A 57671-nucleotide genomic window follows, 5' to 3' on the forward strand; every position below is an offset into this window, starting at 1 on the left:
TATTATTGGGAATCCCAGATTAAATCATAGATACCGTAAGGGATTTTATTCTTTATTTAAAACTTTGCAACAGAACCATCAAAAGTATACCGAATGGTATAACGAAATACTTCCAAACTCAATCACGAAGTGCGAACATGTTGAAACAATGACTAAGAAAGTAAATAGTAGACAAAGGATTTTTGTACCTCCAGCTTAATGCTTCAGCCGAAACACAATCTGTCGGACAAGACAATATAGGGTACATTGTTAATTCTTTAGTAGACTTCTATTCGCTGTCTTTATCAGAGGATTACGAAGGAGGCGTTCTTTGTATAGATGAAGTAGATGCTTCGCTTCATCCAAGTGCTCAAGTCAATTTATTTAATTTGCTTAATCGACTTAGCAATGAATTGAATTTACAAATATTTCTTACCTCTCATTCATTGACCATCCTTAAAGAGATAATTTCTTTAAAGGAAAAAAATGCTGATCAATATCAATTGGTCTATTTCAAGGGAGTAAGTACACCTTCGATTATGAAATTCAATTCTTATCGACTTTTGAAAGCTGATTTATTCCAAGAACTCACGTTTAAAAAACCTGAAACAAAAGTTTATTGTGAAGATAAAATGACTAAAGATGTCTTTGAATTGTTAGTCAATGCCGCCGAATTGCTAGATTTAAATTTCAAATTACCTCCATATAAAATTATTCCCATTTTTTTGGGAGCTGACCAATTAACAAAATTGCCAAAAAGCGATACCCATTTTAGCAATGTCGCAATTATTTTAGACGGGGATGCAAACTCGAAAAAGAAGATAAAAATTGAAGAGTATATGAAAGATTCCACAATTGTTAAGTCACTAACCCCAAGAGAATTATCTAAAAATTTCGTAAGCTTACCTGAATATCTCTCTCCTGAAGGCTATTTATACTCTATTATTTATGAATTAGTTGAAAATGATAGAGATCACTATAAATTTTGGCGAACATTAGATGAAGATCCGGAAACGGCTTTATACTCTAGCGATAAAATTAAAGAAAGGCTAATTATTAAAGATTCAGAACTGTGTTTAGATGCACTAAAAGCAGAAAGTAGTGATTTATTGACCTTTTCCTCTGAATCGAATATGTTGAGCTATTATTACTCTACAAAACAAGAAGACTTACTTCGTTGGATTAAAAGAACGCAAGCTGTGTTTGAACATGTCTCTAACAGACTTATGGCAAGTCGTATTTAATTTCTGGCCAATATTTCGAGGTTTTGCTAATATAGACTTGAGGTGATAATATGCCACACACAAAATCTCCACTCAGATATCCTGGAGGAAAAACTCAACTATGGAAATTTGTTAAATCCACAATTGAATTAAACAAAATCAGTAACCCTGTTTACTGTGAACCATTTGCAGGCGGATCTGGAGTTACTATTGAGTTACTTTTGGGAAACCACGTTAATGAAGTAATTATCAACGATTTCGATCCTGCAATCTATTCATTTTGGAATATGAGCATAAATCACTCTGAAGAATTCATTAGCCTGATTGAGAAAACTCCTATAACTTTAGAGGAATGGTATAATCAGAAAAAGATTTACCTTAAGCATGGAAAAGATCCGAATTCAATACTAGGTGCTTTTTCAACCTTCTTTCTAAATAGAACCAATATAAGTGGTATCATTTCTGGAGGCCCCATTGGAGGGCAAGAGCAATCCGGAAAATATAAAATAGATTGTCGTTTTACGAAAGAAACTTCTATAAAAAAAATAAGAAAAATCGCAGACCAGAAAGATAGAATTCATTTATTTAATGAGGACGCAGTAAATCTCGTAGATATACTAAAAAAAAGATATCAAAAAGAGAACTTATTTACCTTTTTTGACCCACCTTATTATGAACAAGGTCAGTCACTATATTTATCTTTTTATAGTAAAGATCAACATGAAATTATGAGAAATAAAATTGCAGAAATGGATGATTATTATTGGATATTAACATATGATAAAACGCCACAAATAGCTGATCTTTATTCTTCTTTAGAACAGTCTTATGAGTATCTACTTCAATATTCAGCAAATAAAAAAAGAATGGCATCAGAATTTTTATTTGCCAGCCCAATAACTAAATTAGAATCAGCAGATAAAGTTACACTTCAAATTTACTAAGAACAGCCTTCAGGCTTTTCTTTTTAGCACAAAAACGAACATACGTTTGAATTTAATGGGCAAAATCAGATATAAACGGATATACCATCATTTTTATCAATCTATTTTAACTTTTAAACTGATTATTAAAATACAAATCAGAAAGGATGAATTTTTTGCTGATCAAAAAATGATCAAAAAAGGCAAATGGAAACTGCGAACACGCTATAAAGACCCTCTCACGAATGAATGGAGTGAAAAAACTTTACCGGTTCTACTCGTGCTGAAGTCAAAGAAAAAGAAACTGATTTTCTATCAAGATTAATGAACGGCGAAAACATGAAGAAAGTCAGACTCGTTGCTTTTTTTAATCAATACATCGATACATTTAAGCGTGGGAAAATAAGTCCTGGTCGAATTGCAAAATACGAACTAGCGGCGAAGTATGTTGAAGAATATTTTGGAAAGAAAAAGACATTGAATAATCTATCGAAATACAATTATCAAAGCTATCTCAATTGGTTAGCTTCTGCAGACGGTCCAAATAAACAAGGTTTATCTAAAACTACGGTAGCTGATCAACATACGATTTTTAAGACAGCGATCCTCGAGGCTATTGATATGGGACAAATGAACCCTACCAGAAATGTGAAAATAACCGGTCATCAAGCGACTCATTCAACCGAAACGACACTTTCCCAAGAAGATGCTGAAAAGCTCAAGAATACTATTTTAGAGGCTACAGATACAGTCGCGAAATATTTCTGCTTGGTCCAGTTTTACACCGGCGTGCGCTATCAAGAAGTTACTACATTAAAATGGGATTCTGATATTGACGAAGAAAATGAGCAAATCATTATTGATGAAGCGTTCAAATACGACGGCGGAATTTATCGTTTTGGATCAACAAAGACTAATGCTGGATATCGGAAAATCGATGTTCATAAACATCTCTTTAAATATTTGAAAAAATGGAAAGCTAGCCAAGCTCAAGATGTTCTATCGGGGAAACTATTGAATCCACACAACTTACTATTCGTAACGAACAACACCTACCCTATTTCCAATTCAGCGGTCAACAAGTATTTGAAATACTGGTGTGAAAAAGCAGAAGTTTCAAGAATCCGAAGTCATAGTTTTCGACATGTCCGATCAGACTTCTTCACTCTTCCTGAAACTGATTCGATTTATATCAAAGACCAATTGGGATATGCAAGCATTCAACAGTCGTATGAATATGCAAGTGCGACTGAAGAGAGACGTCAAAAAAACAATCAAAAATTCGAGTCATTTTTCGAAGAAATTCTTTGAGAAAAAACTTTTCGTGGTTTTTCGTGGTAAAAACTAAAAAACAGCCTACAAACACCGTTATATCAATGTTTGTAGACTGAAACTGTATGCGGCGAATGGGATTTGAACCCACACGGGATTTCTCCCACATGACCCTCAATCATGCTTGTCTACCAATTCCAACACCACCGCGCAAAACTTCTTTTATGATAGCGAGCAAAAATTAAAAAGTCAATAGTCTACACAATAGTTGTATCATAAACATAGATGATATTTCCTTTTAATCCTGCTATTCCTCGGAAAAATTTCTTGTCTTCTTGTGTTCCCCATGCCTCACGAAACAAAAAGAACTCTTCGCGAGTCACTTCGATTTTATCAATCTCACCTGCACGTAATTGGTGGATTTTTTCTTCAAATGGATTCATCTTTGCTTCCCCCTTTCATCAATCTAAAATCAAAGGGGGCTATAGCCTCCTTTGATTTTAGTCGTGAAAATATTTACTATTTTCAATACTTGAAGTCTCTTCTTGTAAGATTCCTCGTAAAGAACGATCTAACCGTTGGCGTGATTTTTTTCGTTCATCTGGTTGTTTTTCTTCTGACGCAAACAGGATATATGATTGGCGGGGTTTTTCCATCCGTTGCATCAATTCTCTTGGTGAAATTGCATCTGCTGGTTCATCTGGAATCAATGAAGAAGGCACATATTTAGGCGCAAAAGGCGTAGCACTGCGGGTAGTTCGTGCATTGAACGTCGTTTTTGGCTTCGTCATATCTTTCGGTTTGCGTTCTTCAAACAGCTTTACTTTCTTTGATTCTTTTCGATCGCCGTCATACATTGGCAGATTGGCTTTGTGACGGGCTAATTCTTTATGGGGCTCTTCGTTTAACTGTACATGTCGCGTCCGTTTAGTTTTTGGCAGGGGACGTTCGAAAATATCTTTCGCTTCTAACTGATAATTTGTAATCAAGTCATCTTGTCCATCAAACAAGACACGTTGATTTGACTGTAATAACTTTACACCTGCTTCATCATCAAAGGCAGGAAAACGGCTTTTTTTTCTGCTGTAAGTTTGCATAAAATCATCCTTATTGTTCTGATATAGCATAGTTTAGCATAAATACATAAAAAATGCTGTCAAATATCCAGCAACAGATGATTACTTCGTCTCATAAGCAAAGAAACTGTCTTTTGGTGCGAGGTGCTTGTTCTCCATGATTCGATTTAAAACAGCATAATCCCCTCGATAAGCACGTGGACTGATCAACTCACTAACTTTTAGGCTTTGCTCTTGCTCAGAAAGATTGATTGCATAAATCACATAGGCTTCTTCTAAATAGCGAATGATTCCAAAAATTTGTTGTTTTTGTGAATAAAACGGAAAAAATTCTCCTTGTTTCAGCACGTCAAATGTCTTTCTGCGTGTGATCCATTTTCGACAATTTTCAAAGATTGCAGGATCAATCGCCTGCCAAGGGAAAAATTTCCGATTTTCAGGATCTTTTCCGCCTGTCAGACCGGCTTCATCGCCATAATAGACACAAGGAATTCCTGGCATCATAAACATCAATCCCCAAGCTTGATCCAATGCTTCGATGGATCCATCTAACATGGTCAAAATACGTTCGGTATCGTGGGTCCCAATATTATTTAACTGATTATAATAAAAATCGGTGGGATAATTCTCTTGATAACGAATCATCTCTTCGCAAATGTCTTTTAAAGAGCGTGACTGTTTCAAAATAGCTAAAATTTGCTGACGTAAAGGATAATTCATGACACCTTGCAGATGATCGCCAAAAACATATTTTCGGCGGGTATCATACGCTATCTTATTTGAAGCATCTTCCCAAACTTCACCAATCAAAATTTTTTCTTGGTAAGAAGCTAACTGTTTGCGGATACCGGATATAAATTCATCGGGCAATTCATCGGCTACATCTAGACGCCAACCATCTACACCCATTGTGGTCCATTTTGATAAAACACTATCTAAATCGCCATAAATAAATTCTTGATAGCTGGGATTTTCTTTCCGTACTTCTGGGAGATCCGTCACCCCCCACCAAGCTTTATAATCATCTGGATAGTGGTTGAAAGTAAACCACTCATAATAAGGACTCTGCGGATTACGAGCAGCTCCGGTGGATTTCCCATAAAGACCGGACAGATTAAAGTAGCGGCTGTTTTTACCTACATGGGAAAATACACCGTCTAATACCACCGCAATTCCAGCTTCATGCAAGGCGGCGATCAATTCACGAAAATCCTCTTCCGTTCCTAAAACTCCATCAACCTTAAAATAATCATTGGTGTCATATCGATGATTGGAACTTGCTTCAAAAATCGGATTTAAATACACTGCTGTGATTCCTAGCCCCTGAAAATAAGGAATCTTTGCTTGTATTCCCTTGAAGTTTCCACCAAAAAAATCCCAGCGCGCAATTTCATTTTGCTGATTTTTGATATAAAAAGGCGTGTCTTCTTCGGTCGCATAGATAAAGGAATCCTTTTTCGGTTGATTAATCTTCCGATCCGGATTGCCGTTTGCAAAGCGATCAGGAAAAATTTGATAAAAAACCGCGTCACGGTACCAGCTCGGTGCAATTTCTGGTTTTTGATAACAGGTCAATTGATAAGGAATGACTTCCCGTTCTGACCCATAAATTTTCCCTTCTCCTCCTTGACCGTGGAAGCCGTAATATTGAGTGATCTTATAGCCTTCTGATTCATGGATAATCTTAAAATAGTAAAAATACAATCCCCATCCTTGATCCATGGTCGCTCGAAAGTGAAAACGATCTTCTGCAACAGCATTCATCGCAAATATTTTTTGACCAGTGGTGCTGCCTTCTTTGTGAACAACCAAGAACACTTCAATGTTTTGTTGCTCTAAAACAGATAACCAAATATTGACCTCCGTCTTTTCTTGTACAGCACCAAAAGGCTGCTTATAACGTTCTAACCAAGGATTAAAGTAAATAGGAGTCATGTTCTACACCTCGATCATTTTTATGAGCAAAAACAGGTTCTATTTGCCAGATGTCCTCTGCATATCGCTGGACCGTATCATCTGAAGAAAATCGTCCTGCATGAGCAATATTGCGTAAACTTATTTGGCTCCAGTGACGTTTATTTTGATAGGCTTTGTTCACAGATTCTTGTGCCAAACAATAGTCCTCAAAATCACGCAAAACAAAAAATTCATCGTTGTATTTGATCAGTGAATCAAAGATCTCATACCCTTCTGCGACGATATTTGGAATCGTTCCATCGATCAATGTTTTGACCACACGTTGTACGATCGGACTATCTTGGTAAATACTCAGCGACGAATAATTTTTGTTTTCATAATATTGATAGACTTCTGTTTCTGTTAGACCAAAAATAGCGATGTTTTCTTCACCAACAGCATCACGAATCTCGATATTGGCACCATCTAATGTTGCAATCGTCACCGCTCCATTTAACATCAATTTCATATTTGAAGTCCCAGATGCTTCTTTTGAAGCCAATGAGATTTGTTCGCTGACATCAGCTGCCGGAATGATTCTTTCAGCTAAACTGACATTATAGTTTTCTAAAAAGACCACTTTTAATTTATCTTTGATCGTCGGATCATGATTGATTAGATTTGCTGCTTCATTGATTACTTTAATAATTGATTTTGCATAATGATAACTTGGAGCTGCTTTAGCACCGAAGATGAATACTCGTGGTTCCATCGGTAAATCTGGATTTTCTTTTAGATCTAAATAGAGTTTCATGATGTGTAAAAGGTTCAACAATTGCCGTTTATACGCGTGCAAACGTTTGATTTGAACATCAAAGATTGCTTGAGGATTCACCTTGATCCCACAATGCTCGTGGATATAAGTTGATAAATGCTTTTTATTTTCTAGTTTTGCCTCTGCCAAAGCGGCTAACACCCGATCGTCTTCTACATAATTTAACAATAAGCGCAGATCATTTGGCTGTTCCCGCCATAAATGACCAATCGTTTTATCCAAGACGTTGCTTAATGCCGGATTGGCTAACTGTGACCAGCGCCGCATCGCTATCCCATTTGTTTTATTATTAAAACGAGTCGGATAAAGCAAATAAAAATCATGCAAAACGACAGATTTTAAAAGATCTGAATGTAGTTTTGCGACCCCATTAGTCGAATGAGAACCGATAATCGCAAGATGGGCCATATGGACTTGTCCATCTTGAATGATCCGAGTTCGTTGAATCAAATCAAAATCATGAACTCCAGTCATCTCTTCAACAAAACGACGATCAATTTCTTCAATAATTTGATAGATTCTAGGACAAACACTTTCCATCATACTGATTGACCACTTTTCTAATGCTTCCGCCATGATTGTATGATTGGTGTAACTCATTACCTCTTTAGTTAAATTCCACGCTCGTTCCCAACTTAATTGCTCGTCATCGACTAATAAGCGCATGAATTCAGCCACACACATGGCAGGATGCGTATCATTGATATGGATAGCAATGAATCGATTGATGGTATCAATCGATCGATTTAATTGTTTGTAATACCGTAAAATGCTTTGTACACCTGCAGAGACAAAAAAATATTCCTGAGAAAGTCGCAACTTTCTGCCATCTTCACTCGTGTCATCTGGATAGAGCACTGATGTCAGATCTTCTACTGTACGTCGATCTTCGATACTTCGATAATTTTCCTCTTCTTCTGGCGGAATTTCTACTGACCATAATCGCATCGTATTGACAATAGCATTTTGATAGCCCACCATCCCTGTATCATAAGGGACAGCACGTAAGACTACCCCACCTTGATAATTTGTTGGTATCAAATTACCAGAATCATTGTCACTCATAAAAACTTTACCGCCGAGTCGGACATCTACAGCTTTGCTTTCTTTGCGTATTTCCCATAGATTCCCTTTTTGCAGCCATTTATCTGGCAATTCTACCTGGTAATTATCAACAAAATGCTGTTTGAATAAACCATACTCATAGCGAATTCCATTGCCATTTCCAGGCAGCCCCATTGAGGCAATCGAATCCATAAAACAAGAAGCCAGGCGGCCGAGTCCGCCATTGCCTAAAGCCATGTCTGGTTCAACTTCTGCTAAATCGTCTAGATTGATCCCTAATTCAGCAAGACCTTCTGTTACCATATCTAACCATCCCATATTTAAAAGGTTGCTCTTTAACAATTTTCCTGGCAAGAATTCGATGGAAAAATAATAGACTTGTTTTTGTTCGACTTCTCGATAGTCTGTCCATGTCTGCTGCCAATCTTGTGAGTATGTCGAGGTCATCAATGAACCCAGTGTTTGATAAAGTTCGTTTGGTGAGGCGTCCGCGACTCCCATAGCAAATTTTTCAGCTAAACGTTGGCTGAAAGATTGTTTAAATTCTGTTTTGTTCATTTTCTCATCTCCAACTATACTTTAAGTTACAACTCTTTGCTTATTGAGGTGTGATAAGTTAAAAAGCCAAAATCCACAGCCGATGACTCTAGATTTTGGCTTTTCGAATGCTACATTAATTTGTATAAATCCAAATACTGCTGACTAGAGACATTCCAGCTGAAATCACGCGACATTGCTTCTATCATCAATTTACGCCAATCAGCTTGATGATTGTGATAAAGTTCGACTGCTTGTTTTAATGCATTCATTAGATAGAAAGGCTCAAAAAGATCAAAACCAAAACCAGTTCCTTCATTCGTAAGCGGATTGTATGACTGAACAGTGTCTTTCAAACCACCGATTTCATGCACAATTGGCAAGGTTCCATAGCGCATAGAAATCATTTGTGACAACCCACAAGGTTCAAACGCAGAGGGCATCAAAAACATATCCGCACCCGCATAGATTCTTTGCGCTAAATTCACATCAAAAGTATTTTGAATGCTTGTTTTATGCGGATATTTCTGACCGAAGTATTGGAAACCTTCTTCAAAATCAGGATCTCCAGTCCCAAGTACAATCAACTGGACATCAAATTGCATCAAATTCTCCATTTCTTGTAACAGCAAATGAAATCCTTTTTGATAAGTCAAGCGGCTAACGATACCAATCACTGGAACCTCTGGGCGAACAGGCAAAGCCAAACTTTTTTGTAATTGAACTTTATTTTCTATTTTCTTATCAAGGTGCGTTTTATCATAATTGGTAAAAATCGCTGGATCACTGGCTGGATCAAATGCATCATAATCGATTCCATTTAAAATCCCGTAAAGCTTTCCACTTTCCATTCGCAAAATTGGATCTAAACCTGCACCAAAAGCAGGCGTTTTGATTTCTTCGGCATAAGCTGGACTGACCGTCGTCACACGATCAGCGTAAAGAATGCCTGCTTTCATGAAATTCACACAATCATTAAAACGTATGGTCCCATCATCATAACGCTCACAGCCCATACCAAATAGATCAGGCAAGATTTCGCGGTCGTATTGTCCCTGAAATTCGATATTATGAATGGTCAAAACTGTATGGATGTGACTAAACTTCTGTATCCAATGATATTTTTCTTTTAATAAAAAAGGAATAAAGGAAGTATGATAGTCATTTAAGTGCATGATTTCTGGAATGAAATCGATTTTTTCCATCAGTTCGATAACAGCTTGTTGATAAAAAGCAAAACGTTCACCATCATCGTAATAACCATACAACTCTGGGCGATTGAAATAATAAAGATTATCTAAAAAATAATAATCGATTTCATTTATCCGTAGATACTTCACTCCACAGTATTGTCTGCGCCAGCCGACTTGAACTTCATAAGAGAATAAATCTTGTAATTGGTTCTTATACTGCTGCGCCATTTTGGTAAAAAATGGCAATACCACTTTAATCTCCGCTCCCTTTGCTTGCAAAGCCTTGGGTAAAGCACCAGCCACATCTCCTAATCCACCAGTTTTAAAAAAAGGCGCACATTCTGCTGCTACAAATAATGTTTTCACGTTTATTCGCCTCCGTAAACATCATTGAGTACATGCATATTTTTCTTGATCACAATTGGTCGATTAGCTGAACCAATAATTTTGATACCCGGTTCTACGACGACATTTTTATCCAAAATTGCATACTTAATGACTGCTTGTTCACCAATACGGCAGTTGGCCATAATGATCGAACCCTCAACGACTGCCTCTTTTTCAATGACAACACTCCGCGAAAAAAGAGAATCAGAAGCTTTTCCGTCAACCAAACATCCAGTCGCAAACTGGCTGTTTTTCACTTCAGATATTGGCGAATAATACGTAGCTACTTCATTTTTTAATTTTGTGTAGATTTTTTGTTTAGCATACAATAAGACGGAAAATTTTTGGGGATCCAACATTGCCATATTCGCATCATAATAAGATTTGATATCAAAAATATTTCTTAAAAAACCGGTATATTCATAAGCAGAAGTTTTTACTTTGCCCATAGCTAAATTTAAAAAGTCTAATAATGCTACTGGACTGCCCAGATTTTGCCCTTCTTGTAGTGCATTGATCAACCATTCTGTTGAACAAATAAAGATCTTCATACCAAGGTTAAATAATACATCCTCTGATTTATCTTCTAAAAAATTATGATGACCTTGAACAATGCCCTGTTCATCAACTTCTAAAATCTCATCTTGCCGATAAATCTGTTCTTTTGGCATTTTTTTATAGACGACTGTTATCGTACTATCACTTTGTTGATGACTTTTTAAAACGGCTTCCAGATCAATATTGCACAACATCCGATTCCCCATAAAGACGGTATATTCCGATTTTGATTTATTAAGGTAATCGATGATCGATTCAAAATAAGGTCGGCCTTCTGTTTTCTTTTTCAAAAAATCTTGATAAAAATGAATAAAATGACGACTATCTACACTGTCTAAATGCCATTCACGACCACCACCGATATGATCAAAAACTGATTTTGTCGTCCCTTGATTGAAAATCATATAAACAGACTTGATATTAGCATTGATTGCATTAGATAAATCAAAATCAATCAGTCGATATTTACAATCAAAAGGCAATGTAGCTAACGGTCGTTTTTCAGTCAAAGGTAATAATTCTGGGCATTCATACACATTACCCAAAATCGCACACATTTTATTCGCTCTCACTTGTCAACACTCCAATCACTTCTGAATAGCCCACAACGGCGATTTCTTCGGAACCATCAATTACAGCATTATCTCCAATGATGGCATTTTCACCAATGATCGCTCTTGTAATTTGAACATTCTTTCCAATTGTTGCACCCGGCATGATCACACTATCAATAATTTTGGCCCCATCTTTGACTTGAACATCATTGGATAAAATGCTGTGTTCAACTCGACCTGCGACATAACAACCATCGACGACCAAGGAATTTTTTACCTCTGCGTTTGCTGTTAAAAAATGCGGGGGAGAAACGGTATTTTTTGCCAAGATTCGCCAGCTTTTATCACGAATGTCCAAGCTGTGTCTTGGATCGATAAATTCCATACTCGCTTCCCATAACGATTCGATTGTACCAACATCTTTCCAATACCCATCAAAACGATACGCAAAAACATTTTCTCCACTTTCTAAGTACGCAGGAATTACATGCTTGCCAAAATCCAGCATTTGATCATCTTTTTTATAACTGTTCAACAAGACACTACGTAAGCGGCTCCAATTAAAGATATAGATTCCCATGGACGCTAGGTTACTCTTTGGCATTTCTGGTTTTTCTTCAAATTCAATGATTCGATCATGTTCATCGGTATTCATGATCCCAAATCGCGATGCTTCTTTGATAGGGACTTCACTTACTGCTACCGTTAATGACGCATTGTTTTCTTTATGTTTTTCCAGCATCGCTTCATAATCCATCTTATAGATGTGATCGCCAGACAATACCAATACATACTCTGGATCCATTTGATCAATGTAATCCATATTTTGATACAGCGCATGAGCAGTCCCTTCAAACCACTTGCTGCCATCATTACTAGAATAAGGCTGTAAGATTGTTACTCCTGCATTCAACCCGTCAAATCCCCAACTTGAACCATTACCAATATGGTTATTTAGCGCTAATGGTTGGTATTGTGTCACAACACCGACATTGTTGATTCCCGAATTGATACAGTTACTCAGTGTAAAATCGATAATTCGATAGCGACCGCCAAAAGGGACAGCAGGTTTTGCGATTTTTTGAGTTAGTTTTCCCAGACGTGAACCTTTTCCGCCGGCTAAAATCATTGCTAATATCTCTGTTTTCATTTTAGTTGATGAAGGACTTTCCTCCATCGACCTCCCCTCTATCTCTTACGTGTATTGATGGTTTCTGGCTTTAAAATGATCGCACCCAATGCAGGAACGGTCGTTGTGATTACTTGACTGTACTCTTTAAATTTGGTCGATTGACTTTGACAAACTTCATTATGACGTGTCCAAGTACCGCCAAATTCTTGTATCTCAGTATTCCAAACTTCTTGATATGTTCCTGGATAGGGCACACCAATTGAAAAATCACGACGTTCAATTGGTGTCATATTCAAGATGACGATTAAAAAATCTTTTTTTCGTTTTCCTTTTCGTATAAAAGACAAAACAGATTCTTCTGTATTATCTGCATCGATAATCTCAATTGTGTCGTAAGAATCTTCCATCTCCCATAAAGCTGGCTGATTTTTATAAAAATCATTTAATCGAGTCGTGAACATCTGCATGGCATGATTCAACGGATCATTTAAATCGCCCCACTCAAGTCCCTCATCGAATTTCCATTCCAAAAATTGCCCCCATTCACTACCCATGAACAATAATTTTTTCCCTGGATGTACCATAAGATACGTATACAGATTTCTCAGCTGAGCAAATTGTTTATAACGATCGCCCCACATCTTATGCATCAGACTTTTTTTTCCATGAACGACTTCATCATGGGACAAAGGCAAAATAAAATTTTCTTGCATCATATACATGAAAGAAAACGTAAGCAAATTGAAATGATCTTTTCGATAAATCGGATCCATTTCATAAAAACGTAAAACATCATTCATCCATCCCATGTTCCATTTGAAGTCAAAGCCTAATGACCCGTTTTCGATCAAACCAGTCACGGGGGTTTCAGAAGAACTTTCTTCTGCGATCATCAAAACTTCTGGATGTGCCAACTTAATCACTGCATTTAATTTTTGTAGAAAATAATATCCTTCAAAGTTGCGGTTTCCGCCTTCATGATTAGGCGTCCACGGACCGTCATCATAATCTCGATAAATCATACTCGAAACAGCATCTACCCGGATACCATCGATGTGGAACATCTCAATCCAAAACATCGCGCTAGAGATCAAAAAACTCTGAACTTGTGGTTTACCTAGATCAAAATTAATGGAACCCCAGCGATTATTTTTTGCTCGATCAGGATCGATATACTCAAATTGAGGACTGCCGTCATAGTAAGGCAGTGTGTCTTCATTGATGCAATAATGACCTGGGACCCAGTCAACAAATACACCAATATTGTTTAAATGACATGCTTCAACAAAATCTTGAAATTGTGCTGGCGTACCATAATAAGAACTCAGAGCAAAATAACCAATCAATTGATAGCCCCATGAACGGTCTAATGGATGTTCCATTAACGGCATAAATTCAACATGTGTATATTTTTTTTCGACTAAATAGGGGATCAATTCCTCCGTTAGATCAGCTAAACTATAGGGCGATCCATCTTCATTATGTTTCCATGAGCTTGCGTGGATTTCGTAGATATTTATCGGTCGTTTGAATGGATTGGAACGCTTGGTGCGTCCACGCCACAAACCATCTCGCCACTTTTTTTCTGGGAACTGATACAATTTTGCTGCATTACCAGGGCGTTTTTCAAATCGTATAGCAAAAGGATCAATTTTTAAGAGCTCTCGTCCATCGGCTTGTCGTACTTTAAACTTATAAAGATCGCCCTCTTTTGCATCCTTGGTAGTTATTTGCCAAACCCCACTCACTTCATCCTTTTCCATTGGTAAAGTATCTTGCCAATCATTAAAGTCGCCGACTAATGATACCGCCAACGCATTTGGTGCCCATACGCGAAATACATACCCTTCTTCCATTCGATGAGCACCTAAAAAATGGTGTGCATAAAAATTTTCTCCTGATAAAAATGTTTTCTTCGCATCAGCCACTTTTCGTGTTGCATCTTGTTTACTGTTTTTCATGAGAACCACCTTTTTAACGCAGAGCGCCCTTCTATTACAATTTGATGTGTAAAATTTAATAATAAAAATAGATTCCGTTCTATTAAAACAACGAAAATATTTAATAAATAACATTCCAAATATTTTTATCGCTATTTTAACAGCGCTAAACTCCTCTTCATTTAATATTATATTATAACAATAATTAAAATAGAAGGTATTTTTTTTAAAATTATTGAATCAATTGTTTTTTTATATTAAAATAACTTATTTTATTTATATATTTTTCCTTCTATTTGCCTTTTAGCAAAATAATCGTTAGGCTAATAACTATAAGATACGTCAATTGTTCGAAACAATAGAAAACGAAAAGATTGGGGGTCGTGTAATGATCGATATAAAAATGTTGGCGATGATTTTTTTTATTAATTTTGCCTATGTCACACTGAATACACTTCGTTTTATGCTCACGATGAAAGGCTATCGCATTTTAGCTCCATTAATGAGTATGGTAGAGATCACGATTTATATTCTAGGTCTTTCAATGGTCTTGGACCGTTTAGACAATCCTATCAATCTACTGACTTATGCATTAGGTTATGCGATTGGGATTAGTGTTGGGATAAAAATTGAAGACAAATTAGCTCTTGGATACATTATGGTCACTGTTATCTTGCCAACAAATACTGATCAAGAAGCTAGTTTGCCACGAGTTTTACGAAAAAACGGGTACGGAGTCACACAATCTTACGGGGAAGGATTGGAAGGAGAGCGGATGGTATTAGAGATTTTATCCCCTCGCAATACGGAACGAACCTTATACGCATTGATTAAAGAGATCGAAGAGCGTGCCTTCATTATTTCCTATGAACCAAAATATATTTCTGGCGGATTTTGGACCAAAAAAGTTCATAGACGACAAAAAAACAGCGCAAAGCCTTAGCTTTACGCTGTTTTTTCCCAGAGAAAACGAATCAATGCATTTTCTAATTCAGCACTTTTAGTAATATTCGAATGACTGCCACTTTTTTCAGTAACGAGTAATTCTTGATAACTGGCAGCATGCTCTTGCAACAAATAGCGCAATGCAAACGCACTATGAATCGAAACAGAACCATCGCTGTCTGATCCATCCTTTAAATCACCCGCTACATCAAGGACTTGCAAATTCTTTGGTAATCGATTCATCGCTTTGTCAAAGTATTGATAAATCGGTGTCTCTCCTTTAGGTCCTTCTTTAGTCATCTCATAAGCAAAAATCTCTTTAGTTTCTTCAGCAATCTCTAAATCGTTAAACGGTGCCGCGATGGCGACAAATCGTTCCGTCGTCGGTGTTTTTTTGCGGCTATCTTCTAATAAATAGCGCAGCGCTGAGACTCCACCCATCGAATGGCTGACTAAATTGATCCGTGTGATTTTTTGTCGATAAAGATAGTGCATTACGTGGGCTATCCATTTACTTTGTGTCGTCTCATCGGCCACGTCTTTTGCAAAAAGGACCATAATGGTTGGATTGTCATTATTTTTGTTGATTTTTCCTTCTACAGTCAATGTTCCATCTGCTTGAACTATGATTGTCATCTCACGTTTCGCGACATTTTCTTTTTCTAATCTGTGCAAAAGCGGGCCAAACGAAAAAGAACTTCCTTCGTAACCGTGAATAAATACAGTTGGAACGTTGGAATAATGAATCCCCTTTTGTTTGACTAACATTCCTGGACTAAAATAGCGGATTTTCATATAATAGCTCCCAATAAGAAGCAAAAACAAACTCAGCAGCAACAAGATTCCTTTAATTATTCGTTGCACGTATTCATTCCTTCTTTTTTATCAGATACGTATAACTCGCTTTACTTCCTAATAGCCGATCTGCTAACTGACGTTCAAATAGAAAGCGGGTCTGATCATCCATCGACAGTGAGTGGTCAAGTACAGACTCTTCTTCAAAACATGGGATAACAAATTGCCAAGTAGGTTCAGCTTCAAGCACTTGACTAGCAACCAAACTTGTCAAAAAAATTGATTCTCTTCGAGGGGCTTTCCCTGCTGCTATCCGTTCGATCAGTAAGCCTATCTGATTATTGAAAAACTCACGATTGACATCACCAAGGAGTTCAGCTAGTTTTGGAAATAGTTCTGGTTGTTCGATCTTATTAAAATAATTAGGCAGTGTCTCTGTTAACGTCCCACTGTGATTAATGGTGACTAGATCAAAATTTTTATGTTCCAAGCGAGTACAAGTCGCTGTTGGAAAATCGATTGCCAGTGTCTCAGTCAAATTTTCACTCCAAAATCTTTCACTCAACCAAACTAATAATTGTTCATTGGAATATCCAGTCATTTCTGTCAAGAAATGCTCAACGATTTCTGTCGTTGGATACTCATCTATTACTGAAAGACGAAGAGAATACCGACGATCTTGCCGAGTGATGATTTTGTGATTGATCAAAAAATCTAGGTTTTTATCTAAATGCTTTTGTTTTGGGAAAGCTTGTCGTAGTTCGCGCAAAATTACGGGATTTTCTAATTTGTTAAAATAGCACAACAATTCAGCCATTTCTGGTCTTTTTACTAACTGTTCCGTCTTTTTATCATTCATATAGATATACATGGTTGTTTCCTTTCTTAATGGAAGGAATAATTTATAGTATCCCATTAATTCATTAAAGTATAGGTGATAAGTACCCATAGATTATCTTCAAATAGTCATTTTTTCTACAAAAAAGTGGACTTTCAAAAGTCCACTCATCTTATCAATTATTTTTCAAACGCTGCTGTTAGTTGCGGAACAACTTGTTTTTTCCGTGAGACAACGCCTGGTAAGAAGGCCCGATCATTTTTCAGTTGTACATTGAAGGCTTCGGTTACCATTTCTCTTGGTTCCCCAGCTACTAACAGTTCTGAATCCGAATTTAATATATTTGTTACGAGTAATAAGAATAAATCATACCCATTTTTAGTATTTTCGGTCAGCATCGCATTCCGCAAAGCATCTTGGCGAGCAAATACTTCATCAAGATCGACTGTATTGACTTGAGCGATCCGAACTGTTTTATTTGCCATTGGAAATGACTTAGCATCTAAATCTAATAATTCTGCTTCAGATTTATTGCCTAAATTTGTCCCTGCTTTTAATAAATCAAGTCCATAACTGTTTCCATCTACACCAGCAATTTGAGCCAATTCATTTGCTGCATCAACGTCTTCTTGAGTACAAGTAGGTGATTTGAATAATAATGTATCAGAAACGATTGCTGAAAACATCATGCCTGCAATTTTTGCTGGAACCGCAATGTTGTTTTCTTTATAAAGCTTCAATACGATGGTCGATGTACAACCAACTGGTTCTGCTCGATAATATAGCGGATTAGCTGTTTGGAAATTAGCGATTCGGTGATGATCAACGACCGCTAAAATATTTAATTCCTCAATATCTGCTACACTTTGTTGGAATTCATTATGATCGACTAACATTACATCGCTTGTTTCAGCAGCGATTTTTTCTACCACACGTGGAGCTGTCAAACCGAAATGATCCAAAGCAAATTGTGTTTCTTCATTTGGTGTTCCAAGTGCTACTGCCTCTGCATCTACGCCCAATTCTTTTTGTAAATTAGCAAAGGCGATCGCTGCTCCGATTGCATCTGTATCAGGATTTTGATGCCCAAAAATTAAAACTTTTCCCATAGTTGATTCGCTCCTTTAAATAAGTTCCTCTTTATCATATCAAAAAAAAGTAAAAGAGCAACAACATGCCTCTTTTTTCTAACATAAAACAGTAATTCTTTCTAAATAAACAGCTTCAGCTAAGATTTGCTACTTTTATCAAAAAAGAGGCTGCGACGATCAAACGTCCACAGCCTTCTTCTTAATTGACACGTTCTAAGTAGCCTTTGTAATCTTCTGTATGCAATAATTTCTTTGCATTTTCTACTCGATCATCGGTTGGTGGTTCGATACCTTCTAAAGGATAATCCATATCCATCTCGATCCACTTATATTTACCCATCGTGTGATAAGGTAAAATCTCCACTTTATCGACATTATTTAAACTCTTAATAAATTTATCTAATCGAATTAAAAATTCGTCATAGTCACTTCTAAAAGGTACCAATACATGGCGGATCCAAACAGGTTTATTGATATCTGAAAGGTATTTTGCCATCGCTAAGATATTATCATTACTTTGTCCAGTCAGTTCTTTATGTTTTTGGTTATCAATTTGTTTAATATCAAATAATACTAGATCCGTATATTTCATTAATTCTTCAAATTTAGAGAAAAATGGTTCATCAAAAGTAAATGGATTTCCACAGCTGTCTAAAGTCGTGTTGACTCCCATTGCTTTTGCTTTTTTGAATAGATCAATCAAGAAGTCGATTTGTAACAATGGTTCACCACCACTTACAGTAATTCCACCCTTTTTACCCCAATAGCTTTGATAATTTAACGCTTCTTTTAAAACATCTTCAGCCGTTCTTTTTTTCGCTTTAGGATCATTGATCTTCCAAGTATCTGGATTGTGACAAAATTGGCAACGCATCCGACAGCCTTGCATAAAGACGATAAAACGTACACCAGGTCCGTCAACGGATCCAAAGCTTTCAATTGAATGGACATTTCCGAAAATCGGTTGTTCAGCCACAGTAGACATAAACAGTCCCCCTCTTTTATATGTAAAAACCTCCACGGAGATTTTTAAAGTTTGCTTTTCATAAACTTTAAAAAAGTAAGGCGAATAGACCTCCGTCCATCCGCCCTAAACTTTTTTATCTGCTTATTGTATTTTTATTACATTTTTGCGTGGAATGTACGGCTGATTACATCTTCTTGTTGTTCACGAGTCAAGTCGATGAATTTAACTGCATAACCAGAAACACGAATTGTAAAGTTTGCATATTCTTCTTTTTCTGGATGTTCCATAGCGTCGATTAATTTTTCTTTGCCGAATACGTTCACGTTCAAGTGGTGAGCGCCTTGGTCAAAGTAACCATTTAAAACGTTAGTCAAGTTTTCGATTCGTTCATCTTCATCATGACCTAATGCATCTGGATTGATACTTTGAGTATTTGAAATACCATCTAATGCGTATTCGTAAGGTAATTTTGTCAATGAATTCAATGAAGCCAACAAGCCATTTTGTTCAGCACCATAAGATGGGTTTGCCCCTGGAGCTAATGGTTCGCCCGCTTTACGGCCATCAGGCATTGTACCTGTTGCTTTACCGTAAACAACGTTTGAAGTGATTGTTAAGATTGATGTTGTTGGTTCTGAATTACGGTAAGTATGATAATGTTCTAATTTTTCCATAAATGTCTTCAACAACCATACAGCAATGTCATCTGCACGAGCATCATCATTACCATATTTAGGGAATTCGCCTTCAGTCTTGAAGTCTGTTACGATACCATCTTCATCACGGACTGGGAATACTTTTGCGTATTTGATTGCTGCTAATGAATCTACTACGTGAGAAAATCCAGCAATACCAGTAGCAAATGTACGTTTCAAGTTTGTATCCATCAATGCTAATTCTGCTGCTTCATAATAATATTTATCATGCATGTAGTGGATGGCATTCAATGTATTGACATACATACCAGCTAACCATTCTAACATGTCATCGTATTTAGCCATAACATCGTCAAAATCTAGCGCATCATCTGAATCGATTGGACGGAAATCAGGTCCAACTTGAACTTTAGATTTTTCATCAACACCACCGTTGATCGCATATAACAACGCTTTTGCTAAGTTAGCACGAGCACCGAAGAATTGCATTTCTTTACCAGTTTGTGTTGCAGATACACAACAGCAGATTGCATAATCATCTAACCAGATTGGACGCATAACATCGTCATTTTCATATTGAATTGATGATGTATCGATTGAAATTTTTGCTGCATATTCTTTGAATCCTTGTGGTAAACGAGAAGAATATAAAACAGTCAAGTTTGGTTCTGGTGATGGTCCCATGTTTTCTAATGTGTGTAAGAAACGGAAATCATTTTTCGTTACCAATGTACGTCCGTCCATACCCATACCAGCAATTGATAATGTTGCCCAAACAGGATCGCCTGAGAACAATTCATTGTATGAAGGGATACGTGCAAATTTAACCATGCGTAGTTTCATAACTAGATGGTCGATTAATTCTTGAGCGCCATCTTCTGTCAATAGACCATTTTGAATATCACGTTGGATATAAATATCTAAGAAAGTAGAAACACGGCCGATTGACATTGCAGCACCGTTTTGTTCTTTGATTGCAGCTAGGTAGCCAAAGTACGTCCATTGAACAGCTTCTTGAGCATTTTCTGCTGGGCGAGAAATATCAAAGCCATAAGCAGCTGCCATTTCTTTGATGCGTTTCAACGCATTGTATTGATTTGTGATTTCTTCGCGTAAACGAATGTCTTCATCAGTAAATTGACCATGTCCACAATTTTCATGATCTTTGAATTTTTGTTCCATCAAATAATCGATTCCATATAAAGCTACACGACGATAATCGCCTACGATTCTTCCGCGTCCGTACGTATCAGGTAAACCAGTAATGATCTTGTTACGACGCGCTGCACGGATTTCTGGTGTGTATACATCGAAGACCGCTTGGTTATGTGTTTTATGATAATCATTGAAGATTTCAGTGAATTTAGGATTTGGTTCATATCCATAACTTGTCAATGCTTCTTCAGCCATGCGAATCCCACCATAAGGCATGAATGCACGTTTTAAAGGTTTGTCCGTTTGAATACCAACGATGGCTTCTTTGTCTTTCATCTTTTCATCGATGTAACCAGCGCCATAAGCATTTGCAGCAGAAACAATATCTGCTTCCATGTCTAATACGCCACCATTTTCACGTTCTTGTTTTTGTAATCCTTGTAATTTGCCCCATAATTCGTTTGTTGCATCAGTTGGTTCAGCTAAGAAATCTGCGCCGCCTTCATAAGGTGTGTAGTTCGCTTGGATAAAGTCACGTGTGTTGATTTCACTTTTCCACAGATCGCCTTTGAAGCCTTTCCATGCAGATTTTTCTGTGTTCTTCATTTTTTCTAGTTCATTTGTTGCAGTTCCCATTTTAAAAGGACCTCCTTAGAATAAAAACTTAATTGCTACAGCTTTATGACCAAAGTATAACACATAATCTTCTTTATGCAAGCCTTTCCTTGTGAAAGATTAATTAGAAAACGAAATATTTTTGTAATCATTTACAAAACATTGATATAAAAGGATTTTCAGCAATATTATTCTTTATTTTTTTACGTAGATACACACCTATTTAAATGCTTTTGTGATAGAACAAACGGGCAACTGTATTAATACAGTTGCCCGTTTTTATTATAATTATATAGTACAGAAAAGTTAATCTTCAACCAATTTTTGGATGTTTTGAACAGAGAAAAGTTCACCATCTTGTTTTTCATTGATGACAAATGTGCCATTTGTCATCCGATCACTAATCGCAATCTCGGCAATCTCGATTTCTGTTTCAATCCCTTTTTTCGTTGTCAAGGCAAGGGTTCCTTCTGTCTCGGTTGTCATATACGCTAGGCGATGTGGATTTTTTTTCAATTCACGGAAAATCATCAATCCACGTTTTGCTCTGCCAAGTTGCGGCAACTCTTGCGCTAACATTCGTTTAGCTGCTCCTCGTTGACTGAGTAATAAAATTGGCGAATCCCCTTCAGAAGGAACCAACGCACCAGCTACTACATAATCGTCTTCTTTCAAATTGATGGCTTTAACACCCGCTGCTTTTGCACCGACCACTGGGACTTCTTCTAAAGGATAACGCAATCCAAATGCACGATGTGAAGCAATGAGCACGTCCATATTGTGTGTTTCATTAGTTAAAAAGACTGATACGATTTGATCAGTATCATTTTTTAATTTCATCGCTGTTGTCGGACGACTGCGATAAGTCCGCCATGGTGAAAATTCGGTCATCCGTGTTTGTTTAATCATGCCTTCTTTACTCATAAAAATAAAGAGTTTGTTGGCATCGATCTCCTTGTAAGGAAATGCTGCAATGATCTCTTCTGTCACAGACAGATTGGTGATGGTTTGTGAGATATGTTCTCCGACATCTTTCCATTTTAATTCAGTAATCTCATGGACCGGGCGATAAATCATATTTCCATGATTGGTTAATATCAATAAATGATCCAACGTATTTAATTTATCGATGAAGATGATCGTATCGCCGTCTTTCATCCCATGCTCTTCTAAACGTGAAGCATTGTACGAACGTAAGCTACTGCGTTTGAGATACCCTTCTTTTGTCAAAGTCACAATGACATCTTCTTGAGCGATCAATACTTCTGTTTCAATCTTGATTTCGCTAATCTCATCTTCAATTGGTGTCAAACGGTCATTTCCGTAGTTCTTTTTGATTTGACGCCATTCATGTTTCATTACTTTATGCAGCTCTTTTTCACTGTTTAAGATCAAATGCAATTCATCGATCTGAGCAGCTAGTTCAGCAGCTTCTTTTTCCAATTGAGTAATATCTGTATTAGTCAAACGATAGAGTTGTAAAGTTACGATGGCTTCTGCTTGTTCTTCACTAAATGCAAAGCGTGCAACTAGGTTATTTTTGGCATCTTTTTTATCTTTACTGTTGCGGATTTCTGTGATTACTTCATCCAAGATAGATAGAGCTTTCATCAATCCTTCAACAATATGCTGACGTTTTTTTGCTTTTGCAAGTTCATATTGACTGCGTTTAGTGATTACAGATTTACGGTGTTCAATATAGCTGCTTAAAATATGTTTCAATCCCACTTGTTGAGGAGTCATATTATCAATAGCTACCATATTGAAGTTATAATTGATTTGAAGATCGGTATTCTTAAATAAATAATTTAAGATTCCTTCAGCATTAGCATTTTTTTTCAGTTCCACTACTACTTGTAATCCCGTCCGGTCAGATTCATCACGAACTTCAGCAATGCCGTCGATTTTTTTATTCAAACGGATCTCATCCATTTTTTTAACTAAGACAGCTTTGTTTACTTCATAGGGGATCTCATGAATGACAATCTGTTGTTTTCCACCTTTTAGCGGCTCGATTGAGGTTTTCGAACGAAGGATGACTTTGCCTTTTCCTGTTTCGTAAGCTTTTTTTATTTCGGCTTTTCCTTGTAAGATTCCGCCAGTCGGAAAATCTGGTCCGGGGATGTATTCCATGATTTTTTCTAATGATGCATTAGGATGGTCCACTAAATAAATAGCTCCATCAATCACTTCAGATAAATTATGAGTAGGAATCTCTGTTGCATAGCCTGCTGAGATACCTGTTGAACCATTGACTAATAAGTTCGGATACGCTGCTGGTAATACAGTCGGTTCTTTTTCGGTATCGTCGAAATTCCACACAAAATCGACCGTTTCTTTTTCAATATCTCTTAGCATCTCTCCGCTTAATTGCGACAGACGTGCTTCAGTATAACGCATCGCAGCTGGTGGATCCCCATCCATCGACCCGTTATTTCCGTGCATTTCAATCAAAACTTGGCGCAATTTCCAATCTTGACTCATTCGCACCATCGCTTCATAAATCGAACTGTCGCCATGAGGATGATAATTCCCCATGATGTTTCCGACCGATTTTGCAGATTTTCGAAAGCCTTTATCGTAAGTGTTCCCATCTTTATTCATTGCAAATAAAATGCGTCGTTGAACTGGTTTCAACCCATCACGAATATCTGGCAATGCCCGCTCTTGGATAATATATTTTGAATAGCGGCCAAAACGGTCACCCATAACTTCTTCCAATGTTAATTCTTGAATTGAATGTTTTCCATCCATTTTTTGACCACCTCCTACTCATCAAACAGACCGATTGATTTTACATCGTCAGTCGTTTCTTTCATTTCATTTTGATTTGTTGTTGAAGCAGTTGGTACTTCTTCTTTATTGTCTAATAAACTGCCCTCTTCTTCTAACGTGAATTGGACATGGTTTTCAATCCATTTTCGTCTTGGTTCCACTTTATCACCCATCAAAGTCGTCACACGTCGTTCTGCTTGAGCTGCATCATCGATTCTTACACGGACAAGTGTCCGATACTCAGGATCCATCGTTGTTTCCCATAATTGTTCTGCATTCATTTCGCCAAGACCTTTATAACGTTGCAACATATAGCCTTTACCAACTTTGTCGATCACAGCTTGTAATTCATCATCTGTCCATGCATACTCGACAATTTGTTTGCGTCCTGTTCCTTTTGAGACTTTGTATAACGGCGGCAATGCGATATAGACTTTGCCTGCTTCAATCAAGGGTTTCATATAACGATAGAAAAAAGTCAATAACAAGACTTGGATGTGAGCACCATCTGTATCTGCATCGGTCATGATGATCACTTTGTCATAATTACAATCTTCAATAGAAAATTCCGGTCCTACGCCGGCGCCAATAGTGTAGATCATTGTATTGATTTCTTCATTTTTTAAAATATCTTGCATTTTTGCTTTTTCCGTATTGATGACTTTTCCTCGCAATGGCAAGATTGCTTGGAATTTTCGATCTCGGCCTTGTTTGGCTGAACCGCCGGCTGAATCACCTTCGACTAAAAATAATTCATTTTTTGCCGCATTACGGGACTGAGCAGGGGTTAACTTTCCTGAAAGTAATGACTCGCCTTTTTTACGTTTCTTTCCATTGCGGCTTTCTTCACGAGCTTTACGCGCAGCTTCACGAGCTTCACGGGCTTTGATTGCTTTACGAATCAACATTTGGCTATTTTCACTATTTTCTTGTAAATAAAAGCCCATTTGTTCGCCGATCACTGCATCTACTGCTCCACGTGCTGCCGGAGTCCCTAATTTTTCTTTTGTTTGTCCTTCAAATTGCAAAAGGTCCTCTGGGATTCGAACTGATAAAACCGCAGAAAGACCTTCTCGAAAATCAGAGCCTTCTAAATTTTTATCTTTTTCTTTCAATAACCCTAGTTTGCGCGCGTACTCATTGAAGGCTTTGGTCATGGACGTCTTCATCCCTGATTCATGGGTCCCGCCATCTTTTGTACGAACATTATTGACAAATGATAACAAGTTTTCTGAATAACCATCGTTGTATTGATAAGAAAATTCTACTTCGATTCCTTCACGTTCCCCAGAAAAATAAACAACCGGTGTCAATGTATCCTTGTCTTCATTTAAATATTCGACAAATTCTTTGATTCCTTCTTCAAAATGGAATACTTCTGTAACTTTTTCTTCGCCACGCAGATCCGTTAACGTAATCTTTACACCACGTAATAAAAATGCCGATTCTCGTAACCGTTCAGATAATGTCTCGTAAGAAAAATTCAAAACTGAAAAAATTTCTTTATCAGGTAAAAAATGGACCGTGGTACCATTTGGTTTTTTGGTCTTGCCAATTTTTTTCAACGTTCCTTGGGGCTTACCGCCATCTTTAAATTCTTCGCGGTATTCTACACCTTCTCGAACAATCGTTACTGTCAGCCATTTTGATAAAGCATTTACTACACTGGCACCTACTCCGTGTAAGCCGCCAGAAGTTTTATAACCTCCTTGGCCAAATTTTCCGCCAGCATGTAAGATCGTAAAGATTACTTCAACAGTCGGAATTCCTGAAGCATGCATCCCAACGGGCATCCCACGTCCTTTGTCGCTTACTTCTACACTATTGTCATGATGAAGGGTAACTTCAATCTCATTCCCATAGCCTGACAATGCTTCATCTACTGCATTATCAACAATTTCATAAACCAAATGATGCAGGCCTCGACTGTCTGTCGAGCCGATATACATCCCCGGGCGTTTTCTAACCGCTTCTAATCCTTCTAACACTTGGATCGAAGCGTCATTGTATTCGTTGTTTATCTTAGCCAATCCTACAGCTCCTTACTTCTAATAACGTAATCATTTATCTTAGTGAAAAATGATTGTGTTGTTTGTACCTTTACTAACGTACATCATTTGTATGATACGCTAAAAAAGTCCAAAAAAAAAGCCTCTCCTGTTTCTGAAAAGGCATTTTAAGCTTTTTTTTTAAGAAAAGCAACTCAAGAATTATGCTCTTTTGTTTAATTCAATCTTTACGCAGCGATCCATGACAATATCATTACGACCATGCTCTTGTAAGATTTCTGCTGCTTTTTCGCTGCTTAACCCAAGTTGGGCCCAAAAAACTTTAGCATCTGTTTTTAAAAATTCTTCGGCTATTTCTGGTAAAAACTCACTGCGTCTAAAGATATCCACGATATCGATCGTCTCTGGTACAGCAGCTAGATTTTCTACAACTGGGATGTCATTGACTGTTTGACCAGCTAACTTGGGATTTACACCGTATAATTTATAGCCGTGAGCTTTTAGAACAGCTGCAATTTTATAGCTCGTTTTATCGGGATTTGCACTAAGACCCACTACTGCGATGACTTTTGCTTCATCCAAGTATTGAAAAATTTTTTCCTGACTAGGATTTTGAAAACTCATTTGAATACCTCCGCTCACTTTGATTATTTACGATAACCAGTATATCATGGGATTAGAATTTGTTCACTCATTTGAAATCTGCTAAAATGACCTTACTACTCGAAGAAATGAGGACACATATGAAAACCGCCATACTTTTAGTCTTAGCTTATCTTTTAGGCTCTATCCCTTCTGGAATTTGGATTGGGAAACTTTTTTTCAAAAAAGACATACGTGAATTTGGCAGCGGAAATTCTGGTACTACCAATACGTTTCGTGTATTAGGAAAAGCAGCCGGACTTATTGTTTTTGCCATGGATTTATTAAAAGGTACACTAGCAACTTGTTTGCCTATAATCTTTCATTTAGATATCAATCCATTATGGTTTGGTTTAGTAGCAGTCATTGGTCACACATTACCTATTTTTGCTGGCTTCAAAGGCGGCAAGGCTGTCGCTACTAGTGCTGGAATGTTGTTAGGCTTTGCTCCTTTATTTTTTTGTTATTCAGTGGTTTTCTTCCTGATTATTTTGTACATCACCAGTATGGTCAGTGCAGCTAGTATCACTTCAGCTATTTTTGTTACTCTATCTTCAATTTTTCTGCCTTACATTTGGCCAACAATCTTGCCTACCCAAAATTGGCTGCTGACATTGGTGTGTTTTCTTTTAACTTGTTACATCACTTATCGTCATAAAGAAAATATTTTGCGGATTAAAAATGGCACAGAAAATCGGGTTCCTTTTGGTTTGAATAAGAAGGAGAAATAGATGGACGAACAACTATTGGATTGGGCAATCGAACTTCAAGCAATTGCTCAAGCTGGGCTGACTTACACAAAAGATCCATTCGATCAAGAACGTTTTGAGCGAATCCGAACAATCGCAACAGAACTACTTGCATTACAATCACCCCTTCCTGTATTAAAAGTAAAAGAACTTTTTGCCAAAGAAACAGGCTATCCAACACCAAAATTAGATACACGGGCAGCGGTATTCAATGAAGGTAAGATCCTACTTGTCCAGGAAAAAAATGAACTTTGGTCGTTACCAGGCGGTTGGGTCGATTTTGATCAATCAATCAAAGAAAATACGGTGAAAGAAACACTAGAAGAAACCGGGTTACAGGTAAAACCTATAAAAGTGATTGCTATTCACGAACGTAACAAACACAATCATCCTCGTTATGCCTATAGTGTTTGTAAAATATTTGTGGAGTGCTGTTTACTCGGTGGAAAGTTTAAAGAAAATATTGAAACAATCCAGATTGCCTGGTTTTCTTTAAAGGATCTACCACCATTAGCAGAAGCAAAAAATACGAAAGAACAAATCAAACTTTGTTTTGAGGCTCATCACAACAATGAGTGGCGTGTTCCTTTCGACTAAAAAATCTTCTAATCAATGAATAAACAGGCTGCGCCGAATTTAGCGCAGCCTGTTTATTCTCTATAATTCTCATTAGATTAGCCAACTGTTGTTATCAACTGACGGTAATCGAAAATTCTGTCTTAAACTGTTCGTTTGCTGCCAATCGATTCATACCTTCTTTATCTTCCAGACGCCCGGTACTATCGATGGTATCTGCAAATCCCCACCATGGTTCGATGCAAACAAATGGTGCTTCAGCAGGATAAGGTGACCATAGACCGACATAAGGAACATTGTTGTAAGCCACTCTTACACGATGAGAGGATTCTTCGCTGCCTAATGTATAAGCATTTAATCCTCGTGTTTCATAAATCAATGCATCTTCTTTGAACAAATCTCGGCTTAATTGAATGTTTGTATTTGTTTGACCAATCGTTTTTTGATCTAAATTTGTGAATGGCCCTTCTAAAGGAATTTTCACCCGTGATTTTTGAGGAGAAAAAGCAATAAAATAATCCTCAAATTTCAATTCTTCTGTCAATGGAATATTAAAAGCTGGATGTCCACCCAAAGCAAAAATCATTTCTTCAGTCCCGGTATTTTCTACATTAAAACGAATCCGAACGCCTTCACCCCAAATTTCATAACTAACAGTGAGCGCGAAATCAAATGGGTAAACTGCCTTAGTTTCTTCATCGCTTTCAAGTAAAAAAGTGACTTTATCTTTTGTTTGTTCGACTACTGAAAATAGTTTGTCCCGTGCAAATCCATGTTGACCCATAGAATACGTTTTTCCTTGATACGTATATTGATCGTCTTTCAAACGTCCTACAAATGGAAAAAGCAACGGTGCATGGCGTCCCCAATATTTTGGATCTGCTTGCCAGATATATTCAATCTCATTGGCACGCAAGCTGGCGAGTTCTGCGCCTTGTTCATTGATTGTTGCTTCCAAAAAATCATTACTGATTGTCACTGACATAAGTCTTTCACTCCTCATTTCTATCTCGCTTTTCATTGTACAGTCTGAACTTTATGAACAGTTCTTTTTATTGAACCAAAAAAACGAGTATTTTTTCTATTTGTGACGGACTAATTCTTCTTTGAATAATGGATTCAAAACTTTCAAATAAGTCCCTTTCATTCCAAGAGAACGAGATTCGATGATACCAGCAGACTCTAATTTTCGTAGAGCATTCACAATCACAGAACGTGTGATACCGATTTTATCCGCAATATTTGAGGCCGTCAATCGACCTTCATCCCCTTCTAGTGCTTCAAAAATCGCTTTGACAGCTTTTAACTCACTGTATGAAAGAGTAGATATCGCCATTTGTACAGCCGTTTGACTGCGGATTTTTTCTCCTACGTGTAAAAATTGTTGGTATAAAATTTCCATACCGATAACAGTTGCCCCGTATTCGGCTAAAACAAGGTCATCATCAGTAAATATCTCTTCTGTTCGAGCTAGCACGATCGTCCCTAAACGTTCTCCAGAACCAAAAATCGGAATAACAGTCGTTAATCCATGAGGATAAAGTTCTGCTCGTTCAGTCGGAAAAGCAGTCAGTTCATTTTCTACTGGAATATTCGCCTCTGTTCGCATGACTTCTTTCATTCCTGAGACATAACTATCCGGAAACTGCCGATCAACTAAAAAAGAACGAACTCGATCAGTATTAATATCGATCTTTTCATTTAGTCCCAACAATTTTCCCTCAGCCCCGATAATATAAGTCAGTGTGCCTAAAATATCTCCTAAGATCCGCGCCATATTATTATAAGGTAACTCTGCTGCCGGTTCAAAGGCATTTTTTTGTTGCATTAATTTATTTATCTGACGTGTTTTTTCTAATAATGTTTCCACTTTTTCTCCTCCCCAGTTTTAAAGAATAAAGCGACTCAAATCTTTATTTTGAGCGATTGATGCTAATTTTTCATCCACATATGCCTCTGTAATCTTGATTTCACCCATTTGCATATCTGGTGCTTCGAATAAAAGATCTTCCAACAATTTTTCTAAAATCGTGTGCAAACGGCGGGCACCGATATTGTCTGTTTCTCGATTCACATCAAATGCGATCTGTGCAATTCGTTCGATTGCTTCTTGTGTAAAAATGATCTCAACATTCTCTGTTCCTACCAAAGCAACGTATTGTTTGATCAATGAATTGTTTGGTTCGGTCAAAATTTTCACAAAGTCTTCGGCTGAAAGATCATTCAATTCAACACGAATTGGAAAACGTCCTTGCAATTCTGGAATCAAGTCACTTGGTTTAGACAAACTAAATGCACCGCTGGCAATAAACAAAATATGATCTGTTTGGATTGCTCCATACTTTGTATTCACTTGAGAGCCTTCAACGATCGGCAGGATATCTCTTTGAACACCTTCACGAGATACTTCTCCTGAATTTTGTTGTGATTTAGAAGTAATCTTATCGATCTCGTCGATAAAGATAATCCCAGAACTTTCTGCTAAATTAATCGCTGCAGTAGAGATATCTCCTTCATTGACTAACTTTGCTTGCTCTTCTTTTACTAATAACTCTTGTGCCTTTTTAACAGTTACGGTGCGCTGAATCTTCTTTTCCGGTGTCAAAGCGCCCAATGTATCTGACAAGTCAATGCCCATTTGTTCTAAGCCGTTGTTCATTGGCATCGATTTTTTTGGCTCAGTTATTTCAATCGTCACATCTCGTTGGTCCAATAACCCTTTTTCTAATTGTTCAAGAATAGTTTGACGATTTACTTTAATCGCTTCTGTGACTTCTTCTTTTGGTTCGTTTTGTGCTTGGTTAAAGATATTCATCATTTGTTCATAAGGATTGTTGCTTTGTTTTTGTTCTTTTTTAATCCCAGGAACTAAAATTTTCACTAAACGTTTATTGGCACGTTTCAATGCTTGTGAATACACTTTTGAATATTGTTCTTTTTCCACGATTGTGATAGCATTCTCAACTAAATCACGAACCATGGACTCAACGTCACGACCAACATAACCCACTTCTGTGAATTTTGTTGCTTCAACTTTCACAAAAGGTGCTTTGACTATTCGTGCCAAGCGCCGAGCGATTTCAGTCTTACCAACACCAGTAGGGCCAATCATTAAAATATTTTTAGGGGTGACTTCTTGTTGCATGGTTTCTTCTAATTGCATTCGACGATAACGATTACGTAACGCAATCGCCACAGAACGTTTTGCATCGTTTTGTCCAATAATATATTGATCCAATTCACTTACAATTTCTTTTGGTGTTTTGTTAACTTCCGTCATTTCGATTCTCCTTATGTTTAGTATTCTACTCTTCTTTATCAGTCGATTTACATTTCTTCTACGATAATATTATGGTTAGTAAAAACACAGATGTCTGCAGCGATATTCAATGCGCTCTCAGCAATTTCTTTTGCATTCATGTCAGAGTTGTGTTTCTTCATTGCTCGAGCAGCAGCTAAAGCATAATTTCCACCTGAACCGATTGCTAAAATTCCATCATCTGGTGCAATGACCTCGCCGTTACCAGAAACAAGCAGCATCTCTTTGTCATTCATGACAATCAATAACGCCTCTAGATTTTTCATCGCTTGTTGTGTCCGCCATTCTTGGGCCAGTTCTACAGCCGCCCGTTGTAAGTTGCCGTTATATTCATTGAGTTTTCCTTCAAATTTTTCTTCTAAAGTAAATGCATCGGCTACGCTGCCAGCAAAGCCTACGACAACTTTGCCATTATAAATACGGCGGACTTTGCGGGCCGTTCCTTTCATAATCACTTGTTCGCCCATTGTGACTTGGCCGTCACCAGCCATGGCTAATTTCCCATCTTTTTCGATTGCGCAAATTGTAGTGGAATGAAATTGTGATTCAGACATATTATTCTCTCCTTCTTGATTAGTCAGTGGACACCACTAAAACTAAATAATTATAATTTAAGCTCTTGGATGAAATGAGCGATAGCTCTTTTGTAAACTTTCTTTTGTAACATGGGTATAAATTTGGGTCGTTGACAGATTAGCATGGCCCAATAATTCTTGGACTGTTCGTAAATCCGCCCCATTGTTCAGCAGATGAGTCGCAAAAGTATGACGCAACATATGTGGATGGATATCACTGTTCAAACTGCTTTTTTTGATCATTTGATTAAGCACATATTCGATCCCAGTCGGTGTAATTTGATCGCCACGATGATTAATAAACAAAAAATCATGCTCTTTACCAAAATGATTCATAATTTTTTTTCGACCATCTTGAACAAATTCTTGAATCGCATCTGCTGCATAAGAACCTAGCGGTACATAACGATCTTTGCTCCCTTTTCCGTGAATCAGCATCACACTGTTGTCAAAGTCGATTACTGACAGATGAAGGTTCGCGCATTCGCTCACACGTAAACCTGAACCATAAAGGATTTCTAATAATGCACGGTTGCGTTGATCGAGGGGTTTTGTCCCATCGACACTAGCAAACAATACCTCAATCTCTTTTTCATAGAAAAAACGTGGAAGGCGTGCTTGCTTTTTTTTGAGATGGACATAAGAAAATGGATTCTCTTCAATTTTTCCATGTTTCAAAAGATATTGATAAAAAGAGCGTAAACTTGCGATTTTGCGACTGATCGTATTGCGGCTATATTTCTGATCGTTTAAAAATGCTAAATACACCCGAACATCTAAATGATTCACCGATAATAATGAAGCTTCTCCTGAATTTTTTAAAAAATGACAAAAGTCATTTAAATCTCGCTGATAGGCCTCTTTTGTCTTCTCAGAGTAGCCGCGTTCAGTCATTAAATAACTCACAAACTCTTGCATGATTGCTTCATTTTCCAAATTTTTTCTCACCTCACAAACATATCACAAATGTAGCATAAGAGCTTTTTAATTACAATTGAATTGTCAGAATCTATTGACTTTTCACGAATATACTAACAATTATTTATAAATCTTTCATATTTATAGCTAAAATAGCCGTTGATTTCATTTATTTTAAGTAAATAAAAAAAACTCCACTGTTTTTATCAGCGGAGTTTTTTTCTAATCATTCATTGTTGCTAATGCCTTCAATGCTCGTTCGGCTAATGTTTCATAGCGTAATTTTTTATCACGAATCCGTTCTGGCAGACTAGGAAATAGCCCAAAATTTGCATTCATCGGTTGAAAATGTTTGCCTTCTGCGTGGGTAATGTAATAGGCCATCGAACCAATCGCAGTCTCGCGAGGAAATTCGATCAGCTCTTCTCCTTTAGCAAGTCTTGCAGCATTCAAACCAGCAACTAATCCGCTGCCCGCGCTTTCCACATAACCTTCAACGCCCGTCATTTGACCAGCGAAGAATAGATCGGGACGCTTTTTACTTTGATAGGTCGGCTGCAACAGCTCTGGTGAATTCATAAAACTATTGCGATGCATCACACCATAGCGTAAAAATTCAGCATTTTCTAATCCTGGGATCATTTGAAAAACACGTTTTTGTTCGCCCCATTTTAAATGCGTTTGAAAACCAACAATATTATACATAGACGCTGCGGCATTGTCTTGACGTAATTGGATTACAGCATACGGACGTTTACCTGTCTTAGGATCTTCTAAACCAACCGGTTTCATTGGACCAAACAACATTGTTTTTACGTCGCGTTTTGCCATAACTTCAATCGGCATACATCCTTCAAAGAATTTTTCTTTCTCAAATTCTTTTTGCGGCGCTACTTCTGCTTCAATCAGTGCATTATAAAAACGCATGAATTCTTCTTCTGTCATCGGGCAATTTAAATATGCTGCCTCACCTTTGTCATACCGTGATTTCAAATAAACCTTTTCATGATCGATAGTAGACTCATCAATAATCGGCGCTGCGGCATCATAAAAATAAAAACCTTCCGAACCATTATACGCTGCGATTTCTGTTGCTAGAGCCTCTGAAGTTAAAGGTCCCGTCGCAATAATCGTAATCCCTTCAGGAATTTTTGTGACTTCCTCAGAGATGACTGTCACCATAGGATGGTTTTTCACTTTTTGAGTGATCAGCGCTGAAAAATCTGTCCGATCTACTGCAAGTGCTCCGCCAGCGGGTACAGCTGTTTCATCTGCTGCGGCAATCACTACTGAGTTTAGCCGGCGCATCTCTTCTTTTAAAACGCCGACTGCATTTGTCAAACTATTGCCACGCAATGAATTACTACAAACAAGTTCTGCAAAATTTGCTGTATGATGCGCCGGTGTTGACTTTACTGGACGCATCTCATATAAATTGACCGGAACACCTGCTTCTGCTAACTGCCACGCAGCTTCGCTTCCAGCAAGCCCTGCTCCAATAACATTGACTGTTTTTACCATTGATTTCCTCACTTATGGAAGTTATTTTTGTACTGCTTCTTCGTAATCGCCATTAACACAAACAACTTGTTTGCCGCCCTTGACTTTTTTCTCAACTAAATAGCCATCACATTTTGGACACTTCCGCCCAACTGGTTTATCCCAAGAAGTAAAGTCGCAATCAGGATAACGGGAACAGCCGTAAAACAAACGATTTTTTTTCGATTTCCGTTCAACGACTTGTCCTTTATGACAAACTGGACATTCTATGCCGATTTCTTTAACGATTGGTTTTGTATTACGACATTCTGGAAAATTACTGCATGCATAGAATTTTCCATAACGACCTAGTTTGATCACCATTGGATGACCACAAACATCACAATCAAAGCCCGCGGGCTCATCTTTAATCTGGATTTTTTCAATTCCTTCTTCGGCTTTTTCTAATTCTACAGCAAACGGTTTGTAGAAACGGTCCACGACTTTTGTCCATTCTTCTTTGCCATCTTCAACTTTATCCAAATCATTTTCCATTTCAGCAGTAAAATTAACATCAACAATCTGTGGGAAAAAGTCCACGATCAAAGTATTCACGATTTCACCAAGTTCAGTTGGCTCAAAACGTCTTTGAGTTAATTTCACATAATAACGCCGTTGGATTGTATCTAGTGTCGGCGCATAAGTTGATGGACGACCCACACCATTTTCTTCCAATGTTTTAATCAGTGTCGCTTCGCTAAAACGAGCTGGTGGTTGTGTGAAGTGTTGTTTAGGCTCAATATCGACAGATTGAACGACGTCCCCTTTTTCAAGTTCTGGCAAGATATTTTCTTTATCTTCTTTGCCATCATCGCGTCCTTCAATATACACCTGCATGAATCCTTTAAATTTGATTTTTGATCCATTAGCAATAAAGATGACATCATTTTGTTCTAAAGTCACTTTCATCGTATCAAGGATTGCAGCTGTCATTTGACTAGCCACAAATCGTGACCAAATCAATGTATAAAGTTTTAATTGATCTTTGTCCAAGTATTGTTTCATTTCATCAGGAGTTCGTTGGACACTGGTTGGACGAATCGCTTCATGGGCATCTTGTGAACCTTGTGGATTTTTCACCTTACGGGCATGGTGCTGTGAATATTCTTTGCCATACGTCTTTTCAATAAATTCTGCAGCTTCTGTCTTTGCAGTATCAGAAATACGTGTGGAGTCAGTACGCATATAGGTGATCAAACCAACTGTTCCTTGTTTTCCTAAGGCGATTCCTTCATATAATTGTTGCGCAACCATCATAGTTTTACGTGTTCGGAAATTCAGTTTGCGAGCAGATTCTTGTTGCATATTACTCGTTGTAAATGGTAAAGCTGGATTGCGTTTGCGTTCTTTTTTCTCAACTTTGGTGACTTCATAGTCTTTACCATCAATTCTTGAAGTAATCTCTTTTACAGCTTCAGCATTCGGTAGTTTCTTCTTCTTGCCATCGATTCCCCAAAAATTTGCTTTGAATTTTTTTGTTTTCTTCTTGAAGTTTCCATCGATGCTCCAGTATTCTTCTGGAATAAAATCGCGAATCGCTTGTTCGCGGTCAATAATCATTTTTAAAGCAATAGACTGAACACGACCAGCACTCAAACCTTTTTTGATTTTTTTCCAGAGAATCGGTGAGATAGAATAGCCCACTAATCGATCTAGGGCACGCCGTGCTTGTTGGGCATCGACTAAAGAAACATCGATCGACCGTGGCTCTTTAAACGCCGCTTTGACAGCATCTTTTGTGATCTCGTTAAAGACTACACGATTTTTGTCTTTCAAATCTAATCCCAACAAATACGCAAGATGCCAAGCAATTGCTTCCCCTTCTCTATCCGGGTCACTTGCAAGATAAACTTTTTGCGCTTTTTTAGCTGCTTGTTTCAAACTTTTAATAACATCGCCCTTACCGCGAATAGAAATATAATGGGGTTCATAATTATTTTCGACATCGATTCCCATTTTGCTTTTAGGTAAATCACGGACATGTCCCACACTTGCGACCACTTTGTAATTTCTTCCTAGATATTTTTCAATGGTCTTTGCTTTAGCAGGAGATTCCACGATAACTAAGTATTTATAGGCCAAATATTTTTGCCTCCTCAATTTTTTCTACTATTATATATTGAAAACTACTGACAAATCGTAGCCTATAATACGCTATTCAAATTTTGTTTGTCAAGTCAGGCCTAATGAATTTTATGCCATAAATCATAAGAATCAAAAATATCTTGTGTTTTTTCAACACAGATTGCCCCATCTTGAATCAATTGATGACAACCACTAGAACGGCCATCTAAGATCGACCCGGGAATCACAAAAACATCCTTTCCATAATCTAACGCTTGTTGTGCAGTAATCAAAGAGCCACTGCGTTTTTTAGCTTCTAACACAAGTACCCCGCTACTGATTCCTGCAATGATTCGATTACGCATTGGAAAATGGAACTTTGCTGGTAAGGTGCCATTAGGATATTCACTCAACACCAAATGATGTTGACACATTTCAATTTGTAAATTTCCGCTTGCTTTAGGATAGCAAACATCTAAGCCTGTGCCAATTACACCAATCGTCTTTCCTTGATTACTGATGGCAAACTGATGGACGAAGCTATCGATTCCCTTAGCTAGTCCACTGACAATTACCAATCCGCGTTTTGTAAGATCAGGCATTAATTTTTTTAATACTTGATAACCATAATCACTTGCTGCACGTGCACCTACGATTGCTAAGTGTTCATGATCCAATAAAGACAAATTTCCTTTATAAAATAGAATCAAAGGTGGTGTGGGAACATGTCGCAATCTTTCTGGATAGATTTCGTCTTCGATCGTTAAATATTGATGCGTTCTTTTGATTTGGTTTAAGCGATCATCTGTCCATTCATCCCAATCGTTGGGTTTCATCGTTTGTGCTAATAAACGGATTTCAAAACTGTCAAACTCCCATCGTTGGTGTTTTTTAGCAAATTGATAGATCCGTTGTTTGCCAAAATGGCCAACGCCTTTTAATAAACTCAATCGTAGAAGAAATTCATTTTTCAAAAAAATCCCTCTTTTCAGCTCTTTATCAAAAAGATACAGCGAAAAGAAGGATTTTATTTTTATTTATTTTTGATTGGAGCAAAAGTCTTGCGATGAATTGGTAGAATACCACATGTCTCGATTGCTTTTAGATGTTCTTTGGTCCCATAGCCAGCATTTTTACTAAAACCATATACTGGATATTCTTCACCGTAAGTCGTCATCCATTCATCTCGATAAACTTTCGCAATAATACTTGCTGCAGCGATAGATACGGAACGTGCATCGCCTTTGATGATCTTTTCTTGAGGCAATCCATTATCTAAGACCATCGCATCGATCAATAAACAATCTGGTGTAATCATTAGTTGATCAATCGCTCGTTGCATAGCAACTTTAGTAGCTTGATAAATATTTAATTGATCGATTTCTTCAGCAGTAGCTTCCCCAATCCCAATTGCTCGTGCGTTTTTTCGAATCTCAGTGACCAGCTCTTCTCGCTTATGCGCTGAAAGTTGTTTGGAGTCATTCAGACCTAAAATCTTATGCGTATCGTTTAAAATTACAGCGGCTGCAACTACTGGACCGGCTAATGGCCCTCTGCCGACTTCATCAATCCCACAAATCGCCTGAAATCCCTGCGCTTTCTTTTCTTCTTCAAAAACAGACATTTCCTGATATTTTTCTGCCAGCTTCACTTGTTTTGCTTGCTGTTTTTGCCATTGAGCCATTGCTGACTGTACGCCTTTTCGTTGATCTTGCTCAAACTCACTTAAGCGTGGATCATTCTCTGACGTGATTGTTTTTAGAATCATTTTGATCTCACTAATGGATAATTTGTCCATTATTCGCTCAACTCCTCAAAACGATCCAAAGTGTAACGTCCCAGTTTTCCTTGTCGCAATTCAAGGATCAGCATCTCACTTGCACGCTCATAATCATCTCTAAATCCACGTTTTTCAGAAATCAGCATTAACAACTCAGGTAATTCCTTAAACAGATCATCCTCGGTTAATTTATAACGCTCTTTTAGCTGTTCTGGATAGAAACGGCTGAACATTTCTAATTCATACAAAGCTAAATCATCTAAATGCAATAAATCATCTTTGATTGCGCCGGTCAATGCCAATTTTTTCCCCACTGCTGGATCTTCAAATTTAGGCCACAATATTCCTGGAGTATCAAGCAATTCCAATTGCGAACCAAAACGTAGCCATTGCTGTCCTTTGGTGACTCCGGGGCGATTGCCAGTGCTTGCGACTTTCTTACCAGCTAAATGATTCAATAAAGTGGATTTTCCCACATTAGGAATCCCTAGGACCATTGCTCGGATTGCCCGTGGTTTTATCCCTCGCTCATTATCACGAGCAATTTTTTCTGCTAATACTTTCTTACTTGCAGGAATAATCTGCTTCACACTTTTATCACTTTTAGCTGTTAAGGCCAACACAGGATAGCCCTGCTCCCGAAAATAATTGACCCATAAATTGGTTTGATTCGGATCTGCTAAATCAGCTTTATTTAATAAAATTAATCGCGGTTTTTGCTGTACGATCTGATCCAACATTGGATTACGAGAAGACAGCGGCAATCTCGCATCAATCAATTCAAAAACAATATCGACAAATTTTAATTTTTCAGAAACTTCCCGCCTAGCTTTCGCCATATGACCAGGGAACCATTGAATTGACATCTTATTCATGCAACTCCATTCATATCAAGGTTTTAAATGCCTTATTTATTTTTATACTAACAAAACTGCTTGGAAGAAATATGGGATAGGATCATTTATCATCGAGATAAGGATTATTCCATCTGTTATCTTATATCCAAGTATCTTTCGCATTTTACCATAAATTGACAAGAGATTAAACACTAGGTATGTTCCCATTTGCTCTATCAATAGAGCTTTTTTGAAAATCTGTGCTACTTTCATTGATTAAATAATCACGTAGTTTATCTAGTTAACGACCTTCCTTGCATTATTGTTAGGTGTTTGAAAGATGATTCGCTCGTATTCCTTATTTGATTCATGTAAATTCCTTATAGGAAATAAAATAGCTCGCTAGTAGCCTACAGGAGGATTTTAAATGAAGAAACTATTTGGCGGAGTTGCTCTGTTATTGTTGATTATCAGTGGGGTGTTTGGATATAAATACTACTCTGAGACCTATATCACCCACACTGAGTATGCTAAAACGCCTGCAAAAATTCCTGCAATGACCCAAACGAAGGACGCTCGTGGAAAAATAGTAGAAAATATGTATTCTTACAAATACAAAATGACTTTTTTTGATAAGGAGGGCGTATCACATAAAAGAGAAACTGACATTCATGGAGAGCAAGTTTCACCCTTACCAACAAAAACTATTGTCAAGATCAAAACAAGTAAAAAAAGAGCTACTGCCCCAGAGGTCATATCAGAATCAGAAGTTCCTACATCTATCTTAGAAAAATTAAATGCTGAATCAGGAGGAAAGTAAATGAATGAAATCAAAACAGCCTTTGAAATGAATCCCCTCTTCACAATCGGGTGTCTTTTATTTATGATTGGTATTTCAATCTTTTGTTTTGGGAAAAAATTTTTCCTATTTCGATTATTTTTTGGAGATAGAAGTATGTTCTCACAGATTTTTTGGGGACTTATCTTTTCCGGGATTGGTCTTTTGCTCATTCTGTTTTTCAAACAATTCTAATGCTAGACTACGACCTGTAATCACTTTCTTCAAAGAAGACTGATTCTATAGAATCGGAACCAAATAAAAACACTTCTATCTTAATTCATTTTTCTGAATTTAGATAGAAGTGTTTTTATATAGAATTAAGAGTGACTAATCCAATAGAAATAAAGAAAGAAGCAAGAAAATCCAACAAAAATTGGGACTTCGTTATCAAATAACTCTCTGTCAACTTACCGCCAAAAAGGAGACTGACAACAGTTTCATCAGTAATCATCACCTTAGTTAATTCAACACTTTCCTGTAAAAATATATTTTATTTTTTTAATCCAAATATCTCTTTTGCCATTGAAAAAGCGGTCCAAGCTTTTGACCAACCTGCATAAAAAGCTAGTTGAGTAATCAATGCCGTTACTTCCTCTTTTGTTACACCATTTTCTTTGGCCATTTTTAAATGTGCCTCTAATTGAGGTGCTCCCATCGCTAATAACGCTGAACAAGTGATCATACTCCTATCATGAAGGGATAATTCATTTTCCCTTGACCAGACTTCCCCAAAAAGAACATCATCATTCAAAGCTGCAAATTGTGGCGCAAATTCTCCAAGCTGTTCTCTTCCAGCAGTTTGTTTTTTCATAATAATTCTCCTTTATTTTTTTAATTTCTCATACCATTCATCAGTTACTGGTTCCAACCATTCTGGTGTTCCTGCTGTAATGGCGATGTGTTCAAACCAACTATCTTTTGTTGCCCCGTGCCAATGTTTCACTCCATTATGAGTAACGATTGCGTCTCCTACCTTTAAAACTTGTGCTTTTTTCCCTTCTTCTTGATACCAGCCTTCCCCACCAGTTACTAAAAGTAACTGAAACCCATCGTGATGAACATGCCAATGATTTCGGCAACCAGGTTCAAAGGTGACGTTTGCTACTCCTACATTAATTTCAGGATCTGAAATCAACCCTTGAAGATAACTTTGGCCAATAAAATATTGCGCGTAAGCCTCATTTTTTTCTCCAATTGGAAAAATAATTCCATTTTTTACTTCTTCATGTTTTGCCATGAGTCCTTCCTCCATTGCATTATTTAATTATAAGTAAACAACCAATTTTCAATCGCTCTATCTGATTGATTCATCTGTGAGCCGCAATTTCTGTTAACAAAATAGGCTGTACGATCAATACAGTCATCGTACAGCCCATCTTATTTTTGGTCTAATGCTTATTTTAAATAGTGCTATGCTTTAAAGGCATGATTAAAGCGAGAAAGTAGTTCTTGAACTACTGGCGTTTGAATCCTATCTTTCCAAACAAGCAGACAATTTGTTTTTACTTCTGGATCCAGCGGGATAAATTCTGTACTAGCTGACCTTCTGTTCATTACAGCACCTTCTATCGTAAGAGCTGCGCCCACTTTATTTTCAACTAATGCTGAAACATTAAAAATAAGGTTAAAATTTCCTACAATATTTAACTGATTATATGAACAGTTCGCCCAAGCCGTTAATAATTCTTGGACTTCTTTTCGATTTGAGCATAGAAGTGGTAACCCTTGAATATCTTCTGGTGTTAAATAAGATTTACTGGAAATAAACAGTTCTTTTGAGACCAAAAATCCCCATTTTTCTTCTCGAGGAAGTTTTAAGCTTTTCACATTCTCGAGTCCAACTGGATCAAGCAGCACAGCTAGATCTAATAATCCTTTTTCTAATTGATCACTGATATCATCACTTGTTCCGGTAACCAAATTAAAGTGAACAGTCGGATAATCACTGATCATCTCTTCTAGCATCATAGCCACAGTATCTGAATTGTCTGCTTCTACACAGCCGATTGTGATCATTCCTGTTAGTTGGGTCTTTTTCTTTTCTGAAAAAGTACGATCAAGTTTATCGCTTAAGTGGAGAATCTCTTCTGCTCTTTCTTTAAGAAATAGCCCCTCAGGAAGCAACGATAGATGATTTTTTCCACGATGAAACAATGGCACTCCTACTTGCTCTTCTAATTCTCGAATTTGTCGACTCAAGGTCGGTTGAGTGATGTTTAGTAACTTGGCTGCCCGAGAAATATTTCCTTCTTGTGCCACTGTCCAAAAATAACGTAACAGTCTAATTTCCATTTTAAGCCCCGCTTTTTTACTTAACTATAGCAAATTTATAGACTATCGTCTCTTTTGTAATCAGAAATTGCTTATCTAAAAAATTAGAACTTCATATTTTAATTCTTATGTATACGATTGGTCAGATGGCTAAAAAATCTACGACTAATATCAACAAAGCAATAGCAGTTTCTCACATCATGAACGCTTAAATGAATAAAACGACAATCCCCAAAAAGGAATTGCCGTTTTATTCATATGAACAACTGATTATCTGATTTTAGCTAATCACTGATTTATCAAAAGATTTTCTAAGCTTTCGCAGTTTTTAAATCAACTTGTTGGCGAGTGTGACGTTTAGGGAATAGCACTAATTTTCCTTCTAAAATACTTAAAGTAATCACACTACCAATAACTAAGAAAATATATCCATGAACAGAATAATTAGTGATACCAGAATACAAAGCACCAATGTTACAGCCTTTAGCCAAACGTGCTCCTACACCCATGAATAACCCGCCTAACGCATAAGTCGCACTATCCTTAAGATGAAAATTAAATTTAAAATGGAACCGTCCCGCTAATAAGAAAGCGACTAGCGAACCAAGGACAATCCCCAGATTACGGACTGACGATCCATCAACTAGAAAACCACCTTGCTGGATTTTCAAATTAATCGCTGCAAATACAGGGTCATTTAATGAAAACCCTAAGGCATGCAGCAACTGAGTTCCTTGCAGGGTAAAGGCCGAAGTGACTCCCCATGATTTACCCGTGGTGATAATGATAAAAGCGGCAATGATTGATGTTAATAAGGCGGCTGTTGTAAATGACCAGCGTTGAATAAACAAGCGATGGTATAAGTTCACCTGTGTATTTGATGTCTCTAATGATTTTTCAAATTCAGCATAAGTCGTCTGATTGATTGCTAAGCCAGCTTGTTGTCGATGTTTTTGGTAAGCACGGATCACTAAGTATAAAATCCCTAAAAAAACAAGTAAGAAAATAAATGAACCAATATAACCAAAATACGTCGGCAAGTAATACTCGCCACCAATCTTACCAATAGCAGAAGCATCTAACTTTCCGCTCAACCACAACCCTAACGGTGAACCAATAATGAAAAATGGCAAGGTAATAATGGCATGTCCTTCACCTTCACCAAAGTCAGTCAAAGTTCCAGAAGCACAACCGCCAGCTAACAACATGCCGCTACCGAAAATAGCTCCACCAATTATAGTTCCGATATTCGTGAGTTCTACCGATGCTGAGCCAGGAATAATGGCTTGTTTAGCACTAGCCAAGTATGCTGGAACTGCTCCTTGACTAGCGGCCTGCCATTGAATACCTGTAGTCAAAAATGCTGTCACTCCCAATAAAATCAATAGTGAAACAGCTAACTGACTATTGCCGCCATAAAAGAGGCTCTTGATTCCTCCCGCAAAACCAAAACGTGAGCGAGTGAAAACATACCCAATTGCCAGACCAGCAATCAAGAATACTGGTAACTCAACAGCTTGTGTTGAGGTAAAAAGACCGTAAGCAATAATTAAAACTAGAACGATTAGTGCATAATACGGTTGACGACTATCTAAATCATTTTCATCAAAATAAGTTTTTAACATATAAAGACCTCCATAAATTTATCTGCTTATAAAAACACTCGAATTGACTCATTAAATAAAAACAAGTTATATTAGATACATTTCAACTTGAAATAATACTGATTCAGTTGAAAAAAAGTTTTTCTCACCTACTTTCTCGATAAAAAAAAATTCGCCCATAGATCCATCTCTGAATCTAAGGACGAAGATCTTTCTTCGTGTTACCACCTTAATTTAAATCACTTTCGCAAGTCATTCCTCTTCGGGTACAACATACCCTAGCTCGCTAACGGGAGCACCCGTTATTGTTTCACCGCAGCTTAACAATACGTATTATCCAAGACCATCTTCAATTATTCGATAAGATCGCTTTTCACCAGCCGCGACTCTCTAAACTTATCAAGTTAATCTACTCATATTTTCATTTTATTTTAATTATATTATTAGAATTATTATCCGAAAAACCTTTCCTGTCAAGAAGTTTTTTTGTTTTTTTAACAGTCGTTACTTATTACTGTTGCTCATAGAGCTTATTTAAGTTGATCTAGCAGCATTCGTCGAAAAGAAAAATACTCTGAATTATTGATCATCGTGTCAAAAGTACCTTTAAAATACGGATTGGTAACGGTTTGTTGCACCGTGCCTGGTCTGCCATTCATAATAATGATATTCTGACCTAAGTACAGTGCCTCATCAATATCATGTGTGATGACGATGACACAATTACCCGTATTGGTCCATAATTCAAGTAAAATTTGGTGCATCTCATCACGAGTCAAATTATCTAGAGCACTAAAAGATTCATCCAACATCAAAATATCTGGCTGATTAATAAATTCTCGTGCAAGTGCCACGCGTTGTTTCAACCCGCCAGATAATTCATAAACATAACTTGATTTAAATTTTTCCAAACCTGTTTCCTGTAGCAGTACTGCTAAACGCTGATTGATCTGTTGCTTAGGTAATTTACGCATACGCGGTCCAAAAGTAATATTTTGGGACACATTGAGCCATGGATAGAGCGCCATATCTTGAAAAACGATTCCACGTTGCCAACTGGCTTTTTGAATTGGTTGGTCATTCATTCGCAATTCACCAATTTGTGGTTTCAGGTAACCGGCAATTAAATTGAGTAATGTACTTTTACCAATACCAGAAGGTCCAATAATCACGTTGATTGAGTTAGCTTCAAGTGTTAAATTGATGTTGTCAATTGATTGCGCACCACTACCAGCATACTGGTATGCCACATGCTTAATTTCTAATAATGGCATCAGCGTGTCTTCCCTTCTATAATAAATTGGGTATCGATGAATTGTTGAATCTGTTGCCGATTGGGTCGACTATTCAACGTTTGTCTTTGATACATGAATTGACTCGTTTGATAAAATTGTTTTGCAAATTCTGTATTCATAAATTGTACTAACTGATCACTTGGCAACCAGCTCGATGTTCCAATCTGCTGTTTGGCTTCATTTGAAGTGATATTCATCTGTTGTGCCGTTAACTGATAGATTTTCTGCGGCTGTTGCTGATAAAGAGTATGGGCAGTGCCTAACGTACTCAGAATCTGACGTAATATTTCTGCATGTTGCTGAGCAAATTTGTTGGTAACTAAAGTCACATTAGCCGTCAGAGCACCTTGTTCTGCCAACTGATCGCTACTAACTAATGTAGTTGCTTGCGTGCAAGCTATCCAGACTAGGTTGCCACGTATAAGCACCATCTATATCATCACGCTGCCATGCGGCAACGATTTCTGGCGTCTGCATATCCACCAATGTCACTTGATCAGTCAAATGTTGTTGTTGTAAATACATCATCAGACTGTAATGAGAGGTAGAAGCAAAAGGGGTAGCTATTTTTAGGCCACGTAAATCCTGAGCTTGTCGAATGCCAAGCTTTTTTTTGACTACTAGAGCTTCATTATTTCCAATCACATCATTGATCCAAACTAATTTTGCCGGAATTGCTGCTGCCATCGCTACTACGGCGTTTGTATCACCCATCGTAGCTAAATCAACACTATTAGACAACAATGCTTTATTCGCATCGACACCAGAATCAAAAGTAATGTATTTAACTTTATAACCATTTTGAGCACAAGCTTTTTTTAATATTTTCATTTGACGTGTAGCCGCCATATCATTGGGCACCCGTAAAATACCAATACGGATTACTTTCATCGGCGTTGTTGATTTTTTAGCAGAAGTACATGCTGTTAACGTCAGGGTTACGCCAACGATGACCAAAAATCGTAAAAATTTCTTCAACATTCTTTTTTACCACGCCAATGAACGATTCGGCAGGCCATTTCTCTTAATAACCAATCAATCAAAACTCCTGTGATTCCCAGCAAAATGATGCCGGCAAACATAACATCACTTTTCAAATAGTGAGAGGAATCGATAATCATCCAGCCAACCCCGGAACTAGAAGCAATCATTTCAGCTGAAACAATCGTGGTGTATGCTACACCGACAGCAGATCGTAATCCAGTAAAAATATCAGGTAATGATGCGGGAAAGACGATATTAAAAAAGATCTGATGCCGACTGGCGCCTAGTGACGCCGCACTTTGCAAGTATTCACTATCAATTCGTTGTACCGCATCAAAACAAGAAATATAAATCGGTGGCAGAGCCGCCCAAAACAACAACATGATTTTAGAGGATTCACCGATACCCAACCATAAAATCAGCAACGTATAATAAGCTAGTGGTGGAATCGGCCGAATAAATTGAATCAATGGATCGACTATGGCATTTATCCAGCGTACATATCCACTGAGTAATCCTAATGGGATACCGATAAGTACCGCAAATAAAATTGCTACAAATAATCGACGCATGGTGATCCAATAATGAACATACAAAAGTGTACCACCTTAACCCGAACGACTAAGATCGATGAAAGTCTGACTAATTTTATCTAATGATGGAAGCAGTACTGCTGGTACAATCCTTAAATTGGTGGCGACAATCCATGAGCCTAACAACACAGTGATCGTCATGACACTGATCAATAAATAACGTATTTTAATACTTTTTTTCACCTGACTCCTCCCCTGATGATAATTTTGTCTACGAAATGTGTATCTTTAAATATCAAATTAATCAAACCAATACGTATCAATGATCGACTCGCGTGGTTGTACTTGATCATTGAAATATTCATATTCACAGATTGCCATAAATGAACCGGCAATATTGTAAACATTGGTGTAGCCTAAATTCATCAGTGCGCGTACTACATTATAACTACGTTGACCACTTAAGCAGTGAATATAAATTGGTTTATCTCGAGGAAATTCGTCTAAACGTTCACGAAATTCGCTCATAGGAATATTGATTGCACTTACGACGTGTCCTTTTTCATATTCATCAGGTTCACGGACATCGATAATCAATTCATGCTGCTCCACTAATCTTCGTACTTGACTAGCTGAAATTTGGTAAAATTCTTCGTTTAAAATATTGGTTGCTACTAATCCAGCCATATTAACTGCATTTTTGGCTGTGCTGAACTTCGGCTGATAACACAGCTCCAGATTTTCCAAATCTTCCACATGATTGTGATTAGTAATCATCGTGGCGATTACATCAATCTGTTTATCGACTCGACCTTCGCCAATTGCTTGAGCTCCTAAAATCTCTCCGGTAGGGTAGGCAAAAATTAGTTTGAAAAATAATGGCTTGGCTCCAGGCATCAATAAAACTTTATCCTTTGGAATCACCATCACGGTTCGATAATCAATGTGATTTTTTTGACAATTTTTTTCTGTTAAACCAGTGGCGGCAACATTCATTTCAAATACCGGTACACATTGTGAACCAATCACACCACGATTATGCGTTTGTCTTCCATAAATGTGATCCGCGGCTTGACGGGCTTCCATCTGTGCTGGAAAGGCTAAGCTTAACTTCTGCCGTTGATGAGTTTGGCGATTGATCACTTCCACTGCATCACCGACAGCATAAATATGCGGGATATTCGTTCGAAAATTTTGATCGACTTGAATACCACCTGTACTGCCAATTTTAATCCCAACGGCTTCTGCTAACCTAGTATCAGGAGTCACTCCCAACGCTAATACTACAGCGCCTGTTTTTAATTGACGCCCAGATTTCAGTGTCACATTTGTTTCACTGATAGCTGTTACCGTATCCCCAACAATCACATTGACTTTATGATTTAGCAGCGTTCTCTGAATGATTTGCGCCATGTCATAATCAATCGTATTGAGAACGTGATCCTCTCCTTCTACTAAATTAACATTAAAACCACCATTGACCAGATTCTCTACAGTTTCGATACCGATGAATCCACCGCCAACTACGGTGACATCAGTGATGGAGTGATTTGTCAGATAATCGTATAATGACTTGATATCAACTACATTGCGAATAGTGAAGACATTTTCATTATTGATGCCGCTGATACTTTGTGGTCGGATTGGTACGGCACCCGGTGATAAAAATAATTCATCGTATGCAACGTCTTCTATTGTCTCATCAAGCAGATTTTTCACTGTCACTGTTTGATTTTTTGCATCAATTTCAGTGACTTCATGATTCACTATCGCATCAATATTGTATTGGTGTTTCAATTCCCATGGATTCATCAAAACGATATCATCCGCATCCTCGATTACACCAGATAAATAATAAGGCAATGAACAGTTAGAAAAAGACACATCCGGCCCTTTTTCGTACATGGTTATTTGTGCATGTTCATCTAAACGCCGACAACGTGCAGCGGCCGAAGCTCCTCCAGCGACACCACCGATTACAACAATTTTTTTTGACATAAATTTTTCCCCTTTCATCATTCTTGATTTATTTAAACTAATACCGCAATGTAAAAACATTTTGACTAAGTGGAAACAATACTAAAAAAGCCCTGCTATGATCTAAACGATCACAGCAGGACGAAGATTCGTGTTACCACCTACAATTTTACTTATATTTTTACAAATATAAGCCTCAACAACTCAATTAGTTGACTTGTCCGCCAACGTCAAAAGCCTGGCATGGTAACGAATGCAGACGTCAGCATAGCTTGCACCATACTGAAAAGCTCAGAGCTCATCTTCACCTACATTTCTATTCCATCCTTACACCAACGATGGTCGCTTAAAATATACTTTGCAGGCTACTCTTCTCATCATAGCCAAATGTTATTATAATTTTACTCATTGTATTTTCATAGTTTACGACTCTTTAAATAATCTGTCAATTAAAAATTTGATAAATCATTATTTTTCCCCGTTCAATTACAAGACAATTTTTCACTCCTTAACGAATATCAAATAGATTAATAAACTCGCTAATGAATCGAATAAGTCAATGAACAACACTTGAATTTTGTTAAAAGTGGTGGTAAGTTGAAATTGTTTTAATCAATTTTTATTGTCCCTAAATAAATCAATAAAGGAGAAACTCGTAGTGTATGATTCTTTCAAGAAAGTCTTAGTTTATGGTGGCTATGTTATTGCTTTGGTTTTACTTATTTTGAGTATCTATATCTTTCCTGACTTGCCTCCTAAAGTTCCTACTCATATAAACTTATCAGGCACTCCAAATCAATTTGGTAACAAAACATCCATTTATATTTGGCCGATAGTCATCTTTGTATTGTCGATTAGTCAGAATAGATTCCATTACATCTACGGTCAACGAATATTCAGTATACTAGTCAATCTCACACTGATTTTTGCCGTTTTCTCTATACTTTCCATGTACTACAACTTACTATTTTGATAGACCTTCTTATATAAATTAATACGAAAAGAAAAAGTTCGTACTGATGTGAATGAAAAAATTATAAAATCCATACCTATCTTCTGATTTTCTCAAATTTTGACTATTTGTATAATCAGATAGGATTTTTCAGCTCATCCGTATTATTCTTATTGGACTTGTCGCAACACTATAATAAATTACGATTTATCAATAACGACAGTTAGGTGAAATGTATGAAACTTCTATTACAACTATTTGCAATGATATTATTGGTTTTACCAGCGCAACATTTGATACGAGGTATCATTGGAGGAATACAAGGAAAAGGATATAGTTTTGCTATTTTGGGACTTTCCAATATCGTGGTAATTATTGGTTCGATTGGATCAATCCTAATCAGTTTTGTTCTTTTTCATAAATTAAAAGAACATTGAGCGGTTAACAGAGAACTTGTTTCCAAAATTTTCAGTAGTATTTTTCTTATTTCTAAGATGGATACTAATTCATTTCTCCCAAAAAAGATAAAAATGTTATTTAAGTTTAAGGTATTACTTTGCCCCTACTATGGTCTATTTCTGCCATTATTTCCTTATCTTACTTAAATTTGATAAACTATCACTAAACAAGGGGGGAGTTAATAATGCAGACTTTATATATTTTGTTTAGCTTCTTGACAACATTAGGAGTTATTTTAATGATTTATGCTTTTTATCGTGATTTTAAGAATTTAACTCTACTTCAAAAAATTTCTCTTATCCTAGTTTCTTTTTCTGGATTAGCTCCTATGATATTAGGAGTCATCCAAGGATTCTTATCTCATTAACCAATAGATAGCACATAGAATTGTGCTGTCTTTTTTTATTGATCGTATTCGATGACTAACAATAAATTACAAAACAATCCGCCATTTAAATTTGTTGTACAATAAATCAAGATGAAAGGTCTTTGAACTCATATGAGATATTAATATTTGAAATAATTAAGGTATTAATTATAATCTAATTAGTGTACCCAGCAAATGAAATATATCACTAAATTTTTGTTTACCTAACCTCAAAAAATTCAGACAAAATCTAAGCGATATTAGTTATTGTAACTATATCATCCCTCTTTTCTACATAATCTCCTCCACTAGCTTATCTTTCTAGTGATCTCTACTAATTACTCATTATCTGAAATCTATTTTGTATGATAATATAAACAGAATAGCATTGATTCATAATGAATCAATGCTAGTTGCTACTCGTAGAGCTTTTTCTCCTATGATAGACTATTTTATGGCTTTCACTGACAATTTATTAAGGAGTAGTTACATGTTCAACAGACTTAAAAATATTTATACCTTAACTTCTGTCCTTTATCTTATTACATCCTTGTTATTCTTCTTTACTAGTCGAAATATTGTGGGCAAACTAGCTGGTATTTTCTTATTCATAAGTTTTTTACTAAATGTACAATTAGCCTTAAAAAAGGCACAAGAATCACATTAAACTATTTTTTTATATAGCTTTTCTCTTTGGTTGATTCAATGATATATCTCTCTTTGTATATTAATTACACCCACTTTTTAGTAAACGAATTAAACTGACAGTAAGCAGCTGAAAGAATTTATACTATAGTCTCATAATTATTTTTTAAAAGCGCTTTAATTGTTAGGTTTTGTCTTTTTGCTTTTTTAAATAGTTTTGGTTTCTATCATCAGCTTTAATATAAGTGTATTTTTAGAGGCAAACTTTTGAGAATATTTTGGTTTTTTATATCCCTAGATTTTTTATACTTGGACTAATAGGAAATAAATTTTTTTGGATACCTTCCATTCTTTTGATGCTCCTCGCATTTCTAGAAGATCGCTAAAATTTTTCCATTCTTAGGATACTTGTATCTTTATTTTTCTAATAAGACATGGGCGTCCATATCTTGTGCTATACTTCTATAATAAGGAGATGTTCACTATGATTGACAATGAAACGATTGAAAGAGAAATTAAATCAATTATTGATACATGCGATTTTTTGATTCATGAGGAACGCTTTGATGAGCTAGTAAATTATTATACAGATGATGCGATACTTGTCATTAAACCAGGAACAATCGTGCCTGGACGCAATAAAATAAAATCAGCTTTTGTTAAAATTGCTGAGTATTTCGATAATTCAATCAAACCGATTGAAGGAAAAATGCTTTACTTGATTGCCGGTGATACCGTTCTTGTACTTGCACAAACATTTTTAGAAGCTAGTGAACAGGCAAAAGAAAAATCAGAATTTTCAATGGAACGTCGAGCAACGTATGTTTTCCGGAATATTGAGGGAAAATGGTTTTGTGCTATTGACAATTCCTATGGTACTGATTTAGTCGAATAGCTAAAAACAGTCCTTTTACTTAAGGACTGTTTTTTTATTAACAGACCAGTACATAATTAGTTATGATATACTTTTTGAAAAAAGGAGTTTCCTATGGTCAAGTTGATTGAACATTTAGATAGTTCCGATTTAGAGACTATTTCTCAAATGTGGTTGATGAGTAACTTAGATACCCATGACTTTATCGAAAAAGAACACTGGCTCAACAATTATTCTTTTGTAAAAAAAGCTTTTTCTTCCGCGACCATCTATGCCTATTACTCCGACAATAAAATTGTCGGTTTTCTCGGAATCATTAATGCGTATATTGCAGGAATTTTTATTTTGCAGGACTATCGTTCACTTGGTATTGGGACCCAATTACTTAAAGCGATTCAATCCACTCATACAAAGCTAACACTAGATGTTTACCAAAAAAATACGCTAGCACTAAAATTTTATCAAAAGAACGGTTTTCACATTCAACAAGAAAAATTAGATATCCAAACAGAAGAGATAGAATATTTTCTAGAATGGCATCAGTGAGACTTTTTCTATCTGATAATCCCAAGACAATATTAAACTCCTTTTGATACAGAGCTGCTGCTCAAGTTAGCGAAAGGAGTTTTTGTTGAGGTTAGTTCACTTCTTTATAATTTATTTAAAGCAACAAATACTAAAAGACAAAAAAAGATGGGCCTCCCCATCTTTTTAAGCAATCATTTTTATGTGAGTCAATGGATAATAGACAAACTGTGCTTTACCTAAAATATCTTTATTTTGAACGGTCCCGAAAGAGCGACTGTCTTTGGAAACCCGTCGATTGTCTCCCAAAACAAAATATTCATTTTTAGGTAATTGTTTTTTACCGATTAATTCAGTCAATTGAAAATCGGTGGTATAAGGAGACACTTGGTGGTCTGATCTTCGATTATTACTTAGAAACGATTCTGTCACTTTCTTACCATTAATAAAAAGCTGGTCATCCTCGTAACGAACCTCATCTCCAGGCAATCCGATTACTCGCTTGATATAGATCGTTCCATCCGGTTGTTGAAAGACAACTACATCAAATCGCTTGACTTTACTGAATTTCTCCATCAAAACCATATCTCCTTGCGTCAAGGTTTGATCCATGGAATTTCCTGTCACAGGAACAGGAATCAATAGAAATCCTCGAATCACTACACCAACAAAAAGGGAAATCAATAGATATTTGATACCTAACCATAAATGACTTTTTGTCAGTAATTTTTTCAATGACTTCCCTCCTTGTGATCAAAAGCTGTAGAACAGATACTGTTACTTGTTTTTTAATGTCTCAACGGCTTTTGCATAAGCAACGTCATTGGCTTTGATCAATGCAAATACCTTTTCTTGTAAAGCATCGATAGTTTTACCATCTAGCGCACCTGTTGCCGGCAGATTATTTTCAGTTTGAATCTTGGCTACGGCTTCTTTAGTCGCTTCATTGAATAATTCACCTTCTGTTGGATAACCCAACGCTTTTAACATCGTATTGATGTTTTGGACTGCATCTCCAGAATCCCCGATGCGCCAATTCGACTGTTTTGAAATTGGTGGAAGTTTGGCGTATTCAGGATAATCTGCTTCAATCGTTGGTGCTACTCCAGTGCCTTCAACTGAAGAGCCATCTGGTGTGAACCAGCGCATGATCGTTAATTGGACGTAATTGTCTTTTCCGATTGGACTGATACTTTGAACACTGCCTTTACCAAAAGTATTTACTCCGATGATTGGATAATTTTTACTTTTTACAGCTGCTGCTAACAATTCAGCTCCATATGAACTTTCTTGATCAATTAAAAATACTGTTGGCTCTTTAACTTTAAATCCTTGGTCGATCTTTTTACCTGCTTTATCCGTGGAGATGGTTTTTTTATTATTTGAAAATTGAGCAATAGTGTCACCATCTTCTAAGAAATAGCTGGCTACACGTTCAGCTTCAGCCATCAAGCCTCCAGAATTTTGACGCAGATCAATCACAAAAGAAGTTGCTCCTTCTTTACGTAATTTTTCTATAATCGTCCGAAACTCTAACGACGTTGTATCACGAAAATTATCAATCTGAATCGAACCGAGTGACTTATTTTGTGAATCGAGGGCACCTTTGACTGTGTCTTCAGGGATGATGTCTCGTTCCAGAGAGACTTCAAACTTTTCACTGCCGCGTTGGATCAATAATTTGACTTGTGTACCTTTTTTTCCGCGAATCATACTTGATACTTGATCCAACGATTTGTCCTTTGTCTTTTGACCATCGACTTCCAAAATAATATCCTTCGCCTTCAACTTAGCATTCTCAGCAGGAGAATTTTTTACAGGTACCCGGTCGATTACTGGCAAACGATTTTCAAGTTGCAAACTGGCTCCGATTCCTTCGAAACTCCCAGCCAATTCAGCATTTAATTCTTTGGTCTCTTTTGCTGTTAAAAACGTAGATTCCGGATCTTGCAAGGATTCTGTCATGCCCTTTAACGCTCCTTGAATCAACTGTTCCTTATCGACTTTGTCCACATAATTGGTACTGATTAGATCATAGAGATCTTGGACATCATCTAAATCATTTCGTGTAATTTTAACAATAGATTCACTATCCATTGTTTGTTTCTGTTCAATAAAATGAGTCACTACCGCAGTAACCACGATAGTAAATATGATCGCTAGTAAAAAAAGCGATACTGGTAATGTTTTTTTCTGCAAGGCACATTTTCCCTTCACCCTTTTTTTCATGATAGCACGACAGAAAAAAAAGGAAAAGCTTTCCATCGCTTTTCCTTGATAATTATTTATTATTTTCTAAATATTTCTCCCAAACTTGGTCAAAAAGATCCATCGAGTCTAAATAATCGACACTTAACTCTAAGTAATCCGTAATTTCATGATAATCCTCTGATTGCTTGGGAAATGTGATATCTTTGGCTACTGCTCCTGCAAATGCTTCGACAGGATCATGAAAATCATGACCGCGTTGAGTCAAGATATAGTGATAAAAACTTCTTCGCATTGGTTCCACCTCGATAATTGTTAGGGATCTTATGGATCACTTATTGGTTTTTTCTTTTGGCAAATACAAACCAAACTGAATATCATCCCCAACTAGATCGATATGGTTTGCTTTGATAAACATGCCATTATTTAACTTAAATTTATTTAATTTCAACACAATGGTCTGATCTTTAGGATCAATTGCCACCCATTTTGGGAAAGTGTAACTGCGCTTGACTGTCGCCATCACTTGGCTTACCGGTAAATTCAATGTACCAATCGACAAATCACGAGCTTTTAACTGGACATTGCCATTATCCATAACATATGGATCAAAGTAAAGATAAAATTCTACTTTCGCTCCTAAAATTTTGAACTCGCCTTTTAGCATGGCTTGGTTTTCCAGATAGAATTCATATTTTACAGTCGAATCTTTTTGTAAGTCATTTAAAAAGTATGCCATCACTGTATTCAATTTTTTCTTATTCGTATTCATCGTTAAAACAGGCGATCCTTTAGGAACAGTCGTTTCACTACTTGGCGGCAGATTCGTTTCACGAACTGTAAAAATCCGTACCGTTGCAAATAATACACTGCCTAAGAGAATACCGATCAAAACTAGAAAAGCAATTTTCCAACCATTGATTTTTTTCGTTATTTCTTTCATCACTTGCTCTCCTTCATTAACCATAACTCTTTTGTATCTATTATTTTTTCTTGAATCGCATTTGCCATTAATTGATAGCCTAAATTATTCGGATGGAAATTGTCTTTATCATACAATACGTTGTTTTTGACTTCAGAACTAGAACTTTCACTCGTTTGTTGACTATCTTTTGTGGCAATTCCTTTATACAATAAATCGTTGACTGGGACAAAAAAACAATTGGTTGTTTCTGTCGTCAAACGCTGGGTCTCATCGTTCCAATTATCTACTACTGTCTGCATCGCTTTGATATCTGGAAAATTCAAGTAATATGGATTATAGATACCCACTACATAAATAGGTGCTTGGGGATTCAGTTTTCGAATTTCAGTTAAAAGATCACTGACATGTTCCCCGTATTTTCTGATTGAGCGGTTGAACTGATTTGCTTTTTTGGCGTTCAAATTCTTTTGAAAAGCTTGAAACAGATCATTTCCGCCAACCGTTATCGTAATAAGATCCGAACTTTTCAAACTATTTTGCACATCAGAATCTTTTTTCACTCGTTTCAAAATCTGATCACTACGTTCACCTGAAACACCATAATTGTCTTTTTCAACAGAAGCAAGTTCATACTTTTGTTGCAACGCATCAGCCACTAAGGGCACATACCCACCACGCTGTGTTTCATCTCCGACACCTTCAGTCAGCGAATCTCCCACTGCCACAAAATGGACAGATTCTTTATAGTTTTGTCCTTCGTCAGAAACGACCTTGATGCGAGAATCAGCTTTAGGGATTGTGAGAAAAAGAACCAGCAATGTGGCGACCGCAACTGCTAGTGGGATTAATATTGTTGAAAATCGTTTCATTCAGCTATTTACTCCTTTTATAAAAAAACGCCTCTATCGCTAGAGGCAAGTTCAACTAATCTGTATAGTACATGATCGCAAAAGCACCAGGTCCCGTATGAGTCGCTACGATTGGATTCGTATGCAGTACGGGAATATGCATATCTGGAAACATTTCCTGTAATGCTTGTTTGGCCTCGTCGATAAAATCCAGTTTTCCGGCATAGGAGATACCGATCTGTTTTACGTTGACCTTGTTCAATTCATCTTTAAACGCAGCAAACCATTTACTAAATGTTTTTTTTCCGCGCCCTTTTGCGATTGGTAATAACTCACCATTTTCAAGCTCCATTACCACACGCATATTCAATACACTAGAGATCACTCCTGCAACTCGACTGATTCGTCCACCTTTTGCGATATTGTCTAAAGAAGAAATACCGATAAATAGTTTACTGTGATCTTTTACTTTTTCGATTACTGCTAAAACATCTTCAAGCGAGGCTCCTGCTTGAGCCAATTTTGCGGCTTCAATCACTTGAAAAGCTTGCGATTGGTCGATAAAACCACAATCAATGACTGTTACATCACTGCTGCTTAAAAACGTTGCTTGTCTTGCTGCTTCTGCCGTACCACTTAATGTATGAGACATGTGAATCGATACAATTGGACTACCATCTTTTCCTAACTCGTCATAAAGTTCCGCAAAATAACCGATCGGCGGCTGACTCGTTTTTGGTAAGTTTTTGGCTTGTGCCATCATCTCCATAAATCGTTCCCCTGTCAACTCATCATCATCAGGATAAACGACATCATCAATCATCACTGATAATGGGATAACAGTAATATTTAATTCATCTCGCACAGATTTCTCAATTGTACAAGAAGAGTCCGTTACAATTTTAACATTTGGCATTCCGATCCTTCTTTCCATACCTAGTATCAAATT

At 37.0% G+C, this 57671-nt stretch carries 55 protein-coding genes, 1 tRNA gene and 1 other annotated feature; of the genes, 13 read left to right on the forward strand and 43 right to left on the reverse strand.

Features of this window, described 5'->3' with window-relative positions; genetic code table 11:
- Positions 1–182 precede the first annotated feature (182 nt).
- The 3 genes from P7D84_RS07215 (at position 183) to P7D84_RS07225 (ending at position 3436) form a co-directional block, all read left to right on the forward strand.
- Positions 183–1223 (forward strand): AAA family ATPase, encoded by a 1041-nt coding sequence (locus P7D84_RS07215; RefSeq protein WP_311805756.1) that lies wholly within the window; start codon positions 183–185, stop codon positions 1221–1223.
- A 50-nt stretch (positions 1224–1273) separates the two neighbouring features.
- Positions 1274–2146 (forward strand): DNA adenine methylase, encoded by an 873-nt coding sequence (locus tag P7D84_RS07220; protein ID WP_311805758.1) that lies wholly within the window; start codon positions 1274–1276, stop codon positions 2144–2146.
- A gap of 318 nt (positions 2147–2464) precedes the next feature.
- Positions 2465–3436 carry a tyrosine-type recombinase/integrase gene (locus tag P7D84_RS07225; protein WP_311805759.1) on the forward strand — a complete coding sequence of 324 codons (972 nt, stop codon included), beginning with the start codon at positions 2465–2467 and terminating at the stop codon, positions 3434–3436.
- 87 nt (positions 3437–3523) lie between these two features.
- Here the strand turns inward: P7D84_RS07225 and P7D84_RS07230 are convergent.
- From P7D84_RS07230 to glgB, 9 genes are all read right to left on the reverse strand, one after another.
- Positions 3524–3607, reverse strand: a tRNA-Leu gene (locus tag P7D84_RS07230).
- A gap of 47 nt (positions 3608–3654) precedes the next feature.
- Positions 3655–3840, reverse strand: coding sequence for a protein YkzS (gene ykzS / locus P7D84_RS07235; protein WP_137604290.1), 186 nt, complete (start codon positions 3838–3840; stop codon positions 3655–3657).
- A gap of 57 nt (positions 3841–3897) precedes the next feature.
- Positions 3898–4494 (reverse strand): hypothetical protein, encoded by a 597-nt coding sequence (locus P7D84_RS07240; protein WP_137604291.1) that lies wholly within the window; start codon positions 4492–4494, stop codon positions 3898–3900.
- Positions 4495–4575: 81 nt separating this feature from the next.
- Positions 4576–6408 carry a glycoside hydrolase family 13 protein gene (locus P7D84_RS07245; protein WP_311805761.1) on the reverse strand — a complete coding sequence of 611 codons (1833 nt, stop codon included), beginning with the start codon at positions 6406–6408 and terminating at the stop codon, positions 4576–4578.
- A complete protein-coding gene (locus tag P7D84_RS07250; protein WP_311805763.1) occupies positions 6389–8827 on the reverse strand; it encodes a glycogen/starch/alpha-glucan phosphorylase in 2439 nt (812 codons plus the stop codon). Before P7D84_RS07250 ends, P7D84_RS07245 begins: the two co-directional genes overlap by 20 nt.
- 110 nt (positions 8828–8937) lie before the next feature.
- Positions 8938–10365: a glycogen synthase GlgA gene (gene glgA / locus P7D84_RS07255; protein ID WP_311805765.1), complete on the reverse strand. Its 1428-nt coding sequence runs from the start codon at positions 10363–10365 to the stop codon at positions 8938–8940.
- Positions 10366–10367: 2 nt separating this feature from the next.
- Positions 10368–11516: a glucose-1-phosphate adenylyltransferase subunit GlgD gene (gene glgD, locus P7D84_RS07260; protein ID WP_311805767.1), complete on the reverse strand. Its 1149-nt coding sequence runs from the start codon at positions 11514–11516 to the stop codon at positions 10368–10370.
- Positions 11503–12648, reverse strand: coding sequence for a glucose-1-phosphate adenylyltransferase (locus P7D84_RS07265; protein WP_376716920.1), 1146 nt, complete (start codon positions 12646–12648; stop codon positions 11503–11505). Before P7D84_RS07265 ends, glgD begins: the two co-directional genes overlap by 14 nt.
- Positions 12649–12686: 38 nt before the next feature.
- Entirely contained in the window at positions 12687–14591 is a 1905-nt protein-coding gene (glgB, locus tag P7D84_RS07270) for a 1,4-alpha-glucan branching protein GlgB (RefSeq protein WP_311805770.1), read from the reverse strand.
- Positions 14592–14958: 367 nt separating this feature from the next.
- Between glgB and P7D84_RS07275 the strand changes: the two genes are divergently transcribed.
- Positions 14959–15513 (forward strand): DUF2179 domain-containing protein, encoded by a 555-nt coding sequence (locus P7D84_RS07275; RefSeq protein ID WP_137604297.1) that lies wholly within the window; start codon positions 14959–14961, stop codon positions 15511–15513.
- A 2-nt stretch (positions 15514–15515) separates the two neighbouring features.
- Here P7D84_RS07275 and P7D84_RS07280 read toward each other — a convergent pair whose 3' ends face one another.
- From P7D84_RS07280 to P7D84_RS07315, 8 genes are all read right to left on the reverse strand, one after another.
- Positions 15516–16310, reverse strand: coding sequence for an alpha/beta hydrolase (locus P7D84_RS07280; RefSeq protein ID WP_311805772.1), 795 nt, complete (start codon positions 16308–16310; stop codon positions 15516–15518).
- Between the two features lie 73 nt (positions 16311–16383).
- A complete protein-coding gene (locus P7D84_RS07285) occupies positions 16384–17181 on the reverse strand; it encodes a DUF1803 domain-containing protein (RefSeq protein WP_311805773.1) in 798 nt (265 codons plus the stop codon).
- Positions 17182–17327: 146 nt separating this feature from the next.
- Positions 17328–18257 (reverse strand): manganese-dependent inorganic pyrophosphatase, encoded by a 930-nt coding sequence (locus P7D84_RS07290; protein WP_311805775.1) that lies wholly within the window; start codon positions 18255–18257, stop codon positions 17328–17330.
- A 181-nt stretch (positions 18258–18438) separates the two neighbouring features.
- Entirely contained in the window at positions 18439–19224 is a 786-nt protein-coding gene (gene pflA / locus P7D84_RS07295) for a pyruvate formate-lyase-activating protein (RefSeq protein WP_137604301.1), read from the reverse strand.
- A 137-nt stretch (positions 19225–19361) separates the two neighbouring features.
- Positions 19362–21653: a formate C-acetyltransferase gene (gene pflB, locus P7D84_RS07300; RefSeq protein WP_170999814.1), complete on the reverse strand. Its 2292-nt coding sequence runs from the start codon at positions 21651–21653 to the stop codon at positions 19362–19364.
- 285 nt (positions 21654–21938) lie between these two features.
- Positions 21939–24386, reverse strand: coding sequence for a DNA topoisomerase IV subunit A (parC, locus tag P7D84_RS07305; protein WP_311805777.1), 2448 nt, complete (start codon positions 24384–24386; stop codon positions 21939–21941).
- A 14-nt stretch (positions 24387–24400) separates the two neighbouring features.
- Entirely contained in the window at positions 24401–26428 is a 2028-nt protein-coding gene (gene parE / locus P7D84_RS07310; RefSeq protein ID WP_311805875.1) for a DNA topoisomerase IV subunit B, read from the reverse strand.
- A gap of 189 nt (positions 26429–26617) precedes the next feature.
- Entirely contained in the window at positions 26618–27040 is a 423-nt protein-coding gene (locus P7D84_RS07315) for a CoA-binding protein (protein ID WP_311805779.1), read from the reverse strand.
- Between the two features lie 119 nt (positions 27041–27159).
- Here P7D84_RS07315 and plsY point away from each other — a divergent pair, with 119 nt between their 5' ends.
- Both plsY and P7D84_RS07325 read left to right on the forward strand, forming a co-directional pair.
- A complete protein-coding gene (gene plsY, locus P7D84_RS07320; protein ID WP_137604304.1) occupies positions 27160–27789 on the forward strand; it encodes a glycerol-3-phosphate 1-O-acyltransferase PlsY in 630 nt (209 codons plus the stop codon).
- On the forward strand, positions 27790–28404 hold the full coding sequence (locus P7D84_RS07325) for an NUDIX hydrolase N-terminal domain-containing protein (RefSeq protein WP_311805781.1): 615 nt from the start codon (positions 27790–27792) through the stop codon (positions 28402–28404).
- A gap of 94 nt (positions 28405–28498) precedes the next feature.
- Here the strand turns inward: P7D84_RS07325 and P7D84_RS07330 are convergent, their stop codons facing one another.
- The 10 genes from P7D84_RS07330 to ylqF form a co-directional block, all read right to left on the reverse strand.
- Positions 28499–29368 carry an aldose 1-epimerase family protein gene (locus P7D84_RS07330; protein WP_137604306.1) on the reverse strand — a complete coding sequence of 290 codons (870 nt, stop codon included), beginning with the start codon at positions 29366–29368 and terminating at the stop codon, positions 28499–28501.
- A gap of 96 nt (positions 29369–29464) precedes the next feature.
- The gene (codY, locus tag P7D84_RS07335; RefSeq protein ID WP_137604307.1) at positions 29465–30253 is read right to left on the reverse strand and encodes a GTP-sensing pleiotropic transcriptional regulator CodY; all 789 of its coding nucleotides are present in this window, start codon (positions 30251–30253) and stop codon (positions 29465–29467) included.
- A gap of 18 nt (positions 30254–30271) precedes the next feature.
- Positions 30272–31663 (reverse strand): ATP-dependent protease ATPase subunit HslU, encoded by a 1392-nt coding sequence (gene hslU / locus P7D84_RS07340; RefSeq protein ID WP_311805783.1) that lies wholly within the window; start codon positions 31661–31663, stop codon positions 30272–30274.
- 47 nt (positions 31664–31710) lie between these two features.
- A complete protein-coding gene (gene hslV, locus P7D84_RS07345; RefSeq protein WP_137604309.1) occupies positions 31711–32256 on the reverse strand; it encodes an ATP-dependent protease subunit HslV in 546 nt (181 codons plus the stop codon).
- 57 nt (positions 32257–32313) lie between these two features.
- Entirely contained in the window at positions 32314–33195 is an 882-nt protein-coding gene (xerC, locus tag P7D84_RS07350) for a tyrosine recombinase XerC (protein ID WP_170999818.1), read from the reverse strand.
- 222 nt (positions 33196–33417) lie between these two features.
- Positions 33418–34716 carry an FADH(2)-oxidizing methylenetetrahydrofolate--tRNA-(uracil(54)-C(5))-methyltransferase TrmFO gene (gene trmFO, locus P7D84_RS07355; RefSeq protein WP_311805784.1) on the reverse strand — a complete coding sequence of 433 codons (1299 nt, stop codon included), beginning with the start codon at positions 34714–34716 and terminating at the stop codon, positions 33418–33420.
- Positions 34717–34737: 21 nt separating this feature from the next.
- On the reverse strand, positions 34738–36816 hold the full coding sequence (topA, locus tag P7D84_RS07360; protein WP_311805786.1) for a type I DNA topoisomerase: 2079 nt from the start codon (positions 36814–36816) through the stop codon (positions 34738–34740).
- Between the two features lie 101 nt (positions 36817–36917).
- Positions 36918–37772 carry a DNA-processing protein DprA gene (dprA, locus tag P7D84_RS07365; protein WP_311805788.1) on the reverse strand — a complete coding sequence of 285 codons (855 nt, stop codon included), beginning with the start codon at positions 37770–37772 and terminating at the stop codon, positions 36918–36920.
- A gap of 59 nt (positions 37773–37831) precedes the next feature.
- The gene (gene rnhB, locus P7D84_RS07370) at positions 37832–38596 is read right to left on the reverse strand and encodes a ribonuclease HII (protein WP_311805790.1); all 765 of its coding nucleotides are present in this window, start codon (positions 38594–38596) and stop codon (positions 37832–37834) included.
- Positions 38596–39444: a ribosome biogenesis GTPase YlqF gene (gene ylqF / locus P7D84_RS07375; RefSeq protein ID WP_137604328.1), complete on the reverse strand. Its 849-nt coding sequence runs from the start codon at positions 39442–39444 to the stop codon at positions 38596–38598. Before ylqF ends, rnhB begins: the two co-directional genes overlap by 1 nt.
- A gap of 397 nt (positions 39445–39841) precedes the next feature.
- On the opposite strand from ylqF, the gene P7D84_RS07380 reads away from it, so the two are divergent.
- Together P7D84_RS07380 and P7D84_RS07385 are read left to right on the forward strand one after the other, a co-directional pair.
- Entirely contained in the window at positions 39842–40234 is a 393-nt protein-coding gene (locus tag P7D84_RS07380; protein ID WP_311805792.1) for a DUF1093 domain-containing protein, read from the forward strand.
- A complete protein-coding gene (locus tag P7D84_RS07385) occupies positions 40235–40447 on the forward strand; it encodes a hypothetical protein (RefSeq protein ID WP_311805794.1) in 213 nt (70 codons plus the stop codon).
- A gap of 298 nt (positions 40448–40745) precedes the next feature.
- Here the strand turns inward: P7D84_RS07385 and P7D84_RS07390 are convergent, their stop codons facing one another.
- The 10 genes from P7D84_RS07390 to P7D84_RS07435 all read right to left on the reverse strand — a co-directional run bounded on the left by P7D84_RS07390 (position 40746) and on the right by P7D84_RS07435 (position 48940).
- Entirely contained in the window at positions 40746–41066 is a 321-nt protein-coding gene (locus P7D84_RS07390; RefSeq protein WP_311805796.1) for a carboxymuconolactone decarboxylase family protein, read from the reverse strand.
- A gap of 12 nt (positions 41067–41078) precedes the next feature.
- Positions 41079–41492: a cupin domain-containing protein gene (locus tag P7D84_RS07395; protein WP_311805798.1), complete on the reverse strand. Its 414-nt coding sequence runs from the start codon at positions 41490–41492 to the stop codon at positions 41079–41081.
- 173 nt (positions 41493–41665) lie between these two features.
- On the reverse strand, positions 41666–42547 hold the full coding sequence (locus P7D84_RS07400) for a LysR family transcriptional regulator (RefSeq protein WP_311805800.1): 882 nt from the start codon (positions 42545–42547) through the stop codon (positions 41666–41668).
- 290 nt (positions 42548–42837) lie between these two features.
- Positions 42838–44151, reverse strand: coding sequence for a YeeE/YedE family protein (locus P7D84_RS07405; protein ID WP_311805802.1), 1314 nt, complete (start codon positions 44149–44151; stop codon positions 42838–42840).
- 174 nt (positions 44152–44325) lie between these two features.
- Positions 44326–44564, reverse strand: a binding site (T-box leader).
- Between the two features lie 96 nt (positions 44565–44660).
- Positions 44661–45404, reverse strand: a complete 744-nt coding sequence (locus P7D84_RS07410; RefSeq protein ID WP_311805803.1) for an ABC transporter ATP-binding protein — start codon at positions 45402–45404, stop codon at positions 44661–44663.
- Positions 45404–45784 carry a type 2 periplasmic-binding domain-containing protein gene (locus tag P7D84_RS07415; RefSeq protein WP_311805805.1) on the reverse strand — a complete coding sequence of 127 codons (381 nt, stop codon included), beginning with the start codon at positions 45782–45784 and terminating at the stop codon, positions 45404–45406. Before P7D84_RS07415 ends, P7D84_RS07410 begins: the two co-directional genes overlap by 1 nt.
- 10 nt (positions 45785–45794) lie before the next feature.
- Complete coding sequence (locus tag P7D84_RS07420) at positions 45795–46406, reverse strand: glycine betaine ABC transporter substrate-binding protein (protein ID WP_311805806.1); 612 nt, start codon at positions 46404–46406, stop codon at positions 45795–45797.
- Entirely contained in the window at positions 46400–47005 is a 606-nt protein-coding gene (locus P7D84_RS07425; protein WP_311805808.1) for an ABC transporter permease, read from the reverse strand. Before P7D84_RS07425 ends, P7D84_RS07420 begins: the two co-directional genes overlap by 7 nt.
- A 12-nt stretch (positions 47006–47017) precedes the next feature.
- A complete protein-coding gene (locus tag P7D84_RS07430; protein ID WP_311805810.1) occupies positions 47018–47185 on the reverse strand; it encodes a hypothetical protein in 168 nt (55 codons plus the stop codon).
- Between the two features lie 57 nt (positions 47186–47242).
- Entirely contained in the window at positions 47243–48940 is a 1698-nt protein-coding gene (locus P7D84_RS07435; RefSeq protein ID WP_311805812.1) for an FAD-dependent oxidoreductase, read from the reverse strand.
- Between the two features lie 637 nt (positions 48941–49577).
- Here P7D84_RS07435 and P7D84_RS13830 point away from each other — a divergent pair.
- From P7D84_RS13830 to P7D84_RS07455, 5 genes are all read left to right on the forward strand, one after another.
- Positions 49578–49892 (forward strand): DUF1648 domain-containing protein, encoded by a 315-nt coding sequence (locus P7D84_RS13830; RefSeq protein ID WP_376716919.1) that lies wholly within the window; start codon positions 49578–49580, stop codon positions 49890–49892.
- 215 nt (positions 49893–50107) lie between these two features.
- Positions 50108–50308 carry a hypothetical protein gene (locus P7D84_RS07440; RefSeq protein WP_311805814.1) on the forward strand — a complete coding sequence of 67 codons (201 nt, stop codon included), beginning with the start codon at positions 50108–50110 and terminating at the stop codon, positions 50306–50308.
- 206 nt (positions 50309–50514) lie between these two features.
- A complete protein-coding gene (locus tag P7D84_RS07445; RefSeq protein WP_311803867.1) occupies positions 50515–50697 on the forward strand; it encodes a hypothetical protein in 183 nt (60 codons plus the stop codon).
- A gap of 1129 nt (positions 50698–51826) precedes the next feature.
- Positions 51827–52237, forward strand: coding sequence for a YybH family protein (locus tag P7D84_RS07450; protein ID WP_311805816.1), 411 nt, complete (start codon positions 51827–51829; stop codon positions 52235–52237).
- A 93-nt stretch (positions 52238–52330) separates the two neighbouring features.
- The gene (locus P7D84_RS07455; RefSeq protein WP_311805817.1) at positions 52331–52762 is read left to right on the forward strand and encodes a GNAT family N-acetyltransferase; all 432 of its coding nucleotides are present in this window, start codon (positions 52331–52333) and stop codon (positions 52760–52762) included.
- Positions 52763–52927: 165 nt separating this feature from the next.
- Here P7D84_RS07455 and lepB read toward each other — a convergent pair whose 3' ends face one another.
- From lepB to P7D84_RS07485, 6 genes are all read right to left on the reverse strand, one after another.
- A complete protein-coding gene (lepB, locus tag P7D84_RS07460) occupies positions 52928–53476 on the reverse strand; it encodes a signal peptidase I (protein WP_137603424.1) in 549 nt (182 codons plus the stop codon).
- 42 nt (positions 53477–53518) lie between these two features.
- Positions 53519–54940 carry a S41 family peptidase gene (locus P7D84_RS07465; protein ID WP_311805819.1) on the reverse strand — a complete coding sequence of 474 codons (1422 nt, stop codon included), beginning with the start codon at positions 54938–54940 and terminating at the stop codon, positions 53519–53521.
- 82 nt (positions 54941–55022) lie between these two features.
- Complete coding sequence (locus P7D84_RS07470; RefSeq protein WP_137603426.1) at positions 55023–55244, reverse strand: YozE family protein; 222 nt, start codon at positions 55242–55244, stop codon at positions 55023–55025.
- A gap of 36 nt (positions 55245–55280) precedes the next feature.
- Entirely contained in the window at positions 55281–55892 is a 612-nt protein-coding gene (locus P7D84_RS07475; RefSeq protein WP_137603427.1) for a YpmS family protein, read from the reverse strand.
- The gene (locus P7D84_RS07480; RefSeq protein ID WP_137603428.1) at positions 55892–56743 is read right to left on the reverse strand and encodes an SGNH/GDSL hydrolase family protein; all 852 of its coding nucleotides are present in this window, start codon (positions 56741–56743) and stop codon (positions 55892–55894) included. Before P7D84_RS07480 ends, P7D84_RS07475 begins: the two co-directional genes overlap by 1 nt.
- A gap of 55 nt (positions 56744–56798) precedes the next feature.
- A complete protein-coding gene (locus P7D84_RS07485; RefSeq protein WP_137603429.1) occupies positions 56799–57638 on the reverse strand; it encodes a fatty acid kinase binding subunit FakB in 840 nt (279 codons plus the stop codon).
- Positions 57639–57671: the final 33 nt, after the last annotated feature.

Origin of the sequence: Enterococcus dongliensis (assembly GCF_031927985.1) — a bacterium.
Taxonomy (GTDB): Bacteria; Bacillota; Bacilli; order Lactobacillales; family Enterococcaceae; genus Enterococcus_A; species Enterococcus_A dongliensis.

Excerpts from the sequence above, each read along its gene's own strand:
- P7D84_RS07220 (WP_311805758.1), top strand. The coding sequence starts at position 1,274 with ATGCCACACACAAAATCTCCACTCAGATATCCTGGAGGAAAAACTCAA.
- P7D84_RS07225 (WP_311805759.1), top strand. The coding sequence starts at position 2,465 with ATGAAGAAAGTCAGACTCGTTGCTTTTTTTAATCAATACATCGATACA.
- ykzS (WP_137604290.1), bottom strand. The coding sequence starts at position 3,840 with ATGAATCCATTTGAAGAAAAAATCCACCAATTACGTGCAGGTGAGATT.
- P7D84_RS07240 (WP_137604291.1), bottom strand. The coding sequence starts at position 4,494 with ATGCAAACTTACAGCAGAAAAAAAAGCCGTTTTCCTGCCTTTGATGAT.
- P7D84_RS07245 (WP_311805761.1), bottom strand. The coding sequence starts at position 6,408 with ATGACTCCTATTTACTTTAATCCTTGGTTAGAACGTTATAAGCAGCCT.
- P7D84_RS07250 (WP_311805763.1), bottom strand. The coding sequence starts at position 8,827 with ATGAACAAAACAGAATTTAAACAATCTTTCAGCCAACGTTTAGCTGAA.
- P7D84_RS07265 (WP_376716920.1), bottom strand. The coding sequence starts at position 12,648 with ATGAAAACAGAGATATTAGCAATGATTTTAGCCGGCGGAAAAGGTTCA.
- glgB (WP_311805770.1), bottom strand. The coding sequence starts at position 14,591 with ATGAAAAACAGTAAACAAGATGCAACACGAAAAGTGGCTGATGCGAAG.
- P7D84_RS07275 (WP_137604297.1), top strand. The coding sequence starts at position 14,959 with ATGATCGATATAAAAATGTTGGCGATGATTTTTTTTATTAATTTTGCC.
- P7D84_RS07280 (WP_311805772.1), bottom strand. The coding sequence starts at position 16,310 with ATGAAAATCCGCTATTTTAGTCCAGGAATGTTAGTCAAACAAAAGGGG.
- P7D84_RS07285 (WP_311805773.1), bottom strand. The coding sequence starts at position 17,181 with ATGTATATCTATATGAATGATAAAAAGACGGAACAGTTAGTAAAAAGA.
- P7D84_RS07290 (WP_311805775.1), bottom strand. The coding sequence starts at position 18,257 with ATGGGAAAAGTTTTAATTTTTGGGCATCAAAATCCTGATACAGATGCA.
- pflA (WP_137604301.1), bottom strand. The coding sequence starts at position 19,224 with ATGTCTACTGTGGCTGAACAACCGATTTTCGGAAATGTCCATTCAATT.
- pflB (WP_170999814.1), bottom strand. The coding sequence starts at position 21,653 with ATGGGAACTGCAACAAATGAACTAGAAAAAATGAAGAACACAGAAAAA.
- parC (WP_311805777.1), bottom strand. The coding sequence starts at position 24,386 with ATGGATGGAAAACATTCAATTCAAGAATTAACATTGGAAGAAGTTATG.
- P7D84_RS07315 (WP_311805779.1), bottom strand. The coding sequence starts at position 27,040 with ATGAGTTTTCAAAATCCTAGTCAGGAAAAAATTTTTCAATACTTGGAT.
- plsY (WP_137604304.1), top strand. The coding sequence starts at position 27,160 with ATGAAAACCGCCATACTTTTAGTCTTAGCTTATCTTTTAGGCTCTATC.
- P7D84_RS07325 (WP_311805781.1), top strand. The coding sequence starts at position 27,790 with ATGGACGAACAACTATTGGATTGGGCAATCGAACTTCAAGCAATTGCT.
- P7D84_RS07330 (WP_137604306.1), bottom strand. The coding sequence starts at position 29,368 with ATGTCAGTGACAATCAGTAATGATTTTTTGGAAGCAACAATCAATGAA.
- hslU (WP_311805783.1), bottom strand. The coding sequence starts at position 31,663 with ATGACGGAAGTTAACAAAACACCAAAAGAAATTGTAAGTGAATTGGAT.
- hslV (WP_137604309.1), bottom strand. The coding sequence starts at position 32,256 with ATGTCTGAATCACAATTTCATTCCACTACAATTTGCGCAATCGAAAAA.
- xerC (WP_170999818.1), bottom strand. The coding sequence starts at position 33,195 with ATGCAAGAGTTTGTGAGTTATTTAATGACTGAACGCGGCTACTCTGAG.
- trmFO (WP_311805784.1), bottom strand. The coding sequence starts at position 34,716 with ATGGTAAAAACAGTCAATGTTATTGGAGCAGGGCTTGCTGGAAGCGAA.
- rnhB (WP_311805790.1), bottom strand. The coding sequence starts at position 38,596 with ATGGACAAATTATCCATTAGTGAGATCAAAATGATTCTAAAAACAATC.
- ylqF (WP_137604328.1), bottom strand. The coding sequence starts at position 39,444 with ATGTCAATTCAATGGTTCCCTGGTCATATGGCGAAAGCTAGGCGGGAA.
- P7D84_RS07380 (WP_311805792.1), top strand. The coding sequence starts at position 39,842 with ATGAAGAAACTATTTGGCGGAGTTGCTCTGTTATTGTTGATTATCAGT.
- P7D84_RS07385 (WP_311805794.1), top strand. The coding sequence starts at position 40,235 with ATGAATGAAATCAAAACAGCCTTTGAAATGAATCCCCTCTTCACAATC.
- P7D84_RS07390 (WP_311805796.1), bottom strand. The coding sequence starts at position 41,066 with ATGAAAAAACAAACTGCTGGAAGAGAACAGCTTGGAGAATTTGCGCCA.
- P7D84_RS07395 (WP_311805798.1), bottom strand. The coding sequence starts at position 41,492 with ATGGCAAAACATGAAGAAGTAAAAAATGGAATTATTTTTCCAATTGGA.
- P7D84_RS07400 (WP_311805800.1), bottom strand. The coding sequence starts at position 42,547 with ATGGAAATTAGACTGTTACGTTATTTTTGGACAGTGGCACAAGAAGGA.
- P7D84_RS07405 (WP_311805802.1), bottom strand. The coding sequence starts at position 44,151 with ATGTTAAAAACTTATTTTGATGAAAATGATTTAGATAGTCGTCAACCG.
- P7D84_RS07410 (WP_311805803.1), bottom strand. The coding sequence starts at position 45,404 with ATGCCATTATTAGAAATTAAGCATGTGGCATACCAGTATGCTGGTAGT.
- P7D84_RS07420 (WP_311805806.1), bottom strand. The coding sequence starts at position 46,406 with ATGTTGAAGAAATTTTTACGATTTTTGGTCATCGTTGGCGTAACCCTG.
- P7D84_RS07435 (WP_311805812.1), bottom strand. The coding sequence starts at position 48,940 with ATGTCAAAAAAAATTGTTGTAATCGGTGGTGTCGCTGGAGGAGCTTCG.
- P7D84_RS07440 (WP_311805814.1), top strand. The coding sequence starts at position 50,108 with ATGAAACTTCTATTACAACTATTTGCAATGATATTATTGGTTTTACCA.
- P7D84_RS07445 (WP_311803867.1), top strand. The coding sequence starts at position 50,515 with ATGCAGACTTTATATATTTTGTTTAGCTTCTTGACAACATTAGGAGTT.
- P7D84_RS07450 (WP_311805816.1), top strand. The coding sequence starts at position 51,827 with ATGATTGACAATGAAACGATTGAAAGAGAAATTAAATCAATTATTGAT.
- P7D84_RS07455 (WP_311805817.1), top strand. The coding sequence starts at position 52,331 with ATGGTCAAGTTGATTGAACATTTAGATAGTTCCGATTTAGAGACTATT.
- P7D84_RS07470 (WP_137603426.1), bottom strand. The coding sequence starts at position 55,244 with ATGCGAAGAAGTTTTTATCACTATATCTTGACTCAACGCGGTCATGAT.
- P7D84_RS07475 (WP_137603427.1), bottom strand. The coding sequence starts at position 55,892 with ATGAAAGAAATAACGAAAAAAATCAATGGTTGGAAAATTGCTTTTCTA.
- P7D84_RS07480 (WP_137603428.1), bottom strand. The coding sequence starts at position 56,743 with ATGAAACGATTTTCAACAATATTAATCCCACTAGCAGTTGCGGTCGCC.
- P7D84_RS07485 (WP_137603429.1), bottom strand. The coding sequence starts at position 57,638 with ATGCCAAATGTTAAAATTGTAACGGACTCTTCTTGTACAATTGAGAAA.